The sequence below is a fragment of the Saliphagus infecundisoli genome (assembly GCF_020177375.1).
Classification (GTDB): Archaea; Halobacteriota; Halobacteria; order Halobacteriales; family Natrialbaceae; genus Saliphagus; species Saliphagus infecundisoli.
Genome location: NZ_JAIWHV010000003.1, coordinates 171,222 through 217,942, shown reverse-complemented (window position 1 = coordinate 217,942; position 46,721 = coordinate 171,222). Strand labels below are relative to the sequence as shown.

General features: G+C 66.0%; 46 protein-coding genes, 1 other RNA gene and 2 pseudogenes. 25 read left to right on the top strand and 24 right to left on the bottom strand.

Annotated elements, in window-relative coordinates:
* A pseudogene (locus LCF40_RS08200) lies at window positions 1-169 on the top strand (IS4 family transposase); the annotation flags it as partial.
* 156 nt (window positions 170-325) lie between these two features.
* Here LCF40_RS08200 and LCF40_RS08195 read toward each other — a convergent pair.
* Together LCF40_RS08195 and LCF40_RS08190 are read right to left on the bottom strand one after the other, a co-directional pair.
* On the bottom strand, window positions 326-1,720 hold the full coding sequence (locus LCF40_RS08195) for a hypothetical protein (protein WP_224828086.1): 1,395 nt from the start codon (window positions 1,718-1,720) through the stop codon (window positions 326-328).
* 766 nt (window positions 1,721-2,486) lie between these two features.
* Window positions 2,487-2,789, bottom strand: coding sequence for an ArsR family transcriptional regulator (locus LCF40_RS08190; RefSeq protein ID WP_224828085.1), 303 nt, complete (start codon window positions 2,787-2,789; stop codon window positions 2,487-2,489).
* 374 nt (window positions 2,790-3,163) lie between these two features.
* On the opposite strand from LCF40_RS08190, the pseudogene LCF40_RS08185 reads away from it, so the two are divergent.
* The 7 genes and pseudogenes from LCF40_RS08185 to LCF40_RS08155 all read left to right on the top strand — a co-directional run.
* A pseudogene (locus tag LCF40_RS08185) lies at window positions 3,164-5,287 on the top strand (type II/IV secretion system ATPase subunit); the annotation flags it as partial.
* Complete coding sequence (locus LCF40_RS08180; protein WP_224828084.1) at window positions 5,284-7,350, top strand: type II secretion system F family protein; 2,067 nt, start codon at window positions 5,284-5,286, stop codon at window positions 7,348-7,350. The pseudogene LCF40_RS08185 and the gene LCF40_RS08180, both read left to right, overlap by 4 nt.
* A gap of 1 nt (window position 7,351) precedes the next feature.
* Window positions 7,352-7,852: a DUF7287 family protein gene (locus LCF40_RS08175; protein ID WP_224828083.1), complete on the top strand. Its 501-nt coding sequence runs from the start codon at window positions 7,352-7,354 to the stop codon at window positions 7,850-7,852.
* Entirely contained in the window at window positions 7,846-8,493 is a 648-nt protein-coding gene (locus LCF40_RS08170; RefSeq protein WP_224828082.1) for a DUF7288 family protein, read from the top strand. Before LCF40_RS08175 ends, LCF40_RS08170 begins: the two co-directional genes overlap by 7 nt.
* The gene (locus tag LCF40_RS08165) at window positions 8,487-9,467 is read left to right on the top strand and encodes a hypothetical protein (RefSeq protein WP_224828081.1); all 981 of its coding nucleotides are present in this window, start codon (window positions 8,487-8,489) and stop codon (window positions 9,465-9,467) included. The genes LCF40_RS08170 and LCF40_RS08165 overlap by 7 nt, the downstream gene beginning before the upstream one ends.
* Entirely contained in the window at window positions 9,464-9,949 is a 486-nt protein-coding gene (locus LCF40_RS08160) for a DUF7266 family protein (protein ID WP_224828080.1), read from the top strand. Before LCF40_RS08165 ends, LCF40_RS08160 begins: the two co-directional genes overlap by 4 nt.
* Window positions 9,946-10,659, top strand: coding sequence for a DUF7289 family protein (locus LCF40_RS08155; RefSeq protein ID WP_114577675.1), 714 nt, complete (start codon window positions 9,946-9,948; stop codon window positions 10,657-10,659). Before LCF40_RS08160 ends, LCF40_RS08155 begins: the two co-directional genes overlap by 4 nt.
* A gap of 13 nt (window positions 10,660-10,672) precedes the next feature.
* Here LCF40_RS08155 and LCF40_RS08150 read toward each other — a convergent pair whose 3' ends face one another.
* The 3 genes from LCF40_RS08150 to LCF40_RS08140 are packed head-to-tail and all read right to left on the bottom strand — an operon-like array spanning window position 10,673 to window position 12,628.
* Window positions 10,673-11,431, bottom strand: coding sequence for a DUF5803 family protein (locus tag LCF40_RS08150; protein WP_114577676.1), 759 nt, complete (start codon window positions 11,429-11,431; stop codon window positions 10,673-10,675).
* 1 nt (window position 11,432) lies between these two features.
* Complete coding sequence (locus tag LCF40_RS08145) at window positions 11,433-12,104, bottom strand: DUF2110 family protein (protein ID WP_224828079.1); 672 nt, start codon at window positions 12,102-12,104, stop codon at window positions 11,433-11,435.
* Window positions 12,104-12,628, bottom strand: a complete 525-nt coding sequence (locus LCF40_RS08140; protein WP_114577678.1) for a transcription factor — start codon at window positions 12,626-12,628, stop codon at window positions 12,104-12,106. Before LCF40_RS08140 ends, LCF40_RS08145 begins: the two co-directional genes overlap by 1 nt.
* A gap of 133 nt (window positions 12,629-12,761) precedes the next feature.
* Between LCF40_RS08140 and LCF40_RS08135 the strand changes: the two genes are divergently transcribed.
* Both LCF40_RS08135 and LCF40_RS08130 read left to right on the top strand, forming a co-directional pair.
* The gene (locus LCF40_RS08135) at window positions 12,762-13,418 is read left to right on the top strand and encodes a hypothetical protein (RefSeq protein WP_224828078.1); all 657 of its coding nucleotides are present in this window, start codon (window positions 12,762-12,764) and stop codon (window positions 13,416-13,418) included.
* A gap of 65 nt (window positions 13,419-13,483) precedes the next feature.
* On the top strand, window positions 13,484-14,140 hold the full coding sequence (locus LCF40_RS08130; protein WP_224828077.1) for a hypothetical protein: 657 nt from the start codon (window positions 13,484-13,486) through the stop codon (window positions 14,138-14,140).
* Window positions 14,141-14,190: 50 nt separating this feature from the next.
* Here LCF40_RS08130 and LCF40_RS08125 read toward each other — a convergent pair whose 3' ends face one another.
* Entirely contained in the window at window positions 14,191-16,548 is a 2,358-nt protein-coding gene (locus tag LCF40_RS08125) for a heavy metal translocating P-type ATPase (RefSeq protein ID WP_224828076.1), read from the bottom strand.
* 54 nt (window positions 16,549-16,602) lie between these two features.
* On the bottom strand, window positions 16,603-17,442 hold the full coding sequence (locus LCF40_RS08120; protein WP_224828075.1) for a cytochrome c oxidase subunit 3: 840 nt from the start codon (window positions 17,440-17,442) through the stop codon (window positions 16,603-16,605).
* Between the two features lie 80 nt (window positions 17,443-17,522).
* Here LCF40_RS08120 and LCF40_RS08115 point away from each other — a divergent pair, with 80 nt between their 5' ends.
* Window positions 17,523-17,921 (top strand): DUF7541 family protein, encoded by a 399-nt coding sequence (locus LCF40_RS08115; protein WP_114577704.1) that lies wholly within the window; start codon window positions 17,523-17,525, stop codon window positions 17,919-17,921.
* A 220-nt stretch (window positions 17,922-18,141) separates the two neighbouring features.
* Window positions 18,142-18,669 carry a DUF6789 family protein gene (locus LCF40_RS08110; protein WP_224828074.1) on the top strand — a complete coding sequence of 176 codons (528 nt, stop codon included), beginning with the start codon at window positions 18,142-18,144 and terminating at the stop codon, window positions 18,667-18,669.
* A 6-nt stretch (window positions 18,670-18,675) separates the two neighbouring features.
* On the opposite strand, the gene LCF40_RS08105 is transcribed toward LCF40_RS08110, so the two are convergent.
* The 3 genes from LCF40_RS08105 to coxB all read right to left on the bottom strand — a co-directional run bounded on the left by LCF40_RS08105 (window position 18,676) and on the right by coxB (window position 21,777).
* Window positions 18,676-20,487, bottom strand: coding sequence for a cbb3-type cytochrome c oxidase subunit I (locus tag LCF40_RS08105; RefSeq protein WP_224828073.1), 1,812 nt, complete (start codon window positions 20,485-20,487; stop codon window positions 18,676-18,678).
* Between the two features lie 76 nt (window positions 20,488-20,563).
* Window positions 20,564-21,010, bottom strand: a complete 447-nt coding sequence (locus LCF40_RS08100; protein WP_114577685.1) for a DUF6789 family protein — start codon at window positions 21,008-21,010, stop codon at window positions 20,564-20,566.
* Window positions 21,007-21,777, bottom strand: coding sequence for a cytochrome c oxidase subunit II (coxB, locus tag LCF40_RS08095; protein WP_224828072.1), 771 nt, complete (start codon window positions 21,775-21,777; stop codon window positions 21,007-21,009). Before coxB ends, LCF40_RS08100 begins: the two co-directional genes overlap by 4 nt.
* A 71-nt stretch (window positions 21,778-21,848) precedes the next feature.
* Here coxB and LCF40_RS08090 point away from each other — a divergent pair, with 71 nt between their 5' ends.
* Entirely contained in the window at window positions 21,849-22,163 is a 315-nt protein-coding gene (locus tag LCF40_RS08090; RefSeq protein WP_224828071.1) for a DUF6684 family protein, read from the top strand.
* Window positions 22,160-22,285 (top strand): hypothetical protein, encoded by a 126-nt coding sequence (locus LCF40_RS23145; RefSeq protein WP_263623621.1) that lies wholly within the window; start codon window positions 22,160-22,162, stop codon window positions 22,283-22,285. The genes LCF40_RS08090 and LCF40_RS23145 overlap by 4 nt, the downstream gene beginning before the upstream one ends.
* Before the next feature lie 164 nt (window positions 22,286-22,449).
* On the opposite strand, the gene LCF40_RS08085 is transcribed toward LCF40_RS23145, so the two are convergent.
* A complete protein-coding gene (locus tag LCF40_RS08085) occupies window positions 22,450-23,022 on the bottom strand; it encodes a tRNA (cytidine(56)-2'-O)-methyltransferase (RefSeq protein WP_224828070.1) in 573 nt (190 codons plus the stop codon).
* 113 nt (window positions 23,023-23,135) lie between these two features.
* Here LCF40_RS08085 and LCF40_RS08080 point away from each other — a divergent pair, with 113 nt between their 5' ends.
* Window positions 23,136-23,357 (top strand): DUF8119 family protein, encoded by a 222-nt coding sequence (locus LCF40_RS08080; RefSeq protein WP_224828069.1) that lies wholly within the window; start codon window positions 23,136-23,138, stop codon window positions 23,355-23,357.
* A 64-nt stretch (window positions 23,358-23,421) separates the two neighbouring features.
* On the opposite strand, the gene LCF40_RS08075 is transcribed toward LCF40_RS08080, so the two are convergent.
* The 6 genes from LCF40_RS08075 to acs (LCF40_RS08050) all read right to left on the bottom strand — a co-directional run bounded on the left by LCF40_RS08075 (window position 23,422) and on the right by acs (LCF40_RS08050) (window position 31,957).
* Window positions 23,422-23,880, bottom strand: coding sequence for a universal stress protein (locus tag LCF40_RS08075; protein ID WP_224828068.1), 459 nt, complete (start codon window positions 23,878-23,880; stop codon window positions 23,422-23,424).
* 3 nt (window positions 23,881-23,883) lie between these two features.
* Complete coding sequence (locus LCF40_RS08070) at window positions 23,884-25,575, bottom strand: VC_2705 family sodium/solute symporter (RefSeq protein WP_224828067.1); 1,692 nt, start codon at window positions 25,573-25,575, stop codon at window positions 23,884-23,886.
* A complete protein-coding gene (locus tag LCF40_RS08065; protein ID WP_114577692.1) occupies window positions 25,572-26,033 on the bottom strand; it encodes a DUF4212 domain-containing protein in 462 nt (153 codons plus the stop codon). Before LCF40_RS08065 ends, LCF40_RS08070 begins: the two co-directional genes overlap by 4 nt.
* Before the next feature lie 39 nt (window positions 26,034-26,072).
* The gene (gene acs, locus LCF40_RS08060; protein WP_224828066.1) at window positions 26,073-28,055 is read right to left on the bottom strand and encodes an acetate--CoA ligase; all 1,983 of its coding nucleotides are present in this window, start codon (window positions 28,053-28,055) and stop codon (window positions 26,073-26,075) included.
* A gap of 58 nt (window positions 28,056-28,113) precedes the next feature.
* Entirely contained in the window at window positions 28,114-29,880 is a 1,767-nt protein-coding gene (locus tag LCF40_RS08055; RefSeq protein WP_224828065.1) for a bacterio-opsin activator domain-containing protein, read from the bottom strand.
* Window positions 29,881-30,001: 121 nt separating this feature from the next.
* Complete coding sequence (gene acs / locus LCF40_RS08050; protein ID WP_224828064.1) at window positions 30,002-31,957, bottom strand: acetate--CoA ligase; 1,956 nt, start codon at window positions 31,955-31,957, stop codon at window positions 30,002-30,004.
* A 91-nt stretch (window positions 31,958-32,048) separates the two neighbouring features.
* On the opposite strand from acs (LCF40_RS08050), the gene LCF40_RS08045 reads away from it, so the two are divergent.
* From LCF40_RS08045 to LCF40_RS08035, 3 genes are read left to right on the top strand one after another with little or no spacing between them, the layout of a single operon-like run.
* The gene (locus LCF40_RS08045; protein WP_224828063.1) at window positions 32,049-32,987 is read left to right on the top strand and encodes an NAD-dependent epimerase/dehydratase family protein; all 939 of its coding nucleotides are present in this window, start codon (window positions 32,049-32,051) and stop codon (window positions 32,985-32,987) included.
* A 39-nt stretch (window positions 32,988-33,026) separates the two neighbouring features.
* The gene (locus tag LCF40_RS08040; RefSeq protein ID WP_224828062.1) at window positions 33,027-33,785 is read left to right on the top strand and encodes a DUF2797 domain-containing protein; all 759 of its coding nucleotides are present in this window, start codon (window positions 33,027-33,029) and stop codon (window positions 33,783-33,785) included.
* A 44-nt stretch (window positions 33,786-33,829) separates the two neighbouring features.
* Window positions 33,830-34,225, top strand: a complete 396-nt coding sequence (locus LCF40_RS08035) for a hypothetical protein (protein ID WP_114579469.1) — start codon at window positions 33,830-33,832, stop codon at window positions 34,223-34,225.
* Between the two features lie 51 nt (window positions 34,226-34,276).
* Here the strand turns inward: LCF40_RS08035 and LCF40_RS08030 are convergent, their stop codons facing one another.
* Both LCF40_RS08030 and LCF40_RS08025 read right to left on the bottom strand, forming a co-directional pair.
* Window positions 34,277-35,155, bottom strand: a complete 879-nt coding sequence (locus LCF40_RS08030) for a phosphatase PAP2 family protein (protein ID WP_224828061.1) — start codon at window positions 35,153-35,155, stop codon at window positions 34,277-34,279.
* Between the two features lie 2 nt (window positions 35,156-35,157).
* Entirely contained in the window at window positions 35,158-37,059 is a 1,902-nt protein-coding gene (locus LCF40_RS08025) for an ABC transporter substrate-binding protein (RefSeq protein WP_224828060.1), read from the bottom strand.
* Window positions 37,060-37,203: 144 nt separating this feature from the next.
* Between LCF40_RS08025 and LCF40_RS08020 the strand changes: the two genes are divergently transcribed.
* The 4 genes from LCF40_RS08020 (at window position 37,204) to LCF40_RS08005 (ending at window position 40,242) form a co-directional block, all read left to right on the top strand.
* Window positions 37,204-37,485, top strand: coding sequence for a ribonuclease P protein component 4 (locus LCF40_RS08020; protein WP_224828059.1), 282 nt, complete (start codon window positions 37,204-37,206; stop codon window positions 37,483-37,485).
* Window positions 37,486-37,574: 89 nt separating this feature from the next.
* A complete protein-coding gene (locus LCF40_RS08015) occupies window positions 37,575-37,823 on the top strand; it encodes a YhbY family RNA-binding protein (RefSeq protein WP_114579465.1) in 249 nt (82 codons plus the stop codon).
* Window positions 37,820-38,731 (top strand): mechanosensitive ion channel family protein, encoded by a 912-nt coding sequence (locus LCF40_RS08010; protein WP_114579464.1) that lies wholly within the window; start codon window positions 37,820-37,822, stop codon window positions 38,729-38,731. The genes LCF40_RS08015 and LCF40_RS08010 overlap by 4 nt, the downstream gene beginning before the upstream one ends.
* A gap of 221 nt (window positions 38,732-38,952) precedes the next feature.
* Window positions 38,953-40,242, top strand: coding sequence for an ICP22 family protein (locus tag LCF40_RS08005; protein ID WP_224828058.1), 1,290 nt, complete (start codon window positions 38,953-38,955; stop codon window positions 40,240-40,242).
* A 371-nt stretch (window positions 40,243-40,613) separates the two neighbouring features.
* Here the strand turns inward: LCF40_RS08005 and ffs are convergent.
* Together ffs and LCF40_RS07995 are read right to left on the bottom strand one after the other, a co-directional pair.
* Window positions 40,614-40,926: signal recognition particle sRNA (gene ffs / locus LCF40_RS08000), an RNA gene on the bottom strand.
* A 48-nt stretch (window positions 40,927-40,974) separates the two neighbouring features.
* Window positions 40,975-41,397 (bottom strand): DUF7548 family protein, encoded by a 423-nt coding sequence (locus LCF40_RS07995; protein WP_114579462.1) that lies wholly within the window; start codon window positions 41,395-41,397, stop codon window positions 40,975-40,977.
* A gap of 97 nt (window positions 41,398-41,494) precedes the next feature.
* Here LCF40_RS07995 and LCF40_RS07990 point away from each other — a divergent pair, with 97 nt between their 5' ends.
* From LCF40_RS07990 to LCF40_RS07980, 3 genes are read left to right on the top strand one after another with little or no spacing between them, the layout of a single operon-like run.
* A complete protein-coding gene (locus LCF40_RS07990; protein ID WP_114579461.1) occupies window positions 41,495-41,824 on the top strand; it encodes a DUF5798 family protein in 330 nt (109 codons plus the stop codon).
* 57 nt (window positions 41,825-41,881) lie between these two features.
* Window positions 41,882-42,859, top strand: a complete 978-nt coding sequence (locus tag LCF40_RS07985) for a PLP-dependent cysteine synthase family protein (protein WP_224828057.1) — start codon at window positions 41,882-41,884, stop codon at window positions 42,857-42,859.
* A gap of 28 nt (window positions 42,860-42,887) precedes the next feature.
* Window positions 42,888-44,480: a hypothetical protein gene (locus LCF40_RS07980; protein ID WP_224828056.1), complete on the top strand. Its 1,593-nt coding sequence runs from the start codon at window positions 42,888-42,890 to the stop codon at window positions 44,478-44,480.
* Here LCF40_RS07980 and LCF40_RS07975 read toward each other — a convergent pair.
* The 3 genes from LCF40_RS07975 to LCF40_RS07965 all read right to left on the bottom strand — a co-directional run bounded on the left by LCF40_RS07975 (window position 44,477) and on the right by LCF40_RS07965 (window position 46,619).
* Window positions 44,477-44,890: a CoA-binding protein gene (locus LCF40_RS07975; protein ID WP_114579458.1), complete on the bottom strand. Its 414-nt coding sequence runs from the start codon at window positions 44,888-44,890 to the stop codon at window positions 44,477-44,479. The genes LCF40_RS07980 and LCF40_RS07975 overlap by 4 nt on opposite strands.
* A 56-nt stretch (window positions 44,891-44,946) precedes the next feature.
* The gene (locus LCF40_RS07970) at window positions 44,947-45,597 is read right to left on the bottom strand and encodes an RAD55 family ATPase (RefSeq protein ID WP_224828055.1); all 651 of its coding nucleotides are present in this window, start codon (window positions 45,595-45,597) and stop codon (window positions 44,947-44,949) included.
* A 161-nt stretch (window positions 45,598-45,758) separates the two neighbouring features.
* Entirely contained in the window at window positions 45,759-46,619 is an 861-nt protein-coding gene (locus tag LCF40_RS07965; protein WP_224828054.1) for a geranylgeranylglycerol-phosphate geranylgeranyltransferase, read from the bottom strand.
* Window positions 46,620-46,721 lie beyond the last annotated feature (102 nt).

Here is a 46,721-nt window from a genome sequence, read left to right as displayed (position 1 = left end):
TATCGAACGACATGCTCATCTGATCCAGCTGTACCTCATGGTAGAGTTAGGCTATGAACTACCGGATTTAGACGAGTTATTGCTGTGGGCGTCGCGGGATCCAAATCCACACAGGGAACGGTTACGTAAGCAGATTGAATGGGGTGAGTTCACCTTTGATCACCACTAAACTAGAACGTATGCCCCCTTTATATGTCGATATGCCCGATTTTGGAAACCCCGTTCTCCATGTTCCTCCCCGATAGAAGCCATGTAGCAATGATTCGGGAGTCGAATCTGTTGCGACATATAGGTGCAAAGGGGTGGGGGGGGGTAATGGAGAAGTTCACTTTTCGACCACCTCGGGGCCGGTCCAAGAGTCGAGAGTGCCGGGCTCGTATTTCGTTGAGTGATCGGGGAATTTGACCCACTCGGCTTCTTCGGGATCGGGCTCAGTCTTCGGGTAGAATACATATCGGTTGTGACCAAGCTTCGCCTTCTTCAGTCGTGGATGACGAGAGACAGTATTCTCGTAGCTTCCTATTTCGAGCGGATTTTCTTCTTCGAGTTGGGTGAATTTCGCTATCTCTTCCCGAGTCGGGTACCCGTATTTGCCGATTCTATTCTGAGCAAGAGTTTCAGTAGTCTCGTAGACTGCTTGATATCGACCGTCTCCGTAGTCGTTGGAAGATCGATCTACGTATTCCTTCTTCCAACTCCATTTCTCGAATATCTCCCACTCAAACGTCTCAATAGCCTCGGAGACGGTGTTAGAGAGATAGTCCCCTTCCAACAGGAGTTTTCGAGGAGACTTCTCGTATTCATACCCAGAGTCGTCGGCTTCTCTCGTTTTCCGGTATTTCCGGGCGACATGAATCAGGAAGTTCTCAATGAGGTCTTTCCGCCGTTCCGGGTCGTCTTCTCCGGCCATGAGGAGAATCCCGTTGAGCTTGCCTGCTAACGAAAGGTTCGCGTTAGATCGGTCTTCGTCTCCCTCACCCGTCTGAAATCCCCATTTTTTGTAATTCCGTCCCTCGATTAGATCATTGATGTATTGATAGGCCCTCTGAGTCGTTCTCTGTCTATTCCGGAAATCCTCAATATCTGCATAGACGATGTTAGCCCCATCTTCATCGACGTTAGCGTTCTCAGGATCGGTGTATGATCCGTAGTCCCGGTCAGAAGAGGTGTCTGATCCCCCTTTCTCGGTAAGGTATTCCTCGCAAATCTCGTCTAATTCGTTCTGCCGGGATTCAATGCCTTGGGGAGTCCCATTGAGGTGATTCCCGGTAATCGTGGTATAGAAGTCCGATTCGTATATCTCGACGGAATCAGTATTCGAGTAGCCCGCTGGCTTCTCCCCTCGGACGTAGATATGGAGGCCCGTTCCGGAAGGTGATATCTCAACGTAGCAATCCAACTTCTCGATTATTTTCTCGGCATACTCGTCAAGCTCTCCCGTTTGAGGGTCTCGGCAGCCGTCTAAGTCGATAAGGGAATAGGGATCATCTTCGGTAAGGACGAAGCCTATCCCGTCGAGATTGTCGCTCTCGACTCGCTTAGTCGCCTTCTGGTAGGTCCCCCACGTATCGGGCTTATTCGTAGAAGCGTAGCCTCCCGTATCGGGATTGATCGGAGCTTTCTTCTCCTTATTCTGCTCGTAGCGCCATGATACCCACTGATTGAGTCCGAATTTCGTGGGATCGAAACGACTTTGCTTCTGACTAACTGATTTGTTCATGGATTTGGATCACCTTGGAATGCCTCTCCGAGTCCCAATCCGTACCCTCAATCCGATAGGAAAGTTCGGAAGCCTCCACTTCCGGACCGAGTTCCTCAGAACCTGCTCAGAGTAGTCCGTATCTTGAAGGTCTCGGGGTTCGTAACTACTCATATCGATCCTGCCTCCCAACCGGGACTCGGATCGATGGACCTTCATCCGGAAATCGTTCGGGAACTCCCCAATTCCCGTTCCTTGCTTTCATGGTTAATCTCCTCAGCTGTTACTCTCAAGCTCAGCAGCGGATTTCTCTAAGAATTGATTCCAGGTTAGTCCAAGAGATTCCTTTGTCTTCCTGGCAACCTCTATTGAATCTTCATCGGCAGCTATCTTCTTGTACGATTCTGGGTAAGGCACTGTGACAGTCTACGGTATTGGGACATATTAAACTACCCTAATATGGAGGTATAGGGCTCGTAAAGCAGATATTCGGCCTTCAAGGTAGTCGATAATCCTATTTACTGGCTCAGGGGAGTGAATGTAATAAACGGAATTATGAATAATCTGCTGTCAACCAAGAGTTTCTGACTTACTGGATGCGAATATTTCAAATCAGGCTCATGGAATTGAGAATATCTATGAGTTCAATTGTGCTGAATTTGGGGGCGAGAGTGCCTGTAGGACGCAAAAAGGATTAACGGCTTCCAATACTGAATTCGATCAGACCATGAGAGAACTTGGATTCAATCTACGAATGGCAACGGGAATTCCGTGAGAGCGTATGGGATTATCGCTCAGGCTCGAAGAACTCATCATGATCTTCAAGCACCTCAAGGAGTGACTCAATTTCCTCAAATCGGGGTCCTTGATATACAGCCTTATTCTCCCGATCCCACTGGATGGATCCCGACTCTTCCAGCATCGGTAAGTGACGATGGACTAACTCCACCTGTTGCTCTTCCAAGTATTTCTGGTAGATGATAGTCTCCTCGGTGGGTGCTTCCATATCTAAGGGAGGATCGTGGTTATAGAGGGCGAACAAGACTTTTCTTCTGTCTGGATGAGATAAGGATTTGAAGACCCTATCCATGAGTTCGCATTCCAATATTCTGGCAAATGGAATCCATGCTTGAATTAGACGGGAAGGTAAGAGAGTAACACCGGATTCCGCTTAGAATCTATAGGACGCTCTGTGAGCGGTTTTCGGTCTTGAATGACCAATCCACATTCATCGAGTAGGAAAAACGGACTGACGGGCTTCTCTCGGCTTCGAGTTAGTCCGAGTAGGGTAGGGAAGGTTAGGATTCAGGGAGGAGTGAGTAAGGAGAAAGAACCCCTCTCGGATAATATGGTTCCCATCCGTCAATGGCTCCTTCTTGCGATTAGAGTAATGAGGAGTTGGATATTCCTGTTTCGAGGAGTAGGTAGCTGGAAGGATGACTACTCTATGTATACTCTATGAATAACTCCGAGAAGGAAAACGAGAAGAAGTATTACGCCGTCGAGCCCCACCTAAACGACCTCGAACGCGAGGTCCAGGAGTTTCTCACCGGGAAGCTTCGGACCGCGATCAAGTACTCCGAGGAGGGCGCCGAGCACGCGGGCGACGAGGAGGGGCGCAAGGAAGTGATCGAGGCCGAGACCCGGCGGCTGTTGAAACGCTACGACCTCTTCGAGGAGTCGGGGTCGCCGTCGTGGTTCGGGATCCCCCGCCGGATCAGGCGGCTGCTCGGCCGGGAGCCCGAGGCGGATCCCGACCTCGAGGGGATCACCGCCAGACCCGAGCCGGTCCTCCTCGCGGAGGATTCGGACACGCTGACGGAGTATCAGGTCGAGAAGCTGCTGTACGTCCTCAAGCGGAACTTCATCGGCTACGAGCGAATCGACCCGATCAAACACGACATCAACGTTGAGGACATCTCGTGTGACGGTTACGACTCGCCGGTCTTCGTCTATCACTCGTCGTACGAACAGATCATCTCGAACGTCTTCCACGGCGAGGAGGAGTTGGACGACTTCGTCGTCAAGCTCGCCCAGCGCTCGGGCAAGGGGATCAGCAAGCGTCTGCCCCAGGTCGACGCCACCCTCCCCGACGGCTCGCGGGCCCAGCTCACCCTCGGGCGAGAGGTGTCCGACCACGGAACCAACTACACGATCCGGCAGTTCAAGGACGTCCCCTTCACGCCGATCGATCTCATCAACTGGAACACCTTCTCCTTAGAGGAGATGGCCTTTCTCTGGCTCGCCATCGAGAACAACAAGAGCCTCATCTTCGCGGGCGGCACTGCCTCGGGGAAGACGACCTCGCTGAACGCCGTCTCGCTGTTTATCCCCTCGAACACGAAAATCGTCTCGATCGAGGACACCCGGGAGGTCGAACTCCCCCAGCGAAACTGGGTCGCAAGCGTCACCCGGCCCTCGTTCAACGACGACGCGAAAGGCGACGTCGACGAGTTCGACCTGCTCGAGGCCGCCCTCCGACAACGCCCCGATTACATCGTGATGGGCGAGATCCGCGGCGAGGAAGGGCGAACGCTGTTCCAGGTGATGTCGACGGGCCACACGACCTACACCACGTTCCACGCCGACTCCGTCGACGAGGTACTCAAACGCTTCACGACTGATCCGATCAACGTCTCGAAGACGATGTTCACCGCCCTCGACCTCGTCTCGGTCCAGACCCAGACCAGAGTCCAGGGGACGAAGGTCCGCCGGAACAAGGCCCTGACCGAGATCAACCACTACGAGGCCGAAAACGACGAGATCAACGTCCAGGACGTCTACCAGTGGCAGGCAGAAACCGACGAGTACCTCAAGATGGGCGACTCGAACACCCTGCAGGCGATCCAGTTCGACCGGGGCTGGAGCCGCGAGAAGCTGGAGGGCGAGCTGTTCGAACGAAAGGTCATCCTCGCCTACCTCATCGAGAAGGGGCTGAACACCTACGCCGAGGTTGCCGCGACGGTCCAGGCCTTTATCAACGACCCGGAGACGATCCTGGCGCTGATCGCCAACGGTCGCCTCGAGGACAGCCTCGCGGACCTCCGGGAGATGGAGAGCGTGTTGATCGACGTCGATCCGAGCAAGGAGGCGCTGGTCCCCAGGCCCGATCCCACCGACGAGACCGCCGAACTCGCGGCGGAGATCCTCGAGCGGGCGGAGACCGAAGTGCTCTCTGCGTATCGCGGGACCGCTTCCGGCGGGCTGGCGAGCGCGCTCGGCGGCGTCGAGCCGGGCCAGTCGATGACGTTTACGGACGGGCCGGGTGCGACCGGGGCCGGCGGGGTCCAGGCGGACGCCGACGCGGCCCCCGCCGCGGAGCGGGCTCCGGCCGACGGACGCGAGGACATCGAGGGCGACGAGGACGCCCCGGTCGCGGACGCCGACGGCGGGATCGATCTCGAGACACCCTCGTGGGCCGAGGAGGGAGCGGCGGCCGACGCCAGCGTTGGGGATCCGGACGATGGGGACACCGGGCTCGAGACCGGGTTCGACTGGGACGAGCAGCCGGATGAGGACGGCGGGTTCGGAACCGCTGACGCCGCCTCCGGCTTCGGCGACGACGCCGACCCGGAGGCCGACGAATGAGTGTCGGGACGGGCGACTCCGGGAGCGGGCTTCACGGCGGCTCGGACCGCCTCGGCGAGCTCTTCTACCCGCTGTACGACCGCCTGTTCGACGACGACAGCAAACTCGTCGTCGACATCGAGCGGAAGCTGGCCCAGGCCCGGATGGCCGACACCGTCGAACTCTACCTCTCGCGGGCGCTCGGACTCGGCGTCATCAGTGGCGTTGCGCTCTGGATCGGCGGACTGACGCTCGGCTACCTGTTGTTCGCGACGGGACTGGTGCGGCTCACGCCGATGATCACCGTCTCGATCCCCAACGAGACGGTCGTGGAGTTCCTCAACACGGTCTACATTCCCGGGCTCATCGTCTCGACGGGTCTCGTCTTCGGCACGATCGGCTTCCTGATCGGTTTTTCGGTCCTGCTGATCTTTCCCTACTCGCGGGCGGCCTCCAGGAAACGGGAGATCAACATGCTGCTTACGGACTCGGTGTCGTTCATGTACGCGCTGTCGGTCGGCGGCCTCAATCAGCTCGAGATCATCGAGGCGATGGCCCAGGCCGACGACACCTACGGTGCGGTCGCCGAGGAGTTCCGGAGCATCGTCCAGGAGACGGAATACTTCGACGTCGACTACCGCACCGCGATCCGCAAGCAGTCGATGGAGACGCCGAGCGACGAGCTCTCGCAGTTTCTCACAGACATGCTCGCGATCGTCAACAGCGGCGGGAACATGGAGGGCTTCCTCGAGGACAAAAAGGAGAAGCACATGCGAACGGCCAAGCAGCAACAGGAGATGACCCTCGAGACCTTAGAGCTGTTCGGGGAGATGTACATGACGCTCTCGCTGTTTCCTCTCCTCCTGATCATCATCATGGTCATCATGCAGATGGTCCCCGATGCGAACGTCGACGACCGGATGCTCTACCTGACGATCTACGGGCTGATCCCGCTGACCGGCGCGGGCTTTCTCGTGCTCGTCTCGACGGTCAAACACGACGAGCCCGGCGACGGCTACCTCACCGCGTCGACCGACGACAAGCGCGTCGAGAGCGCCCGAAACCAGGGCCTTCGGAACCTCGGGCTGGTCGAGGAGTACACCGGCGAGTACAGCGTCTTCGACCGGATCAAGCGAAACGAGGGGACCCACGAGACGATCGCCGTCCTCCGGCGGCCCCACCACCTGTTCAAGCAGAGCCCGCTGCTGACGCTTGCGCTTACCGTGCCTGCCTCGCTTTCGGTGATCGGGGTCGCGTTCGTCTCGGACGCGGCGCCGACCTCCTGGGACGCGATGATCGCCTACCCGATCTGGGGGACCCTGCTCTACCTCTACGTCCCGCTCTACGTGATCGGGCTCCCGCTCGCGGTCTTTCGGGAGTGGAACGTCCGCTCGCGGACCGCGGTCATCGGCTCGCTGTCCGACGACCTCCGGAAGCTCTCGAGTGCCAACGATACCGGGCTGACGCTGCTGGAGTCGCTCGATTCGGTCGCCCGGACGACCAACGGGAAGCTCGCCCGGGAGTTCGAGACAGTCCACGCGAAGGTCAACTACGGGATGAGCCTCACGGGTGCGTTGGTGGAGTTCAACAACGCCTACCACATTCCCCGCCTCGCCCGGACCGTCAAGCTCATCACGAAGGCCCAGGAGGCCTCGAACCAGATCTCCGACGTCCTCCGGACGGCCGCCCAGGCAAGCGAGAACCACGACGACATCGAGCGCGAGCGCCGTTCGCGGACGTTGATGCAGGTCGTCATCATCATCATGACGTTCCTGACGCTGCTGGCGGTGATCGCCATCCTCAAAACGCAGTTCATCGACACCGTCGCCGGGCTCGAGACGGGCGTCGAGAGCGGTGGCGCCGAGGACGTCGATACGGGCGGTGCGGGCGTCGCGGACGCCAACCTCGCGGGCAACATCGACACCGACCTGCTCTCCCTGCTCTTTTTCCACGCGGTGACCCTCCAGGCGGTCCTCTCGGGGCTCATCTGTGGGTACATGCGGGACGCGGACGTCCTGAGCGGGCTGAAGTACGTCATCGTCCTGTCAACCATCGCGCTCGGCACCTGGGCGCTGGTGGTCTGAGATGCGGGAGAATCTACCGAGAGGGCCGCGGACCGAGCGCGCCCAGACGACCCAGGACTTCGTCATCGGGATCGGGATCTTCCTGCTCGCGGTCGCGTTCGTCTTCAGCTTTCTGCCCTCGCTGCTCTCGCCGTACGCGCCAGCAGTCGACGGCGGCGACGCCGCCCAGGCCGATCGGGTTGCAGGGGAGGTGCTCGAGACGGTCGAAGGCAACGGGACACAGGAGGTGAACGTCACGGCGTTCAACGAGACGTACGGAAGCACCGGAAGCGACGATCTGGCGGCGCAACTCGGCCTCAGATCTAGCGGCAGCGCGATCGATCGAGTCAACATCTCGATCGAGACGTTGAATCCGTCGAAGGAGACGTCTAATCGGACGATCATCGGAGGCGGCGACACGTACGAGGGAAGTCCAAGAGTGAGTTCGGCCCGGATCGTGCGTGTTACTGATCTTGAAGAAGACTGTGACCCCGCGTGTCGGTTGGTGGTGCGCGTATGGTGAACGACGATCGGGGCCAGGCCTACACCCTGGAGGGGTTCGTCGGCGCGATCGTGTTGCTGATGGCGGTGTTGCTCGCCGTCCAGTCGGTCGTCGTCTCGCCGTCGGCGGGGGGAGATGTTGATCGATCGGTCCAGACCCAACTCCAGGGCGAGGCCCGGGACGCGCTCGTCGTCGCCGGAGCCGAGGGCGACCTCTCGCACGTCGTTCGGTATTGGAATCCGGCTGAAGAGGAATACAACGCATCGAACGTAAGCGAGTCCGCTCGAGGTTACTATACGGCGGATCGATTCGCTGATCGTTCGTATATGAGTGCGACGTCTGCCAACGAGTTCGGGTTTGGCGAACTACTCGACAAGCGGTTCGGGGAAGCTGCCCGCAGTTATAACGTCGAACTCGTCTATCAGAACAGCGAGGACGAAACCGAGAGTTTCTACCTGGTCTACCAGGGCTCGCCCGACTCGAGCGGGGTCAGTGCGAGCCACACAGTCACGCTCACGGACGATCAGGAGCTGACCGCACCGGGAACGACGAAAACGCTTCGGGAAGGCGGGAACGAAAGTAATGGTTCGTATCGGATTCCGGACGTAGACGAGGAGAGCCGGCTGTACAACGTCGTGGAGGTGCGGCTGGTCGTATGGTAGGGCGCCCCACTGCCCGAGGAGAGCGCGCACAGCTGATCCTCGTCGGCGCGATCGCGCTGGCCTTCCTGATCTTCGGGATCGTCGTCGTGTTCAATAGCGCCATCTACAGTCAGGCAGCCGGCCAGGATGGGACCGTCGAACGGGCCGGCGAGCCGCCCGTGGTCGAGACCGAGGTCGAGGAAGGCGTCCGCAGCGTCGTCAGGTCCGTCAACGCCGATCGGAACACGACCATCGAGCGAAACGACTCGAACGGGTCCACCAACGGGAGCGAAGGAGGGAACGAGACGGAGAACGGAAGCAACGGGGCCGTCTCCCAGTCGGAGAACACGAGCGAGACCGTAGAGCAGGTTGACGGGAACCTGACCGCGTTCGAGGGCCACTACCGGAACGCGACGGCTGCAAGCCGACCGGTACTCGCGAACGTGAACCTCTCGGCGAACGACAGTAACGTCGGGACGATCGTCCACCAAGACGAGTTCGAGGATCTGGCCGGCAACGAGAGTCGATTAGTACTCAATGGAACCAGTGAACCGTACGATGTAGAGCGGTTCGAGCTTACGCTGAACGCAAGCGAGTTCGAGGGGCTGACCGTCGAACTCGGTACTCAGGACGATGTCGAGTTCGGTCGAAATGCCGAGAACGTCACCGTCAGTATGGGTTCCAACGAGTGTGAACTCGACCCCGCAGCCGGGGTTGACGAGAACTCGACAGTAACGATCGATCTCTTGGGTGGGGAGACCGACGAAGGGTGTCTGGACGATCTCGGATTCGAGGAAGAGGTGACCTCAGTCACCTTTGCGAACGGAACCGGCGCGATCGGAACGTTCGAACTGGTCGTGGACGCCGAGGAGATCGACAGCGAGTTCGCGTTCGGACCGGCGGTTCTCTCGGTCAAGGCGGACCTTACCTACGAGTCGGACGAACTCACCTACGTTCGAGAGAGGGAAATCGACGTCTACGGTGATGAGCCGTGACCGGGCCGAGAGGACTTCGCGGGGACGACCGAGGGGTCTCGGTCGCGCTTTCGCACGTGCTCACGATGGGGATCACGGCGGTTCTGATCGCGGGCCTGCTCATGGGCGCCAGCGCCATGCTCGACGGCCAGAGCGAGCGCGGCGCCGACCGCTCGCTCGAGACCATCGGCGAGCGAGTGGCGAGCGAGGTGGCGAGCGTGGATCGGCTCGCTCGGGAGGACCCGCGACCGGGAACCGTGGAACTCCGAGTCGATCACCCCGACGAGGTCTCGGGGAGAACGTATTCGGTCGGACTTAGCGAGAGCGACTGTGGGACCTTGATCCAGAGCGCGTGTGTCGTCCTGTCCGCTCCGGGTGCGCGTACGACGGTCCAGGTACCGCTCGCGATCGACACCAGCATTGCCTCGGAAAGCGCCCAGGGTGGGGAAATGAGAATCATCTACGACGGCGACGAGATCCGCCTGGAGAGTGGTTACGGATGATCGCCGGACAGGACGAGGACCGCGGCGTGAGCGAGGTCGTCGGGTTCATCCTCGTCTTCGCGGTCGTCATCATTTCCGTCGGACTGCTCTATACGACCGCGTTCCAGTCCATGCACTCCTACCAGGAGGGCGAGCAGGTCAAGTCGGCAGCCCAGGGGATGGAGGCGCTCGCGTCGAACTTCAACGACGTTCTTCGACAAGGGGGAACCGATCAGCGTTCGGGAGAACTCACGCTTCGGGATGGGACCGTTCGGACGGACGGGTCCGGCGGCTCGCTTACGGTCGATATCGACAGCGACGGATATGACGAGACGGTTTCTCTCGGCAAGCTAACGTACCAGTACGGCTCGAGCACGATCGCCTACGAGGGCGGTGGCGTCTTCCAAGGCGTCGAGGATGAGCCAGATAGGAGCGCCGTGACGAGCCAGCCGGCCTTGGCGTGTGGGGACGACAGGGCGGTCGTCTCAGTCCTCTCCCTCGATGGGGATGAACGATCGATCCAGGCGAGCGGCACCCAACGGTTCACTCTCGTCGAACAATCTGTCGAATCCCGGACGTTCACGGGGGTGAATGGCGTTTCTCTCGCAGTAAGCGGCTCCGCTCACCAGGGCGGGTGGGACGCAGCGCTAGATCGGAACGGCTGGAATAATGGGAGCTGTACCGCTTCGACGGTTGTCGTTCGAATCGTCCGGGCGACCGTCGAGTTCTAAGCCCGACTCGCAATCACCGCATTCCGGGGGGTGGACCGTCGTCGCCGTCCTCGAGTTCGACGTCCAGCCCCATCTCCTCTCTGCGTTCCCGGAGGCGTTTGACCTTCAGGTAGGTGACGCCGAGGGCGCTCCCGCCGAGGACGGCGACGATCCCGACGAGCCCCGCGAAGAGGTAGATGTCCCGGTCGAGGAAGTATCGGACCGAGATCGTCGAGTCGAGGTCCTCCCAGGTGATCCGCTCGCGATTATCCACGATCTCGCGCTCGTAGCCGCCGGGGCTGACGTCGCCGAAAAAGAAGTTGTCCGTCCGCTGGCCCCTGGGGAGGGTCACTTCGTAGGAGCCCGAGACGTAGGCCGGAAGCGAGAAGGTCTTGGCGCCGGCCTCGCCCGTAAAGGCGAGGGTCCCGTTGCCGTCGGGGACCGAGACGTCGGTGCTCGAGCGGTCCTGGTCGACGTCGATCTCCGAGCCGGTCAGTTCGGTGCCGTTGGGGTGCCAGTAGCGGACGGCCCTGATCTCTAAGGGGTCGTCGGCGTACAGCCCCGAGCGGGACAGCGAGAGGTCGTCGGTGTCGTTCAGGTCGTAGACCGCCCGGAACTCGCCGCCCTCGACGTCGATGGCGACGTCGGCGCCGCTCTCCCGGAGGTCGCCGTACTCCCCGCTTTCGTCGAGCGTGTCGTCGTCGATCCCGCCAAAGATCGCCGAACAGCCGGCGGTGGCGACCATGAGAGAGACCAGTGCGAGGGCGGTCGCGAGACGGAGGCGCCGTCCCATCTCAGGGGACGACACACCGGAGTTCGGCGGGCAGGTACTCCCCGACGCTGGCGAGCAGCCCCGGTGGGTCCGTCCCCGGCGTGCAGACGACGCTCTGTTCGAGCAGTCCGAGCCGTTCGACCGTGACGTAGTCCTGGGCGTGGCCCGCCCGGTTCAACGTCGCCCGGACCTCCGCGCGGGTCGCGCTGTTGACGTTGAGTCGGCCGTCGCCCCGGGTCCACTCGTAGAGGCGGTCGCGTTCGGCCTCGGCGAGGCGGCCCTCTCCGTCGCCGTCGTAGACGAAGCGCATGGGGAGATGTTGGACGAGACCGAACCGATCGCGGATCTGGGAGGGCGAGCCCGGACCCAACTCGATCCCGTCGGCGGGGATCCGAACGTCGCTCCCGGCGTCGAGGACGAACCCCTCCTCGTCCCAGGACTCGAGCGTGCCGACGTGGACCTCCTCCGCCTCGAGGTCGGGAAGAATCTCGCCGAACTCCTCGCGGAGGACGTTCCGGGCGACGACGCTGTCCTCGCCCTCGATCGTCACCGAGGGGAAGTCGTCGTGGCGGATACCGACCTCGTAGGTGACCTCTAAGTCGCCGACGGCGTTTCCGACCAGCGATCGAAGCGAGTCGAGCGCGCGCTCGCGGGCGTCGCCCTCGACGTAGAGCTTCGTTGCGAGGACGACCATCAGGCTTCGATGTCCAGGTTGAGTTCGTCCTCCAACGAGTCGAGCCGGTCGTCCATCGAGTCGATGAGCCGGTCGTTGTCCATCGACTCCAGGGGGGAGCCACACTCGGGGCACTCGAAGCCGAAGTCCATGGCCTCGCCGAACTCGAACCTGATCGAACAGATCTCACAGAGGTAGAACTCGTGGTTGCGTTCGTACTCCCGGCGCTCATCCAGGGCGTCGTGGAGGCGATACATCTCCTCCTCTAGGTTCTCGGGAATGTTGTCGTACTCGAACGTCCAGAGGTAGGTGAGCCAGCCCGAGTCCTCGTCGCGCAGGCGTCGGTAGCTCGCCAGGTCGTTCTCGTAGAGGATGAACAGCGACCGGCGGACGTCGTTCAGTTCGAGGTCCAACTCCTCGGCGAGTTCCTCGTCGGTGACCTCGCCGTCGGGCGGGGCGGCCGCGACGGGCATTCCCGTGGGGCCGACCAGCTCGTGGAGATACTTCTGGATCACCGGATCCTCGAGGAGGTCCTCAAAAGCCATTGCCCACTCTTGTGGGATCCGGCCATTAAGTCTTTTGAGAGCGCCCCTGGGCGGGACTTCGTCGACTCCGCAGCGGCCGCCGGCCCGACTCGCCGGTAGTTTCAATAAACCCACACCAGTAGTTCGAGGCGTGATGCGATCGCGGGTCGTCTCGCTGATCGAACGGGCCGACGCCGTCGCCGCCAGCGCGGTCTGTCTCCTGGTCGCGATTTCCTACGTGGCCGCCGGCGTGGGGGGCTGGTCACTGGCACCGATTTCCTCGGTCCTGACGACGTTTCCGGCGATCAGATGGATCGTAGACCGGACCGGGATGGGCGAGGGCGACGCACGGGTCCTGCTCGGCGGGGCCTGCGCGGCGACCGCGGCCGGCGGCGCCGCCGCGGGAGGGAGGGCCACGATCGGCCTCGCCCTCGGTGCGGTCGGCTGCTGGATCGCCATAGACGGGCTCTACGAGCGCGTCCACGGTGACGACGCGGCCCGCACTACCGGATGGATGGGCGTCCTGACGGGCCCCCATCGGCGCGTGATCGAGTCTCTCCAGGACGCCCGTCGTCCGCTGACGGCCGCGGAACTCGCCGACCGAACGGGACTCAAGGGTACCGAACTCGAGGCGACCCTCGAAGCCGTCTCGAGGACCGACCGGGTCGATCGGATCGGCAACGGATACGCCGTCGAGGAGGGCACATTCGGCACGAGCGCGTTCGTCTCGAGGGCTCTCCGGGGCGTCGGGCGTCGCCTCGCTCGGCCCCTGGGGCTGTTCGGCTCCGCCGACCGAACCGCAGGTCGCTGAGCTGACTGATCGGGACGCTTCGGTCCTGTCGACACGTTAATGTTTCTCTGGAATGATGATCGGGCATGGCGGAGTCGATCGTCGCGGCGGCCAGGGACCGAATGCCCCTCTCGGAGATCGTCGGGGCCGTCGCCATCGCCGTCGTGCTCTCCAGCCTCGGCTACGAGGAGACGGCCATCGTACCCCTACTCGGGGTCGTTCTCAGACCCATCGCGACCCGGGCGTTCGACGCGCTCGATCTCGGCTTGACGAGCCTCAGGATCCTCTTCGGTATCTTCGTCGCCGTCGCCGGAGCATCGGCCCTCTCCGACGGCGGCGAAAGCGTCTGGCTCGGCGCCGTCCTCCTGGTGGCCGGAAGCTGGCTCGTCCTCGACACCCTCTACGAGTACCGCCACGGCGAACCGACCGAACCGGTGTCCGTGGAGAAAGAGGAGGACGAGCCCTCCATGGCCGAGATGCAGGCGCTCGGAGCCCACGGACGGTGGGTCCTTGAGACCCTCCAGGAGGCCGATCGGCCGCTCACGGCCGGCGAGATCCGGACCCGGACGGGACTGACCGAGGACGAACTCGCGGACGTCTTCGAGATCCTCGAGGGCAATGGGACGGTCGAACCGATGGGCACCGGCTACGTCATCGACGAGTCGGCAATGGGACTGACCGGGTTCGTCCGGAGCATCGGCGGCCGGCTCCTCCGGCCGGTCCGGCTGTTCGGTCCCTCGTAGGGGATCACGAGCCGCCGGACGCGAAGGTTCCCCGCTGCTGTCATGCGTCTTCACTCGGACCCGGTGCGGCTCGAGTTGACGACGACGAGGAGGCTGCTCGCGCCCATCAGTACCGCGGCGACGAGCGGGTTGACGAGCCCCGCGACGGCAAGCGGGATCGCAAGCAGGTTGTAGCCGACCGCCCAGCCGAGGTTCTGGCGGATCCGCCGGCGGGTCGTCCGCGAAGTCTCGAACACGCCAGGGAGGGCCCCGAGGTCATCGTCGAGCACGACGACGTCGGCCGCCTCCATCGCGACGTCCGTGCCGCCCTCGAGGGCGATGCCCATGTCGGCCCGGGCGAGGGCGGGCGCGTCGTTGGTCCCGTCGCCGACCATCGTCGTCGTCCCCTCGGATCGGAGCCGGCGGACGATCGCCTCCTTCGACTCGGGACGGACGCCCGCGAACACCTCGTCGACGGCCGGGTGGTCGCCCAGCCAGCGGGTCGCGCGCTCGTCGTCACCGGTGAGCACGACGATCCGCCGGCCCTCGGCCGACAGCGCGTCGACGACCTCCGCCCAGTTCTCGCGGGGGTCGTCCCGGAGGGCGACGACGCCGACGACGGCGCCGTCACGGCCGACGACGGTCGGGTGAAAGCCGCGCTCCCGGGTCGTCTCGATCGCGTCGGCGAACCGGTCGGGGATCTCCCAGCCCGCCGACCGGACGGCCTCGGGGTGGCCCACGCGGACCTTTCGCCCGTCCACGGTCGCCGAGACGGCCCGCCGCTCGCGCTCGAAGTCCTCGACGGTCTGCTCGAGACCCCCGTCGGCGGCTTCGACGATCGCCTCGGCGATCGGGTGGTTCGAGCGCTCCTCGACCGCGGCGGCGAGGGCGAGCACCCGGTCGTCGTCGGCAGTGACGTCCTCGACTGCCATCTCGCCGGTCGTCAGCGTCCCCGTCTTGTCGAAGACGACGACCTCCGAGTCCGTGATCCGTTCGAGGACGGTCGGTGAGAGCACGATCGTCCGGTCGTCGGCCGCCCGGGCGCTGCCGGCCGCGAGCGAGAGCGGCGTGGCAATCCCCAACGAACACGGACAGGAGACGACGAGCACGGAGAGCCCGATCATGAGCGACTCGGCGGTCCCGAGACCGGCGGCGAGCCAGAGCGCCGTCGCGCCCGCCGCCACCGCGAGTACCAGCGGGACGAACGCCACGGCGAAGACGTTGGCGAGGCGCTGGGCGCCGACGTTCGTGCTCTGGACGTTCCACAGCAGTTCCACGAGTCGATCCATCGTGCTCGAGGCGTCCTCGCCGACCTCGACGACGACCGAGCCCTCGAGAAGGGTCGCGCCGCCGACGACGGCCTCGCCGGGAGCGACCGACCGCGGCACCGACTCGCCCGTGAGCAACGCCTCGTCGGCCGTCGCGGTCCCCTCGACGACGGTGCCGTCGAAGGGGATCCGGTCGCCGGCGTTGACGCGGATCCGGTCGCGGGGGCCACACTCCGTGCGGTCGGCCGACGCGAACGAGCCGTCGGCTCCCTGCTTCCGGACGGTCGTCTCGTGGGCTGCCGCGAGGTCCGCGTGGGTACCGACGGCCCGGCGCTTCACCCGCGACTCGAGGTGGTTTCCGACGGTGACGACGACGAGCACCAGCACCGCGACGTCGAAGTAGACGTGGCGCGAGCCGACGACGAACGCCGCCATCGAGTAGGCGTACGCCGCGAGCACGGCGATGGCGACGAGGAGATCGACGTTCGGCCGGCGCACGGCGAGTCCGACGTACGCGCCCCGGAGGATCGGGTAGCCCAGCCCGAGGACGATCAGCGTGCTCCAGACGGCAAGCGGGACGAACACCATCGTCCGGATCGTCTGCCCGTAGAGAAACGACTCCGGGTAGATCCCGAGGTAGGTCGGGTAGACGAACAGCAGGTACGGCGCCATCACGGGCATCGAAAGCAGGACGGCCAGGGCGACACGGTAGCGCTCGAACACCGACCCGCTCTCGCTCCTCGCCTCGCCGGGCTCGCTGGCACGATAACCGACGCCACTCACGGCGCCGGGCAGGTCCGCGCGGTCGATCGTCTCCGGATCGTACGTCAGCCGGATCATCTCCGTCGCGTAGCTCACCCGCGCGTCCTCGACGCCCTTGACGTCGGTCGCCGTCGCCCCGAGGAACGCCTCGCAGGTCGTACAGTGCATTCCCTCGACCGAGAGGAAGGCGGTCTCGAGGTCGTCGTCCGTCACGGCCGGACCGACGGGTTCCTCGGCCGATTCCGGCTCCGCGAGGAGAGCGGGGTCGTCGGGGTCGTCGGCGTCCTCGACGAGACGGTGGACCTCGAGACAGCCCCGACAACAGAACTCGCCGTCGACTCCCTCCTCGCGAACCGACCGAGAGCCCGTGGGGAGGTCACACAGGGTGCAGGTCGTCATGGGGATCGTGATCTCGGGTAGAGCCCGCCGTCCCAAAGACGTTCTGGCGACCCATTAGGCGACCGACCCGACGTACAGCGTGACGACGAGGAAGAGCCAGACCGCGTCGACGAAGTGCCAGTACATCGAGGTCGTCGCGACGGCGGTGTGGCGCTCGGCCGAGAACTGCCCGCGGCCCGCGCGGACGAGGACGATGGCGAGCAGGATTACGCCGAGTGCGACGTGGAGCCCGTGGAGGCCCGTCAGCGCGAAGAAGGCGCTCCCGAAGACGTCCGTGAGGGCGGCTCCCTCGACGACCAGCAGTTCGTAGTACTCGAGGAGTTGGCCGCCGACGAAGACGACGCCGAGCACGACCGTCGCCCCGAGAAACGCCAGAAACCGCCGCCGGTGGCCTCCCCGGATCGACTCGTGGGCGACGTGGAGGGTGACGCTGCTCGCGACCAGGACGGCTGTGTTGATCGCGACGAGCGAGGAGAGCAGGTGGGGGAGCTCGCCGGGCGGCCACGGGCCGGTCCGGACGAAAAAGAAGTAGACGAACCCGGCGGCGAACGTCATCACGTCGGTCGCCAGAAACAGGACCATCCCCCACCGGAGGTCCAGTCCGTCGCCCGCGGCCCGCTTCCAGTAGCGCGCGACGAAGCCGTGGTAGGTCCAGCCGTAGAGGCTTGCGAGGAAGATCCCGACGCCGCCGACGAGCAGGACCGACGGGAGCGCGGGGCCGACGATCGCGTCCTCGCCCCGCGCCAGCAGCGCGAGCGCGGCGCCGGCGTACAGCCCCGCGGCCCCGACGGCGGTAGCCAGGGGCCACCAGCTCGCCTCGCCGAACCCGCGGGGCCAGTCGGCGGGCGCGGGCGCGTGGTGATCGCTCTCGCTCGACTCGTCGGCAGAGCCCATGAGGGGGCTACGATCGCGCCCGGCAAAAACCCCGCCTCTCGGACGAGCGTTTCATTGCCCTCCGGATGGAAGTCGGCCCGATGGGAGACGAGCCGACGAAGTCGAGCCCGTGGCCGATCGTCGCCGCCGTCGGGATCGCCGCGACAGAGGCCGGCGTCCTGTTCGGAGTCGTGCCGGTCGCCGTCGGCGGCGTGCTCGCGTTCGGCTCAAGCGTCGCCGGGATGGCCCGCGAGGTCGGCTACGCGACGGACCGGTGGCGGCCGCTCCGTCTCGTGGGTGCCGCGATCGCCGTCGTCGCCGCGGCCGCCTGGCTCGGCGTCGCGCCGTCGCCGACCCCCGGCGGACTCGCCGATGCGGCCCGGACCGATGGGATCGCCGTCCGGGCGGCCATCGTCTTCGGATCGGCGGTACTACTGGTGGCCGTCGGCGCCGTCGGTCCGCTCGTCGCCGGGAGCGCCGGAGGCGATCGCGGGCGGTAGCGCCCTCACAGCGCTACGACGGCGAACCCGATGACGAAGACGGACGCGGCGGCGCCGGCCAGGAGCAATCCGAGCGACACCTTGCGGGACACGTCCGTCCCTCCGGCCGGGCCCCACTAAAACGGATCGCCGCGGGCGGGTGGCTACCGTAGCCACCCCCCGGAGCGGGCGACCGAACCGGGCCCGACAGTTATTACCCGGACGCCCGTAGGCACGGGCGATGAGTCAGGGCGACGAGGCCTCCCCGAACCCGGAGACCCCGGACGCTCCCTTCGACCGGGAGTCGGACCTCGATGCGGAGATCGACATCACCCCCAGAGTCGTGCTCGCAGCCTTCGCCGGCGGCGCGGCGGGACTGCTGGCCATGGTCCCGGTCCTGTTCGCGTTGCCCGCCTTCCTCCAGCTGTTCCGGGCGGACTCGCTCGTCGACCTCGCGGAACTCGGCCGGGTGCTCGGCCTCGAACCGAGCCTCCTGCTCGGACTCGTGGTGTTCGTCGGCGGCGGGACGGTCGCCCTGCCCCTGCTGTTCGTGGTGGGCGGCGCCTTCCTCCCGCCACGGGAGCCCCGGGCGGTCCGCGGGATCACCTTCGCGACGATCATGTGGACCGGGTTCGTCATCGCGTTCTGGCCGGGCGAGTACGCCGGCGCCATCTTCCTTGGCCTCTCGCTTGGCGCCCACTGGGTCTACGGCTACGTGCTCGGGACGACCATGGAGCGCTTCGCCTACATCCCCCAGCACGCCGTCTGAGCAGGGTTAATCGGGTTTCTCCGGGTCGGTCGCTTCCTCGGATGGTTCGGATTCGGCTCCCGTATGGTCGTCCGGGAGGGGTCGTTCGGCCCGGCGTTTTTCGATCCGGTCCTCGAACCACTGCCACTCCCGGGTGAACTGGCCCGTCTCCTTCAGGTTCCAGACGTCGGCGTCCTCGACGATCGGCCCCACGCGGATCGACTGGACCAGATTGACGAGCCAGAGGACGACGCTGACGCCGATGACGAACGCGCCGATCGAGGCGACCTGGTTCAGGCCGACGAACTCGGCGGGGTAGGCGGCGTACCGTCGGGGCATGCCCATGTAACCAAGCACCAACAGCGGGACGAACGTGACGAACGCGCCGACGATCAGGAGCGTGGCCTGGGCCCGGGCGAGTCGCTGATTGTACATCCGGCCGGTGATCAGCGGGAACCAGTAGTAGCTCGCGGCGATCATCGCCAGCGGGATGATGCCGACGACGATGAGGTGGAAGTGGCCCACGACGTAGTGGGTGTCGTGGAGCACGAGATCGACGGGGACCGCCGCGAGGAAGACGCCCGTGATCCCGCCGATCACGAACGTGCTCATCGCGCCGACGATACAGATCATCGGCGCGGAAAGTTCGAGACTGCCGTTCCACATCGTCGCGATCCAGTTGAACTCCTTGATCGCACTCGGGATGGCGATCGCGAGCGAGACGGCCATGAAGCTCGCACGCAGGCGCGGGTCCATCCCGGTCGCGAACATGTGGTGGGCCCAGACGCCGAAGGACATGACGCCGATGGCGATCGTCGAGTAGACGATAAAGCGAAAGCCAAAGAGCCGGCGGCCACAGAACTTCGGGAGTATGAGGCTGATCAACCCGAACGCCGGCAGGACGAGGATGTAGACCTCGGGGTGGCCGAAGAACCAGAACAGGTGCTGCCAGAGCATCGGCCCGCCGCCCTCGATCGCGAAGAACGTCGTCCCGAAGTTCCGATCGAGCAGGAGGAGGATCACGGTACTCCCCAGCAGCGGGAATGCGAGCAGGATCAGCCCGCTCGTGACGAGCATGTTCCACGAGAAGATGTCGAGTTCGTCCCAGCCCAGGTCGTCGGGCCGTTCGGTGACGATGGTGACGATGAAGTTGATCGCCGCCATCGTCGTGGCGATCCCGCTCAGGTGGAGTCCCAGCAGCGTCACGTCGATCTGGGGGTTGGCCATCTCCGTCGAGAGCGGAGTGTACATCGTCCATCCCATCGAGACGGGCTCGAGCGCGAGCAAGGCGCCGACCCCGATCGGGAGCACGCCCAGGACGGCTCCGAGCACGTCCGAGATCAGTCCGCCTCGAACCAGCACCAGCGACGGCGGGAGCAGCCAGAACGCGACCGCGTTGATCCGCGGGAACGCCATGTCGTCGGCGTCGAGAAGTAACGGCAGCATGTAGTTCCCGATCCCGGTGAACACGGGCGTCACGAAGAAAAACAGCATCGTCAGCCCGTGGGTCGTAAACACCGCGTTGTACGTCTCGACGTTCCAGACGACGGTCTCGGGCACGAGCAACTCCGTGCGCATCATCATCGCGTCGGTCGCGCCCCACAGCCCCGCGGCCGTCCCGAACAGGATGTACAGCAGCCCGATGTCCTTGTGATCGACGGTCGTGAGCCACCGGAGGACGCCGGACGGTTTCTCCGTCCTCGTCAGTCCCACCGTCGGCGAGATGACGCCGCCGTCGGCGTACCACGCCGGTGGCGGGTCCCGCTGGACGCGCAGGTAGGCCGCGAGCCCGCCCAGTAGCGCCACGGCGAGGACGATTCCGGGAACCGCTCCGATCATCGATCCCCCTCCACGACCCCGATGCGGTCGCCGCGGCACCGCAGTGCCGTCGCAGTCGGTCGATCGGGATCTCGTCTCATCGTGTCCCTCCAGGTGTCGGTCGGTCCGCGGACGACTCGAGCAGTCGGCCGTACACTGCGCCCAGCGTGAAGCCGTACAGCCAGTGGGCGAACAGCGTGTAGACGCCGAAAAAGACCAGGAGCGGGCCCCCGATGTCGCCTCTGCCCGTGATCACGAACGGGATCCAGAGGATCGTGCCGAATACCACGCCGCGGGCGGCGGGATCCGGACCGCGCGGGAGGTAGCGTTCGAGCGCGAGAAAGAGGAGGGGCCAGGCGACCACGCCGGCCGCGGCGAACACGACGAAGCCCAGGACCGGATCGCCCGGCAGGCCGATGAAGCGTGCGACGACGTCGAACAGCTCCATCGTCGAGCGCGTCTCGACGTCGAGCAACAGGAGCATCACGGACATGACGGCGGTCCCGGCGACGCCGCCGGCGACGGCGCTCGGTGCCCGGTTCATGGCTCGTCTCCGCCGGACGATTCGTTCGTGGCATCGGTCGCCGACTCGTTGTCCGCCTCGCCCGCCCGCTGGTCCTCGAGCCACGCCTCGTACTCGTCCTCGCTCACGACCTCGACCGTCGAGAGCATCCCGGAGTGGCCCACGCCACAGAGTTCGGCACAGTAGAGGCGGTACTCCCCGGTCCCGGTGAGTTCCGTCCGGAGCAGGTTGGTCTCCCCCGGGATGGCGTCCTGTTTCAGTCCCAACTCGGGGACGTGGACGGAGTGGACGACGTCCTCGGCGGTGATGGACAGGTAGATCGAACGGTTCTCCGGGAGCACCAGCGTCTCGTTGGTCGCCACGCCCGCGTCGGGATACTCGAAGGCGTACTCCCACTGTTCGGCGGTGACGTCGACCTCGACTGCGTCGTCGGGAACATCGCTCGACTCCCCGTCGATCGTCGAGACCGACGGATGTGCCAGCGCGTGAAACGACGCGGTCCCGACGAACAGCAGGACGAGCGCGGTCGCGACCGTCCACGTGATCTCGAGCTGTCGATTCTCGCGGGTCGGCCGTGGCTCGTCGTTGCCCCGGAACCGCCAGAGCGTGTAGATCAGGATGATCTCGACGAGGACGGCGATCGGGACGGCCATGTAGAGCAACTGCCGGTTGAGCCGCCGGATGAGCTGGTCGGTGACGGAACTCGCGGCGACCGTCGATGGTGTCGCTGCGAGGACCACCGAGAGCAGGACCACGACGGCGACGACACCACGGCGTACCCGCGTCATCTATCAATTGGGTACGATCACTCCTCGCATAAACGTTTGTCCGACGACGGCCGGGGGTCCCGACGGCTGCCGTGGGATCGTTTATTACGCTCCCGGTCGAACGCACGCCCGTGCTCGAGTGGCTCTCTCGGGAGACCGTCGTCGATATCTCGATCAACGGGGCGCCGCTTTTCATCCTCGCGTACTTCGCGGTCCTCATCGAGGTGGCCTCTCCCTGGTCGTTCGACCCGTTGCCGGTCGTGCTCACCCACACGCTGACGCTCTTTCCGCTGGTCGTGCTCGTGTTCGCGACGTACTACGCGGCTCGCGCGATCGAGCGCGACGCCGCCCGCTCGGCGCCGACAAGGGACTCGACCGACGACCCGCCGGAGGGCCCCGACCGATGAGCCTGCCCTCGATCTACACGCCCGAGGGCGCGTTCGCGTACATGCTCGCCGTCATCGGGCTCGCGCTCGTCACCGCCGTCGTCTACCTGCTTTCGTTTGCCGGCGCGACCGTTCCGTTCTGAGACGGTCGGCGGACCGCCGGCGCACCGTCGGTCGCAACCCGCGGGTCCTCCCCCGGCATATCGGTTCCCCCGAGCGTACGACCGCGGCCGTTCCGCTGGCAGAACGGGTCGCGACTGCGACCCGCCGAGGGCGGCGGTTCGGACGTTCGGTTTTGGGGGGCGGGCTACCGTCCGTTACTTCCGCGGTCCGTGTCCCCCGCGTCGTCCGCCGGCTCGACCCGCTTTCCCGTCGACCGCGGGATCACTCGCCGGTCGGCCTCCTCCCACTCGCGCTCGAGTTCTTCGCCTTCCAACAGCCGGTCTAAAAAGACCGCGAGCCCCGCGACCTCGGAGTGGGGCTGGTTCGTGACGCCGACGTTCCAGTCGGCGGCCTCGTAGACGTCGAAGGGGACCTTCTCGGCGCCGACGACCACCAGGATGGGTGCCTCGCGGTGGGCCGTCCGGATCTCCGCTTCGACGGTCTGGACCTCCTGGCCGTACATCGTGAGGTGAACCACGCGTCCGTCCCAGTCCCGGACGAGCCCGTAGGGGGAGTCGGTCAGCTCCGCCTCGAAGGGGCCGCCGAACCGCTCGGTGATGTCGCGGACCGTCTCGCGGCTCTGGGTCGCGTTTTCGGGGAGGATCACCCTGTCGGCACCGAGCGCGCGGGCGGTGAGCCCGACGTGGGTCGTCATCCGGTCGTCCCGGCCCGGACGATGACCCAGCCGGAGAACGGCGACCTCGGGCGAGCCGTGCATACGCGAGGTTGCGCGCTCGGCCATATGTGGGTTCGGATCCGGGGCCGTTGCCGGCCCCGTCCCGGCGGTAGCTTTTTGATCGAACCGACTCGACGTCCGGGCGTGATCGGTCCGTGACGACTCTCCGGGAACGACTCGAGACGGTCCGCGAGCAGCGCTGGGGGATGGCTGCGGATCTGGCGTTCGCGGTCGTCTGGGTGACGATGGTCGAGGTCCTCTTTACGGTCGCCGACGGCCCGACGTGGGCGTACTATGCCTGTATGTTCGCCGGGGTCGTCGCGTACTTCGGGTTCGTCTGGAACACCGAACTCGCGGTCGGCTGGCGACGCGAGTAGACGGTTTCGACGACCGGTCGGTCCCAGTCCACCGCGATGTCGGTCGGATGAACCCGACCGGGGGCTACTCTCCGCGGGCGTCGACGACCAGCACCGGGACGCGGGTCGATCTGAGCGTCCGTTCGGTGACGCTGCCCAGTAGCGCTCGCCTGATTCCCGATCGGCCCTGTGAGCCCATCACGACGAGGTCGATGTCGTTGTCCTCGACGTACTCTGCGATCATCGCGTGGGGTTTGCCCGCCGAGACGTGCTCGACGGCGACGATGCCCCGCTCGCTCGCGCGGTCGGCGACGTAGCCGGTGGCCGACTCGGCGCGCTCTCGTACGTCGTCCATCTGATCGTACTGACCCTGTTCGATGCGGTCTAACTGTTCGGCGCCGAGACTCAGACTCATCGAGTCAGTGTCGACCACGTACAGCGCGTGGACCTCGGCGCCACAGGTCTCCGCCGTGTCGAGGGCGTGATCGATCGCCTTCTCGGCCGTTTCGCTGCCGTCGGTGGGAACGAGTATCCTGTCGTACATGGGTCAGTCGTCCGCGGGGGTCTCGCCCCCGTCGGCGACGACGTCCTCGGCGGTCTGTTGCTGGCCCATCGGTTCGGGGCTGTGACACTGCCGGACGATACGTTTGGTCTCGAGGGGCGGCTCGTCGGTGGCCGCCGAGACGACGATGGTGACGGCGAAGACGACCGGGACGGCGATCAACGCCGAGCCGATCGCGGGGAGCCACTGCGCCAGCGCCGGCGCGAGCGGGGCCTCGAGCCCGCCGATGTAGGCCGGCAACACCTCGTTGACCATCGCCAGCGACCAGATGCCCAGGCCGGTAAGCATGCCGGCGAGGGCACCCTGGCGGTTCGTGTTCTCCCACCACATTCCGAGGAAGAACATCGGGAAGAGGACGGCGCCGGCCAGCGCGAACGCGTAGGAGACCAGCGCGGCGATCGGCGCCGCGGGGTCGAGCGCGGCGAGCGTCGTCAACACGCCCAAAAGGACGATGCTCAGGCGCCCGACGAGGACCTGCTGGCGCTGGGTCGCGTCGGGGTTGACGATGTTCGTGTAGATGTCGTGGGAGACCGCCGACGAGCCGGCGATGAAGAGGCCGGCGGTCGTCGCGATCGCCGCCGCGATCCCGCCCGCGGCGACGAGCCCGACGAACCAGTCGGGAAGTTGTGCGAACTGTGCCGCCAACACGACAATCACGTCGCTCGCCTCCGTGCTCATGCCGGGATCGCCGTACACCGCGCCGATCTCCTGGCCGTAGAGGTCGGTGCCGAACGCCGCAAACGCCGGAGCGCTCCAGTAGAGCAGACAGATGAAAAAGAGCCCCCAGACCGTAGACCAGCGAGCGGTCCGCTCGTTCTCGACCGTGTAGAACCGCACGAGGACGTGGGGCAGGCCGCAGGTGCCGACGATCAGCGAGAACGTCGTCGCGATCCAGAGGTAATAGCTCTCGTTGACGAACGGTTCGGAGAACTCGCTGCTCAGATCGTTGATCAGGGCGCCGTACTCGAGCTGGGGCAGGACCGTCGAGTAGCCCTGAGTCCAGCCGACGACCAGCAGGCCGACGAGGAAAGCCGAGATGAGGATGACGTACTGGACGGCCATGTTCTTGGTCGCGCCGAGCATCCCCGACAGCGTGAGGTAGCCGACGGTGATCGACATCATGATGATGACCATCGCCTGGTACCCCGAGAGGCCGAGGAACCCGAGGTCGCCGAAGATGTAGAGACCGACCAGCCCCATCCCGCGGGCCTGTCCGATCGCGTAGACGAACCCGATGAGGAAGGTCGTAAGCGCCGCGATCGCGCGTGCGCTCTCGGAGTTGAAGCGATCGCCGACGAAGTCCGGCGCGGTGTACTTGCCGAACCGCCGGAGCTGTGCGGCCAGGAAGATCAGCAGGATGAAGTAGCCCGTCGTCCAGCCGACGACGAACACCAGGCCGTAAAAGCCCGAGAGGGCGATCGAGGCGGCCATCCCGAGGTACGACGCCGCCGACATCCAGTTGGCGCCGATCGCCATCCCGTTTTCTAAGTTGCCGATTGACCGCCCGGCGACCCACATGTTCTCCGTGTCGGCGACCCGAAAGACGAACCCGATGGCCAGAAAGAGGAGCAACATCCCGATCACCAGCGCGGCCGGCACCGTCTTGAACGAGATGTCCATCCCCTCCGGGAGCAGTTCGGACTGCAGGACGACGGTCGGGAGCCCTGCCCCGGTCATTCGTCGCTCCCTCCGTCGGCGGCCGCCGCCCGGTCGGGGCTATCGGCCGTGCCGGCCGCGTGTTCGATGCCGTATTTCTCGTCCAAGGCGTCGCGCCTGCGGGCGTACCAAAACGAGAGGAGCAGCGCCGCAGTCGGCGCGCCGAAGGCCACCAGGAAGTAGTGTAAGGGGAATCCGAGCACCGGCATCTCGGTCGTCATCGGGCCGGGCGCGAGCCGCGTCGCCGTCACCGGACCGAAGATGGCCAGCGCCCAGACGGCGAAGCCGACCCAAACCACCCGGAGGTGGTCGCGCATGAACCGCGTGCTCGGCCGCAAGATGTTCACTTCCGAGTTGAGGTAGTCGGTGTCCCGATGCGCCTGTGCCGGTCGGCCGGCGACGCCGCCGTCGGGCCGCGGATCGTCTGCGGCCGGCGAGCGGTCGTCGTCGTCCGGATCTCGTGAGCTAGCGTCTACCATGTGTTTTCGTTGAAGTCGTTCTCGTTGCGATAGCGACACTCAATCGCCCCGGACCTGTGCGGCGATGTCGTCGACGACGTCGGGGTTGCGCAGGGTGGAGGTGTCCCCGAGGTCGTTGCCGCTGGCGATGTCTTCGAGGAGTCGGCGCATGATCTTGCCCGATCTGGTTTTGGGGAGTTCGGGCGTGAAGACGACCTCTTCGGGGCGGGCGATGGGACCGATGGCCTCTTCGACGCCTTCGATGATCCGCTCGCGCAACTCGTCGCTGCCCTCGTAGCCGTCCTCGACGATGACGTAGGCATACACCGCTTCGCCCTTGAGGTCGTGGTCGCCGCCGACGACGGCGGCTTCGGCGACGCCCTCGGTGCCGACGATGGCGCTTTCGATCTCCATCGTGCCCAGGCGGTGGCCCGAAACGTTGATGACGTCGTCGACGCGCCCGAGGATGGTGATATACCCATCCGAGTCGATCTTGGCGCCGTCCTCGGGGAAGTAGACCCACTCGTCGGCGTCGGGATCCGAATACTCGCGCCAGTACTCCTCGAGGAAGCGCTCGTCGTTGTTGTAGAGCGTCCGGAGCATCCCGGGCCAGGGGTTGTCGACCGTGAGATAGCCCGCGTCACCCGCACCGACCTCCTCGCCGCCCGAATCGACGATCCGGGCGTCGATGCCGGGCAGTGGCGGGCCCGCCGATCCCGGCTTCATCTCGCCGATGCCCGGGAGGGTGGTGATCATCATGCCGCCGGTTTCGGTCTGCCACCAGGTATCGACGATCGGGCACTCCTCGCCACCGATATGGGTGTAGTACCACTTCCAGGCGCGAGGATTGATCGGCTCGCCCACGGTGCCGAGCAATCGGAGCGACGAAAGGTCGTGTTCTTTGGGGTAGTCCTGGCCCCACTTCATGAACGCCCGAATCGCGGTGGGCGCCGTATAGAAGATGTCGACGCCATAGTCTTCGACGAGCTCCCAGAGCCGATCTTTCTCGGGGTAGTCCGGAGTTCCCTCGTACATCACGCTGGTCGTTCCGAGCGCGAGCGGGCCGTAGACGATATAGGAGTGGCCCGTGATCCAGCCGATGTCCGCGGCACACCAGTAGGTATCGTCGGGCTCGACGTCCAACACGGCATGGGACGTCCAGGCCGCGTAGGAGAGGTAGCCGCCAGTGGTGTGCTTGACGCCCTTGGGTTCGCCCGTGGTGCCCGACGTATACATGAGAAAGAGCATGTCCTCGGCGTCCCGGGAGACCGGATCGACCGAGGCCCCTTCCTGCTCGGCGACGAGGTCGTCGTAATCGTACTGGTCCTCACCGAGCGAGTGGTCGAGTTCGTCGCCCAATCGATCGACGACGACGGTCGTCGTGTCGCCTGTGACGCTCTCGAGGCCCTCGTCGGCTTTCTCCTTGTGATCGAGGGCGTCGCCCCGACGGTAGTAGCCGTCACAGGTGACGAGATGATCGCTGTCGGCGGCGTTCATCCGGGTGGCGAGCGCGTCGGCCGAAAAGCCCGCGAACACCACCGAGTGGGGCGCGCCGATACGAGCGCAGGCGAGCATGGCGATCGGAAGTTCGGGGATCATCGGCAAGTAGAGAGTGACGACGTCGTCCTCCCTTACCCCGAGATCCCCCAATACGGCCGCGAATTCCTCGACCTCTCTCAACAGCTCGCTGTACGTGAACTCGCGGGTGTCGCCCAACTCGCCCTCCCACTGGATGGCGAGCTCGTCGCCCCGGCCCTCCTCGACGTGCCTGTCGAGGCAGTTCGCCGACGCGTTCAGCTCGCCGCCCGTGAACCACTCGTAGAAGGGCTTATTACCGTCGTCGAGTACGGTGTCGTACTCCTGGTCCCACGAGAGCAGGTCGGCGGCGCGCTCCCAACACTCCGGCCAGTTCTGCTCGAACTCGTCGTAGATCGCGGGATCGGAGACGTTGGCCTGGGAAACGAACTCCGCGGAGGGCTCGAACGTCTCCTGGTCGGCGAGCCGTGCCTCGAGTTCTACCGGTGGGTCGTCGTCACCTGACATGGAACGTCACATAGATTAGGAATAATACTGATAAACCCCGTCTCTAAATACGTAAAAACTACCGAGTTTCGTCGGTTGAGGGGCCGTCGAAGAACGTCCGGAGGAGTTCGTGCTGTCCCTTCCGGAGGTGGTTGTGCAGCGTCGGCGAGGAGATCCCCATCGCGTCGGCGATCTCCTCGGCGGTACTCTCCCGCGGCCAGTCGTAGTAGCCCCCGAAGTACGCCGCCCGGAGGGCCGCCTCCTGGCGGTCGGTGAGGCGCTGTTCGATGCCCTCCCGAAACTCGCTTGCGGTCCGGACGGAGCGCTCGACCTCGCGTTTGCCGGCGAGTTCGGAGTCGGGAAACGCCGACCGGACCCCTTCGACGATCGCCCGGATCTCGGCGTCGGCGCTACACTCGGCGGCGATCCGGGCGACCCCCTCCTCGATCGTCGCCGCCAGGACCGTCGTTCCGTACTCCGTCAGGGTGACGATCGGCGAGGAGCCCAGCAGGACGAACTCGACGCGCCACTCCTCGTCGCCGGTCCCGACGAGCCGGCAGTCGTCGACGCCGGGGTCCGCGTCGGCCAGGTCGAACACGTCCGTCGGTGGGGCCCCCTCGAGGCGGACGTAACAGAGCTGGGTCGCCTCGGTCAGCGAGACCAGCGAGTCGAGTTCGAACCGACAGCCCAGTTGTGCCGAGGCCGAGACGAAAAACGAGTTCCCGTCCCGACAGACAATCTCGAGTTCGACGAGGGTGTCCGAGAGCAACAGGGTTCGGCGGCGGGCGGCGGCGACGGCGTGGCCGGCCTGGCGCCCGACGGTCGAGAGCCAGCCGCGTTCGTCGGTCCCGAAGGCGCCCTCGCGGTCGGCGCCGACGAACAGCGTCGCGTACGTCGCGTCGCCGTAGCCGACGCCGACGGCGGCGACCGATTCCGGGGACCGATCGACGCCGTCCGCCTCGACGACGGCGACCTCGCCCGGTCTCTCCTCCCGGCTTCCCTCGAAACTTCCGGGGAGGTCGGCGGTGCGGTCGGCGTCGATCCCACAGGCCGCGTGGGGGCTCTCTCCGTCCTCGGGAGTCCGGCGTTCGATCCAGGCCAGGTCGTATGCCGGGGGGCCGGCGACCGAGTCATCGCCGAGGTCGCTGCCGGCCAGCGTCTCACAGAGCTCGGCCTCGATCTCCGCGGGCGTCGAACTCTCCAGGATCGCTTCGGTCACCGCCCGATGCCGGCCGGGGATCCCGGGAGGTGAGGCGGTAGTTCCGTCCGAACGGTCGATCCGATCGGGCTCGACGGGGTCGAACGCCGCGACCAGCGCGTCGTCGGTCGGCTCGGGGAGGTAGGGCTCGAGGCTCTGAAAGCTTCCCCAGCCGCCGGCGGCCTTCACGGCCCGGGGGTTCACCCCGGCGACGAGGGTCCGCCGGGCGAAGAACCGCCGAAGACCGTCCGTCGAGATCCCGGCGAGGGAGGGGTCGCTCCGGCGCGTCGCGGCCCGGTCGGCGACCTCGGAGACGAGCATCTGGAGCCGGCGCGCGCCGACCGAAAAGACCCGCTCGTCGCCGGCGATCCCGGCGTTGCGGACGTACCGCCGGAGCTCGCCCTCGACGGCGGTCGGGAGGTACGCCCGCCGATCCTCGCCGCCGCTTTCCGTCGGGATCGAGAGGAGATATCGCGGGGGATCCGACCGCTGCTCGTGGACGTTATCGGGCCGGATCCGGGTCAGCTCCCGCGGCCGGAGGCCGGTCTCGCCGACGAGGCGAACCACGAGCGCCTCCCGGTAGCTCTCGGCCGCGTCGAGCAGCGCCTCGTACTCCGTTCGTGCGAGCTCGTCCCCGTGAGACGCCATTTCGTAATCTCTCGAACACCGAAGGGAAATAGGCTTTGATAGGCGTCCTCAGTGTCCACTCGCCGCTTCATCCGCCGTCACCACCTTCCCTTGTATTTCGCTTTCTATTGAAAGTCGAAATTCACTCCTCTCCGATCGTCTCCCGGAGCTCACCGACGATCTCGGGATTTCGAAGCGCACTGGTGTCCCCGAGATCCTCGCCGCGGGCGATCGCCCCGAGCAGCCGGCGCATGATCTTGCCCGAGCGGGTCTTGGGGAGGTCGGGCGTGAAGACGATCCGGTCGGGTCGGGCGACGGGGCCGATCGCGTCGTCGACGTTCGTCCCGATCACCTCCGGGAGCCCACGCGAGGGGTCGACGCCCTGTTCCGGGCTCACGTAGGCGTAGATGCCATCGCCGGCGACGACCGCGGCCTCGGCGACGCCCTCCGTGGCGACGATCGCGCTCTCGAGTTCGGCCGTGCTCAGCCGGCGCCCCGAAACGTCGATCACGTCGTCGGTCCGGCCGAGAACGGTGACGTAGCCGTCGGGATCGACGCGGGCGGCGTCCCCGCTGTCGTAGACCCAGTCGCCGGCCGCGGGATCGGAGAACCTCGACCAGTACTCCTCGACGAAGGCGTCGTCGCCGCCGTACAGCGTCCGGGCCATCCCGGGCCAGGGCCGGCGGATCGTCAGGGAGCCGGCCTCGCCGGGATCGACGGCCTCCCCGTCGGGATCGACGACGCGGGCGTCGATCCCTGGCAGGGGTGGACCCGCCGCCCCGGGTTTCATCTCGTCGACCCCGGGCAGCGTGGTGAGCATCATGCCGCCGGTTTCGGTCTGCCACCAGGTATCGACGACCGGACAGTTCCCGCCGCCGACGTGTCGGTAGTACCACTTCCAGGTCCGGGGGTCGATCGGCTCGCCGACCGTCCCCAACAATCGGAGCGATGAGAGGTCGTGACTCTCGGGGTACTCCGCGCCCCACTTCATGAACGCCCGCACCGCCGTCGGCGCGGTGTAGAAGACGTCGACGGCGTTTCGCTCGACGATCTCCCAGAGGCGATCCCGGTCGGGGTAGTCTGGGGTGCCCTCGTAGAGCAGGGTCGTCGTCCCCAGGGCCAGTGGCCCGTAGACGATGTAGGAGTGGCCCGTGATCCAGCCGATGTCCGCCGCACACCAGTAGGTGTCCCCCGGCTCGACGTCGAGGACCGCGCGGGCGGTCCAGGCGACGTAGGAGAGATAGCCCCCGGTCGCGTGGACGACGCCCTTTGGTTCTCCGGTCGTTCCGGAGGTGTACATCACGAAGAGGTCGTCGCGCGAGTCTCTGGCGACCGGCTCGACGCTCTCGCCGGCGTGGGCCGCGAGCAGGTCGTGGTAATCGTACTGGTCGTCTCCGAGATGGTGGGGGAGGTCCTCGCCGAGGCGGTCGACGACGACCGTCGCCCGCACGTCGTGGCCGACCGAGAGCACGGCGTTGTCGACTTTCCCCTTCTGGTTGAAGGCGTCCCCGCGACGGTAGTAGCCGTCGCAGGTCACCAGGTACTCGCTGTTGGCGGCCTCGATCCTCGTGGACAGCGCGTCGGCCGACAGCCCCGCGAAGACGACCGAGTGGGGCGCGCCGATGCGCGCACACGCGAGCATCGCGACAGGGAGTTCGGGAATCATCGGCAGATAGAGCGTCACCACGTCGTCCTCCACCACCCCCAGTCCGCTGAGGGCGGCCGCACACTCCTCGACTTCCACGGCTAGCTCCCGGTAGGTGTAGGTCCGTGACTCGCCACGTTTGCCCTCCCAGCGAAGCGCCGCGCGGTTCTTCGCGCCGCCCTCGAGATGGCGGTCGAGGCAGTTCGCCGCCGCGTTGAGTTTCCCGCCGTCGAACCATCGGTAAAAGGGGGCCTCGTCGTCCTCGAGGACCGTGTCGTACTCCGTCTCCCAGGAGAGCAACTCGGCCGCCCGCTCCCAGCAGCCGGGCCACTCCTCGTCGAACTCCTCGCGGGGGTCCTCGCGCATGTTCGCCCGGGAGACGAACGACTCCGGGGGCGGGATCGACGGGCCGGCGTCCGCGGTCCCCGATCCCGACCAGCGTCGTTCGTCCATGCCCTCACCCTGTGGGGTCGGAAAAATAAGCGTTCCTCCGCCCCTCGTCGGAACCACAACACACATGCACCGCCTCCCGGTCGGTACCGACATGGACCTGACCGATCGCCGGCTACTGGTGACGGGCGGGGCGGGACTCGTGGGCTCAGAGCTCGCGGCCCAGCTCGCGGCCGACAACGAGGTCGTCGTCGTCGACGACCTCTCGAACGGGGTTCGCGAATCGGTTCCCGACGACTGCGCGTTCGTCGAGGGCGATCTCACCGAGCGGGAGACCCTCGAGGACGCGATCACCGGGGACCTCGACGCGGTCTTTCACTGTGCCGCCGCCGACAAATACGTGGATACCGACGACCCCCGCGAGCAGTTCGAGGTCAACGGCTCGATGACCTACGATCTCGTCGAGCGGATGGAGGAAGTCGGCGTCTCCCGGCTCGCCTTTACCTCCTCCTCGACGGTCTACGGCGAGGCACCCCGTCCTACGCCCGCGGACTACGCGCCCCTCGAGCCGATCAGCATCTACGGCGCGGCCAAGCTCTCGGAGGAAAGCCTCCTCTCGGTGTACGCCCACTCACACGACTTCACGGTCTGGAACTTCCGCTTCGCGAACGTCGTCGGCCCCCGCTTCGGCGCGGGCGTCGTCCCCGACTTCGTCGAGAAACTCGACGAGAACCCGGAGACGCTGACGATCCTCGGCGACGGCCGCCAGCAGAAGTCCTACATGCACGTGGCCGAGTGTTCGGAGGCGATCCGGGCAGTCGTCGAGGGCACCCCGAAGGGGGGAATGCACACCTACAACCTCGGCACCCGGACGACGACCTCCGTCGATCGGATCGCCGACATCGTAAGCGACGAGATGGGCCTCGATCCCGACTACGAGTACACCGGCGGCGACCGGGGCTGGACCGGCGACGTCCCGAAGATGCGCCTCTCGATCGAGAAGCTCTCGACCCACTGGGAGCCCGCCCTCTCGAGCGACGACTCCGTCAGAGAGGCCGCCCGCTCGCTCGTGGCCCGCCTCGACGAGCGGTAGTCCGGGGAAGCTTTAGCCGGCCCCGACCTACCGCCGCCAGTGCAAGTCGTCGGCTACGACCCGAGCGGCCGGGGCTCCGCGTTGCTGGTCAGCGACGGCGACGGGAGCGAGGCCCGACGGATCTCCCTCGAACCGGGCACCGACCTCGGCTTCGGGCTCGGCGACCGGCGGTGTGCCGGCTCGATCGACCGCGAGGGCGTCCACTACGCCTGCGACCGCCCCGAAACCCCCTACTGCGAGTTCCACACGACGAGCTGGGTCTGTGCCCGCTGTACGGGAACCTGTCTCAAAGACGAGATGGACTGTTACGACCCTCACGCGGTCTACCTCGCGGCCTTCGCTCCCAGGACGGTCAAGGTCGGAGTAACGCGGGCCGAGCGCCTCGAGACCCGCCTGCGCGAGCAGGGCGCCGACCGCGGGGCCCACATCCACACCGTCTCGAACGGCCGGATCGCCCGCGAACTCGAGGCCGGAATCGCCGAGGAACTCACTGACCGTGTCCGGGTCCCGACCAAGCGGGCCGGCCTCGCGGCGAACGTGGACGCGGATCGGTGGGAGGGCGCTCTCGCGGAGTTCGACGTCATCGACCGCTACGCCTTCGACTACGGACTCGACCTCCCGGTCCGACCAGTGGTCGAAACGATTGCTTCGGGTACGGTTCGGGGCGTGAAGGGGCGGCTGCTCGTCCTCGATCGGGGCGCGACGACGTACGCCGTCGACATGCGCGACCTGGTCGGCTACGAGCTCGAGGAGGGGGCCGACGAACGCCGGCTCCAGTCGTCGCTGGGTTCGTTCTGACGGCTATGACAATCCTTTTCCGGCGCGGCGGAGAACCCGCCCTCATGGCCGACGACAACGAACACGACGCCGAGGACGCCGGTAGCGAGGACGCAGAGACCGGAGAGGGCGAGGAGAAGTCCTTCCGCGAGCGCGTCGAGGAGATCCGCGAGAAACGCGCCGAGGAAGGCGAGGAGGGAGAGGGCGAGGGGCCGCCGGACCCCTTCGGTGGCGGCGGTGGCGGGCCTGGCGGCATGGGCGGCGGTGGCGGCAACCCCTTCGCCCAGATGATGGGCGGCATGATGGGCGGGGGCGGCCCCGGCGGTCCCGGCGGGGCGCCTGGCGGCGACCAGGGCAGCGACAACGAGGAACTGGTCCGCGAGGTCCGACAGCTCAGAGACGAGATGCGCGACCAGACCCGGCAGCTACAGCGCATCGCCGACGCGCTCGAGGACGACTGAGGCTCGTTTCTTCGCGTTTTCGACGGTTTCCGGGGTCGCTTTTCCGGAGAGTCACGGCTCCGGCGGTCGGGAGCCGAGCCAGCCCCGGTCGCGAAAGTGGTCACGGAGGTAGCCCACGGGCGACCAGCGTCCGACCAGCCGGGAGGCAAGCACCACGCAGAGCCAGGCGAGGACGATCCCGGCGACCACGTCGGTCGCCCAGTGGATTCCCAGATACATCGTCGAGAGCACGACGCTGACCGCGAGGGTGAACGCGACCGGGTGCCACCGGGGGTAGACGGCCCGCGAGCGGTAGGCGAGCAAGGCTACGGTCACCGAAAGCGAGGTGTGAAGCGAGGGGAAGACGTTCGTGTTCCGGTTTACCTGGCGCGTGAGGTACTGGTAGCGGGGATAGGTGTCGAACAGCAGCCCCTGGACGAGTTCGGGCATCATGTTCCGGGGACCGTAGGCGATGATGACGACGTAACAGATCAGCCCGAGGACGTAGTTCAGCGTGTAGGCCGCGAGCAACTCGCGCAACGGGCGGCTGTTGGGGAGCGCGAAGTAGGCGACCACGGGAAAGACCAGCAGGAAGATGTAGCCGTAGATGTAGATAAACGAGAAGTAGCTGGTGAACGTCGGGTTCGCAAACGACTGGAGCCAGACGAGGAACTCGCCCTCGAGGTCGTAGATCACCCACGTGAGGTTGAGGTTGACGAAGCCGACGTTCTGGTTAATGATCCAGGAGAGCTCCGGGACGACCTGGCGGGCGATCCCGTTGAACAGCAGGACGACCGTGAGGACGGCCGCGGTCGGTGCGACGTCCCGGAGCCGGTCGGTGAACTCCCGGAGTGTGACGACGAGCCGCTGGCGGCCGACGACGACGGCCGTCGCGACGGCGATCATGATCGAGACGCCGATGCTTACCTCAAGGAGGACCCGGCCGAGCACGCTCACTCACCCATGAGGAGGTCGCCCTGGTCGTTGTACTGGAAGCCGATCTCCTCGAACTCCGCGCGGGCGGCCTCGGCGTCGAGGTCGCCGTCCTCGCCGAAGAAGGGGACTTCGGGGTCCTCGCCGTCCCACCGGAGGCTCTCGGGAACCCACTCGTCGCTGGCTTCCTCGTTCCTGTCGTCCCCGTCGTGCTGTTCCCATCCCTCGGGAAGCGGCGTCGCGACGGGGTCGGCGTGGCCGTAGAACACGTCGCGGGCGATCCACGCCTTGTCGAGCAGGCGGGCGACGGTCCGCCGGAAGTAGGGGTTCCCGAAGGGGGCGTTCCTGACGTTGAACCCGACCTGGTAGAACGCCCGGGAGGACGTGTCCCGGAGCGCGAGTCCCTCTCGCTCCTCGACGTCCCCGATCGTGTGGGGCTCTATCGGCGTGACGGTGACGTCCCCGTCGCCGTTTCCCATCGACTCGATCGTCGATGGGCTGCTGGGTTCGACCCGGGTCCCGAGTTCGGCGACGGTCGGCGCCGGCGTCGGCCCCGACTCCCGGCGCTCGGCGCCCGTCGGAGGCGTCTCGTTGCCGTTTTCCCCATCATCGTCTCCCTCGCCCTCGACGTCCCCGCCGCTGGCTCCGGCATCCTCCCGGAGCGAGAAGTGGTCCTCGAAACGGGCCAGCTCGAGGCTCTCGCGCTCGGTTCGCTCGACGAACGCGAAGGGGCCGCTGCCGACCGGTGGGATGTTGTCGGTGACGACGGCCTCCGTCGTCCCCTGGGAGATCGAGATTCCGGCGATCTCGACTTCCTCGGCGCGCTCTCTCCAGACGTGTTCGGGGAGGATCGGGACCGCGAGCGCGCGTTCGCCGACCTCCCGGCCGGTCGAGACCTCGATCTCGACGGTTCGGTCGTCGGTAGCGATGACCTCCTCGACGGCCGTGACCTGGCCCTGGTAGCGAGGCGCCGGCGCCTCGATCGACTCCTCATCCCCGAGCGTGGTGTCGTCGAGAAAGCGGTAGGTGAAGGCGACGTCGTCGGCGGTGAGGGATTCGCCGTCGTGAAAGGAGAGGTCGGGCCGGAGCCGGACCGTCACCGTCCGGCCCTCCCACTCCCAGGACTCGGCGAGCCAGGGACGAAAGCCGTCGCCGTCGGCGGTCGCGAGCGAGTCGTACAGCAGGTCGATGTAGGTGCTCTGGTCGTAGTACTCCGCCGACAGCGGGTTCAGGTTTACGGTCGAGCGCGCGTCGGTGACGAGCGCCCGGAGCCGGTCGTTGGGGCCCTCGGCGCCCTCGACTTGTTCCAATCCGAGATAGCCAAGCCGGCTCGCGAGCAGGTCGTCGTTCCAGCCCTCGAAGCGGTCGGTCCGCAGGAGCCGGTGTTCGGTCGGGACACACAGCGGGACGAACGGCTGTTCGGCCGCGAGCGCCTCCAGGATCTCGCCGATGGTGGTCCGGCGGGCCTCGCCGCCGATCCGCCGCTGGCGCTCCAGTAGGGTGTCGAAGGCCATGTTCGTGAATCCGTAGGGGTTCTGCCAGCCGGGTTCGCTCGCGAACACCGAGTGGAGCGACTCGTAGAGGAAGTCGGGGTCGTCGTCGCCGGGGTGGTGGCCGACGAAGAGGTCGAAGTCGTGGTTGACGAGCGTCGCCCGGAAGAACTCCTCGACCGACAGCGGGTCGATGCTGGCCTCGATCCCGACTGCCGCGAGGTTCGCCTGGAGGTCGTTGGCGATCCGGATCGAGACCTGGTCGACGTCGGCGGGGACGGTCGTGATCGTCAGGGAGAGCTGCTCGGGGCCGTCCCGGTTGACGGCGTTGCGGGCTCGGTGGACGCAGCCGGCAGTAGCGCCCAACCCGCCGGCTCCGAGCGCCGCGAGCAGCGATCGCCTGTCGAGCCGGTCGGTGGAGGGTCCCGTCATCGTGGCGTCGATATATCATCGATACTCGACCCTCCCCGTATAACTATATTGTGGATGGTCCGTCCCCGTATCCCTCTATTACCCCCGGGGCGCCGCCCGCGATCGAACGCAATATGGATGCCACGGGGGACCGAACCGTCTGCCATGACCGTCGCCGAGGAGCGCATCGAACGCCTCGCGGAGCTTGCGCGGGCGGCCGCCCGAGGGGGCGAGGACGACCGCGCACGCTACTACGTCCGCCTCGCTCGCCGGGTCGCCGAACGAAACCGACTGGTCCTGCCCCGCAAGTTCCGTCGGTTCACCTGCGACGACTGCGACGCCTACCTCCGGCCGGGGCGAAACGCCCGAGTCCGCCTGCGGGACGGCCACGTCGTCATCACCTGTGACTGCCGGGCCCAGGCACGATACCCGTACATCGACGGCTGATCCGCGACGACTCGCGTCGACGCAGCGCCCTCGAGCCGCTCGCGCTCCGGTTTCGGGACCATTAAACCATCATCCCCCTAGACGCCGCCATGGACGACCAAGAGCTCAAGCGGCGAGCCCACGATCTGGACGTGACCGTCTGGGTCGGCAAGGGCGGCCCCGAGGCGGTCGTCGAGGAGCTCGACGACCAGCTTTCGGCAAACGATCTGATCAAAGTGAAGTTCCTCCGGGCCGCCCGGACGGGGCCCCCCACCGAGGAGCAGGCCGCGGACCTCGCCGAACAGGTCGGCGCCGACCTCGTCGATACCCGGGGCCATACGGCGGTGTTGTACCGATGACCGCCACGCCGCCGCTCCAGATAACGGAGGGCCTCGGACGATGGTTCGCCGACAACGTTCCGGGCCTGGCGGGCGCCGGCGGGGAAGCCGTCGCGAGCGTCCTGGTGTTCGTCGTCGGCCTGGTGGTCTTCGCCGCGATCGGCCGTGCGGTCGTGATCCCGCTCGTCGGGCGGGCACTCGATGCCCGCGAACTCGACGCCCACGCACAGACGCCCCTGTTGCTCGCGACCCGCCTCGGGGTGTTGTTCGCCGCGGTCGCCCTCGCGTTCGGCTTCGCCGGCTTCGGCAACTTCCTGGTCTCGATGGCCGGCATCGCCGCCGCGGGGGCGCTGGCGGTCGGGCTCGCCCTCCAGAACGTCATCTCGAACTTCGTCGCCGGCGTCTTCATCTACACCGACAGGCCGTTCCGGATCGGCGACTGGATCGAGTGGGACGACGGCACCTATTCGGGGATCGTCGAGGACATCAGCCTCCGGGTCACCCGCGTGCGGACGTTCGACAACGAACTGCTCACCGTACCGAACAGCGTGCTCACCAGCGGCGTCTTGAAGAACCCGGTAGACGGCGACCGCCTCCGCCTGAAGTTCGACTTCGGGATCGGCTACGAGGACGACATCCAGCAGGCGACCGATATCATCGTCGAGGAAGCCAAGCGCCATCCTGACATCCTGAACGAGCCCGAGCCCTCCGTCCGGCTGACCGAACTCGGCGACTCCGCGGTCGGCCTCCAGTCGCGCTTCTGGATCGCAGAGCCCTCCCGCGGGGACTTCGTCCGCACGCGCGGGGAGTACGTCACCAGCGTCAAGGAGCGGTTCGACGAGGAGGGGATCGACATGCCCTACCCCGTCCGAACGCTCGAGGGCGGCCTGCAGATGGAGAACGCCCAGCACCTGTCGGCCGACGACTGATTTTCGGCGATCGCTTTCTTTCCGCCGTAGAACTGTGCTCGCACGCTCGATTCACAACGCCGAGTCCGATGTTACGTATCGATACGAACGAAAACGCGCGAAGTAAGTCCGTGACAGGACCCACCTTCCGGCTGGCCTCTTCCGTTATATATCCTTGGTTGGATACTACACGAGTTTCACTGTGACCAAAACATATCCGTTGACAATCTAACCTAGCTATCATGAAACGACGCGCACTCCTGATCGCGGGTGTTGGCGTCCTCGGTGGCTGCCTCCAGAACAGTACGGATACCACGCAAAGCTCCGACGGGACGGATCAAGACGAGGAAGCTGACGGAACGGATCAGGAAAACGAATCGAACGGACCCACCGAGGGACCCGACTCGAACACCACGAATCAGAACGACACGTCGAACGGGCCGACTCAGGATAACGCGACCAACGAGTCAGCGCAGGAAGCGGATGGAAACGGGACCGATCGGAGCGAGCGCGACCGCGAGAGGCGAACCTACGACATAGAAGCAGACCCACCATCGGACAGCCCGATCCGATACGAGTTCGAGGTGATCCAGCCCGAGATCCACTCGTCCGAGTCGCCGCTTACGGTCACCGTCTCGATCTCGAACCCGACCGACGAGACGATCCGCTACAGCACGAAGGGAAACGCCGTCGCGGAGAACGTCACGTACGAGGAATTCATACTGATCCCGAACGAAGAAGACACGTACTCGTTCGACGAACGAGAACGGTTGTGGTTCGAATCGGAAACGAGAGATTCCACGGGTTCGTATGAATCCGGAGAGCTCGATCCCGACGAGACACTATCTCGAGAGCTCGTGTTGGTGCGACGACAGCACGAGGACTTCCCGGAGACGGTTCCCTCCCAGCTCTGGTTCGCCACGACGGTCGTAGTGGAAAACGGGGGTACCGGTGGCGAAGACGATTCCGAAGACGCGTACGGTTTTTCGTTCTCTCTCGTATCGACACGAAAGCAAGACAAGAATATCCAATATGATCCGGTCCGCGAGAGCCGCGCCTACGAAGTAGATCCGGAGACGTCATCGGAGAGCCCGATTCGACACGAGTTCGAAGTGACCCAACCCGATATCCACTCGCCCGAGTCGCCGCTCACGGTCACCGTCTCGATCTCGAACCCGACCGACGAGACGATCGTCTACAGGGATCGGCGCGCGGCCCTCGGACGAGCCCTGACGTCGGACGATTTCATTCTAGTTTCACCAGATGAAAACGAGTATGCGTTCAATGAGAAGGAACGGCTGTGGTTTGCGATCGGCTCGGTCGGCACCACGGATACGAGCCTGTTGGGGGAACTCGAACCCGACGAAACTCGATCACAGGAACTCGTCCTGGTGAGGCTGTCCCACGAGGGATTCCCGGGGACGGTTCCTTCGGAGTTCGAGTTCTCTACATCGCTCGGAGTTGCTGACGAAGGCAGTGAGAGGATCACCGATTACCAGCACACTGTCGCGTTCTCTCTCGTTGCAACGTAGTGTCCCCTGACGGAGTTATCGCGTGGTAACAATCCGTTCCGCTCTTCACATCGTTCTGAGAATCCGAATCCGTCAGAACGGGCCGTTTGCAGCGGCTATCTACCAAATCTTCTTTCTATCCCGTGTTACCGCCGGTTCGTTCGAAAACACAGCAAGCCGGCTCACCGCGAGTGAGCGATGCGAACGAGCAGGCCGACGACCGACCGGAAGCGACGCGACGCACGGCTGTCGGGGAGGGAGGAGTGCTTTTCATCGAAGCTGAGCGGGATCTCCGATCCCGCTAGGTCCAAAAGAGCACGCATGCTCTTTTGAAGATTTTGCCGAGGGCGCGGCGGAGCCACGCCTGCAGCGCAAAAGTTCGTCGCGTATGAATGCGGACGGCCCGCGGTTGCCCGGCGTTCCGGCCGGGGGAATCCCGGTTGCCTCCTCCACCCCGCGACCCGTCGAGCGACAGGTGTCCGGCGGTCCACTGCTCGCTTCCGCGCCTGATGGGCTGTCGCCGGTTAGCCACGATGGGGCGTCCCTGCGGACGGCCATAATGGCCCGCTGTCCCCGACGGACGAGGCTTCTACGTTGGCTCCCGGGGCCCCGGTCGGTCGGACCGGACGCCCGCGGAATTCGGTCCCCGCTGATGACCGTAGTGCGGGTAGAGAGCAGGGCCAAACTGCCCGACCTAGTCCACTCCTCCGTAGGGGGTAGGGGCTTAAGGGCCTTACGCCACGCGAGTGGTGTTTAGACGAGACCGAGCACGCGGGCGTACCACGCGGAGGCGGCGACGACCGCGGCCGCACAGACGGCGAGGAGCCAGCGATGGTACTCGAGCCAGGTCGCCTCGCCGATGCTCGCGACGACGTCGGCGGGGACCGCAAGGGCCCACGCGAGGACCAACAGCGTGAGCACGGTACCGAGAACGAGGGTGAGGCCGGCGGCGTAGTCGGGGCGGGTGCGGGCCTGGCGGCCGGCCGCGAAGAGGACGATTCCGACGAGGGGAAGCGCCGCGAGGAACTGCGGGCCGGCGATCCCGTAGCCGCCGTAGTAGGTCTCGAGACCGGCGGCCGCCGGTCCCTCCAGGAGGAGGTAGGGGGCGACGACCGCGAGGAGGTAACAGAGACAGGCGACGATCCCCGCGGTCGGCGGGCGCTGCTGGGCGCGCATGCCCGGGATCTGGCAGCGAGGTCGCATAAGGACGGCGGTCCCCGGTTCGGACCGGTCGCGCGAAAGACACAATTAGCTGGAGCAGTCACTCGAAGGCATGGGACTGGGCAGTACGGCAAAGAAGATCCAGATCGTCTCCGAGCGCGCCGAGCAAGTGTACAAACAGATCCAGGAGCTCCAACAGCGGATCATCCACTTAGAGCGAAAGCTCGAGGACACCCACGACACCGCCACCGCCCTGGATCACCGGATCGAGGAGAACCGCGCTCTGCTGGTCGCCATCGCCGAGGAGCAGGGTGTAGACGTCGATCAGGTCACTACCCAGGCCGCAATCGACGACGCCGACGAGCTCGCCCGCGACGACGAGGCCGCCGCGGGGGCCGATGGCGGCCGGACCCGGGAGACCCCGCCGCAAGGAGCGGAGTAGCCTCGGCGGCTGGAGGATAATAAGAGCTAACACCCGGGGCAACATTTGCCTGCCCGGATGACGAGCCACGAGCGTCCCCTGGAGTCGGTCCTCGAGACGGTCGGCCGGACGCCGCTGGTCCGGGTCCACGACGGGCCAGAGGAGGTGGCGATCTACGCGAAACTCGAGTCGTTCAACCCCGGCGCGAGCGTCAAGGACCGGATCGGCCGGTACATGCTCGAACGGATGCTCGAGCGCGGCGACGTCTCCCCCGGCGGAACCGTCATCGAGCCGACCGCCGGCAACACCGGGATCGGGATCGCGATCGCCGCCGAACAGCTCGACCTCGAGGCGATCTTCGTCGTGCCCGAGCGCTTTTCCGTCGAGAAACAACAGCTGATGGCCGCGCTGGGTGCCGAGGTGATCAACACGCCGAGCGACGACGGGATGGACGGCGCGATCGACCGGGCCCACGAGCTCGCGGAGGAACTCGACGACGCGGTGGTCCCCCAGCAGTTCTCGAACCCGCTGAATAGCGAGGCCCACTACGAGACGACCGGGCCGGAGATCTACGACGCGTTGGATGAGGTGGGCGCTGTCGTTGCCGGCTGTGGCACCGCGGGGACGCTCATGGGGATCGCCCGCTACGCACGCGAACAGGACCCAGACACGTACGTCGCGGGCGTCGAGCCCGAAGGCTCGCTCTACGGAGAGTTCTTCGGCGAGGACCGCGAGGAAGGCGAGTACAAGGTCGAGGGGATCGGAACCCACGACCCCGCGACCAACGAGCTGTTCGACCCGGATCTCGTCGATGCCGTCCACGCCGTGGCCGACGAACGCGCCCACGAGGAGGTCGCCCGTTTGGCCCGCGAGGAGGGCCACCTGGTCGGCTCGAGCGCGGCCGCGGCGAGTGTCGCGGCCAAGCGCGTCGCCCGCTCGATCGCGGACGGCGGGATCGACGCGCCTTCCGAGAGCGTCGTGACGGTGTTTCCGGACTCGAGCGAGCGGTACCTCTCGAAGGGGATCTACCGCTCGTTCGAGGAGTGGGAATGTTGAAGGGCTCCGGCCGGCCACGTCCTGTCGAATGGTTCACAGGTCGATCGCGCGCGACGTCCGGGACGCTCGCCTGATCGCCGGGACCGAGTTCCGGCGGACGCTGCGTGCGATCCGGGCGAACGACTCGCGCTTTGCCTCCGTCGTCGTACTGGCACTTTTTACTGTTCCCATGGGTCTGGTCTGGCTCTACGGCGCTTACGCCCTCGGCGAGGGGGTCGACGTCGGGCCGGGAGCCGCTCCGCTGATCGGCTCGTTCGTGCTCCCTGCGGTCGCCGGTTTCGCGGCGACTGTCGCCTTCCAGACGGTTCAGGACGGTCCGTTTCCCGACCACCCGACGCTCCCGCTGTCGATCGCCTCGACCCGGGCGGTCGTCCTCTCGAAGCTGTTCGCCGCCCTCGTTGCGGTCGCCGTCTGGCTCGTCGTCCCGACGGTCGTCTTCGGCGGGGCCTTTCTCGCTGGCGCCGGGGCGGGACTGCTCGCACCCGCGGTAGCAGTCTGGCTGGTTCCGATCGTCCTCGCGGCCGTGCCGCTCGGCTACCTCGCCGGGCTCTGGCTGATCCGGCTCAACCGTCGGCTCCCGGTCCCGACGGCGGGGAAAGCCGGCGTCTGGGCCGTTTTCGTGCTCGGATCGATCGTCGTCGGCCAGCGGGTCGGGTACGTGGTCGCCGACGAGGGCCTCGGTTCCCTGGAGACCGGATTTCTCCCCGCGTTCGGCCCGACGACGGCATACGCCTCCCTCCTGTTCGGCGGCGGGGAACTTCCCATGGGGCTCGCGGTCGGCGCGGCCCTCCTCGCGGTCGGCGCCATCGTCGCCCGGCGGGCGACGACCGAGGCGGCCGAGCTGTGGTTCGCCGACCGGCCCGACAGCGCCGAGAACGAACCGGAGGGCTCGATGCGGCCGCCGACCCCGTTCGCGCTGACGAAGACCGGCCGGGTCGCCTGGCATTACCTCCGGCTGGCCTACCGCGCGCCTCGCCGCCTGACCCACCTCCTCTTCTTGCTCTTTCTGGTCTTTCCGATGGTCGGTCCGCTCGCCGAGGCCGAACTCGCCGCGCTCCGGTTTGCCCCCTCGGTCGGCGTCCTCGCCTGTGCCCTGCTCGCGGGCGCGACGTTCTCGCTCAACCCAATCGGCGACGAGCGCGGGACGCTTCCCGTCGTCCTGCTGTCGGGGACCGACGCGGCGGCGTTCGTCCGGGGACGCGTTCTGGCGGGGCTGGTCGTCGGGCTCGCCGCCCTGGTCGCCTGCGTCGCCCTCGGCGCGGCCGTCGGCGTCCCACCGGTGGCCCTCGGCCTCCTCGCTCTCCTCGCGGTCGGCCTCTCGCCCGCGGCCGGCGGCGTCGCCGCCGGCTTCGGGGTTCTCCTTCCGAAGTACGAACCCGAGGAGATCTTCGGCGTCGAGACCGTCCGCCCCTCGAACGTCCCCCTCTTCGCCTTCGAGATCGGCACGATCGCCGTCAGCGCTCTCGGACTCCTGGTCGTCGGCGCGCCGGCACCGACCGTCGGATCTCTCGTCTCCCGCTGGCCGTTCGTCCTCGCGTACGCGGCCGTCGTCGCCGGAAGCGGGGCCGTCGGCTATCTCGTCGCCGTCCGGCGACTGGGCGCGTGGACCGTCGAGCGCTAACTCCCCATCAGTCGGCGGTGTTCGACCTTCATACAGCGGTCCTGGACGACGGTCCTCCCCGCGTCCTCGGCGCGGGAAGCGGCCTCGTCGTCGCGGATTCCCAGCTGGGTCCAGATCACGCCCGCGTCCTCGCGCTCGAGGGCTTCGTCGACGATTCCGCTCACCTCCTCGCTGGGCCGGAAGACGCAGACGACGTCGATTCCCTCCTCGACGTCGGCGAGGCCGTCATATGTTTGCCGACCGAGGACCTCCTCGGCGTAGGGGTTGACCGGGATCACGTCGTAGCCGCGATCGGCGAGATAGCGCGGGATCTCGTGGGCGTCCTTCCCGCGCGTGCTCGAGCAGCCCACGACCGCGATCGTCTCGACGTCGAGGACCTCCCGGAGCCGTTCGTCGGAGTCGACTGGCATGGACGACGTTCGGGGCGAGAACCCAAAACGGTGGTCCCGGCGCGATCGGCTCGGAACTACGCGGAGAGCCCGGCCGTCCGAATCTTCGGACGCGAACCCTCGCCCGACTTCACCTCGACTAACCCGTCGAACAGCTGTTTCAGCGTGTTCATCGTGCGCTCGTCGTGGGCCGTCGAGTCGATGACGTAGATGCCGAGCCCCTCGCCGCTCTGAATCCGCCCGGTGAAGACGTGGAGAAATCGGAAGACGGTCTGGAGGTCCGAGTACATCAGCAGCGTCGAGATCGAGTGCAACAGGACCCGGTTGCGCGAGCACCCCCGTTCCTCGTAGAACTCCTGAAAGAAGGCCGAAAGCTCGACGCCGATCCCGGTCATATCCACCGGCGAGGCCGCGTAGGCGATCCGCGGGTCGTCCTCCACGGTTCCCGTCCCCCGTTGTTTGGTGACACAGTCCACGACGCCGACGGGGGCATCAACCTCCCCATCCTCCTCCGGCTCGTCGTCGCCGACGGCCCGCGAGAACGCCGCGAGGGTCTTCCCCGCGTCGTCTTTGGTCGTAACGACGATCGTCCCCTCGCCACTGGCGGCGCCGTCGGCGAGCAGGTCGAACGCGACGTCGCGTTTCCCGGTCAGAGGTGGTCCAGAGACGAGCACGTTCGTCCCCGGAGCGACCGTCACCTCCGGGAGGACGGCTGAAAGGTCATACATTCGAAATCGTTCGGATCTCCTTCGCTCGCCGATCCTGGCGGACAGGACTCTCCAATGGTGGTCTGAAAATACAGAAACCGGTTTATATTCCTTGTGATACGACGTTCGTCTCGTCCGATGACTTCGGGGTGTCCGAACGCCGGTCGGTCACGGCCGGGCGGTCACAACAGCCCCTGGGTTCCGGCGGCGAGCCGGCCGACGACGAACGCGAGCGCCGCGAGGAACTGGCCGTACTTGAGCCGCTCCTGGCCCGCCGTCGGGTCCGTCCGTCCCTCGGCGATCGCGACGATCATCAGGGCCACCCCCGGCAGGACGACCAGGAGGTAGACGGCCCCGAAGTACCCCAGGAGATAGGGGACGGGGCTCGCGAGGACCGCGACCGCGAGCAGGGCGGCCGCGAGCAGCCACGCGGTCCGCTCGCCGACCGCGATCGGGAGCGTGTTCAACCCCTCCGCGCGGTCGCCCTCTACGTCCTCGACGTCCTTCAGGACCTCCCGGGAGATCGTCGAGAGCGCCGCCAGCGCGAAGAGGACGACGACGGGTTCGACGCTCCCGACCGCGGCGCCGCCGAAGAGAAACGTACTCCCGCCGAGGTAGCCGACGACGACGTTGCCGACCCCCGGAAGACCCTTGAACAGTTCCGTGTACGCGACCAGCGCGAGCAGGTTGACGACCGCGATCGCGATCGCAAGCGCCGGGAGGGTAAGCGCCAGCGCGACCGCACCGACGAAGAGGGCGACCGAGAACGCGAGCGCCCCCCGCGGGCTGATCGCGCCCCGCGGGATCGCGCGGTCGGGTCGGTTGATCCGGTCGATCTCGCGGTCGAAGTAGTCGTTGATCGCCATTCCCGCCGCGGTCGCGAACACGGTCGCTCCGACGGCACTGGCCACGTGGAGGGGAGCGGCGGCGATTTCGCCGGCGACGAACGCCCCGATTGCGGTGAGCAGACCCGCGGCGATCGAGTTCACCGGCCGCGTCAGCTCGACGGCCCCGCGTACGGTCTCGCCGACGCCCCCTGTCATGCCCGGGAGTGTTCGGTGATCAGGTATAAACCGACCGATACCCCTTCCGTCTCGGTTTCCGGCCGTCGGGTGGCCCTCGGACGGGACGGTCCGACGGGTCGA

Coding starts and splice junctions, on each gene's coding strand:
- LCF40_RS07985 (WP_224828057.1), top strand. CDS start 41,882: ATGACGAGCCACGAGCGTCCCCTGGAGTCGGTCCTCGAGACGGTCGGC.
- LCF40_RS08180 (WP_224828084.1), top strand. CDS start 5,284: ATGAGTGTCGGGACGGGCGACTCCGGGAGCGGGCTTCACGGCGGCTCG.
- LCF40_RS08170 (WP_224828082.1), top strand. CDS start 7,846: ATGGTGAACGACGATCGGGGCCAGGCCTACACCCTGGAGGGGTTCGTC.
- LCF40_RS08075 (WP_224828068.1), bottom strand. CDS start 23,880: ATGTACGACAGGATACTCGTTCCCACCGACGGCAGCGAAACGGCCGAG.
- LCF40_RS08055 (WP_224828065.1), bottom strand. CDS start 29,880: ATGGCGTCTCACGGGGACGAGCTCGCACGAACGGAGTACGAGGCGCTG.
- LCF40_RS08175 (WP_224828083.1), top strand. CDS start 7,352: ATGCGGGAGAATCTACCGAGAGGGCCGCGGACCGAGCGCGCCCAGACG.
- LCF40_RS08085 (WP_224828070.1), bottom strand. CDS start 23,022: ATGCACGGCTCGCCCGAGGTCGCCGTTCTCCGGCTGGGTCATCGTCCG.
- LCF40_RS08105 (WP_224828073.1), bottom strand. CDS start 20,487: ATGATCGGAGCGGTTCCCGGAATCGTCCTCGCCGTGGCGCTACTGGGC.
- LCF40_RS08130 (WP_224828077.1), top strand. CDS start 13,484: ATGGCGGAGTCGATCGTCGCGGCGGCCAGGGACCGAATGCCCCTCTCG.
- LCF40_RS08100 (WP_114577685.1), bottom strand. CDS start 21,010: ATGAACCGGGCACCGAGCGCCGTCGCCGGCGGCGTCGCCGGGACCGCC.
- coxB (WP_224828072.1), bottom strand. CDS start 21,777: ATGACGCGGGTACGCCGTGGTGTCGTCGCCGTCGTGGTCCTGCTCTCG.
- LCF40_RS08150 (WP_114577676.1), bottom strand. CDS start 11,431: ATGGGACGGCGCCTCCGTCTCGCGACCGCCCTCGCACTGGTCTCTCTC.
- acs (WP_224828066.1), bottom strand. CDS start 28,055: ATGTCAGGTGACGACGACCCACCGGTAGAACTCGAGGCACGGCTCGCC.
- LCF40_RS08120 (WP_224828075.1), bottom strand. CDS start 17,442: ATGGGCTCTGCCGACGAGTCGAGCGAGAGCGATCACCACGCGCCCGCG.
- LCF40_RS07970 (WP_224828055.1), bottom strand. CDS start 45,597: ATGTATGACCTTTCAGCCGTCCTCCCGGAGGTGACGGTCGCTCCGGGG.
- LCF40_RS08065 (WP_114577692.1), bottom strand. CDS start 26,033: ATGGTAGACGCTAGCTCACGAGATCCGGACGACGACGACCGCTCGCCG.
- LCF40_RS08110 (WP_224828074.1), top strand. CDS start 18,142: ATGAGTCAGGGCGACGAGGCCTCCCCGAACCCGGAGACCCCGGACGCT.
- LCF40_RS08135 (WP_224828078.1), top strand. CDS start 12,762: ATGCGATCGCGGGTCGTCTCGCTGATCGAACGGGCCGACGCCGTCGCC.
- acs (WP_224828064.1), bottom strand. CDS start 31,957: ATGGACGAACGACGCTGGTCGGGATCGGGGACCGCGGACGCCGGCCCG.
- LCF40_RS07975 (WP_114579458.1), bottom strand. CDS start 44,890: ATGCCAGTCGACTCCGACGAACGGCTCCGGGAGGTCCTCGACGTCGAG.
- LCF40_RS08020 (WP_224828059.1), top strand. CDS start 37,204: ATGACCGTCGCCGAGGAGCGCATCGAACGCCTCGCGGAGCTTGCGCGG.
- LCF40_RS08145 (WP_224828079.1), bottom strand. CDS start 12,104: ATGGTCGTCCTCGCAACGAAGCTCTACGTCGAGGGCGACGCCCGCGAG.
- LCF40_RS07990 (WP_114579461.1), top strand. CDS start 41,495: ATGGGACTGGGCAGTACGGCAAAGAAGATCCAGATCGTCTCCGAGCGC.
- LCF40_RS07980 (WP_224828056.1), top strand. CDS start 42,888: ATGGTTCACAGGTCGATCGCGCGCGACGTCCGGGACGCTCGCCTGATC.
- LCF40_RS08190 (WP_224828085.1), bottom strand. CDS start 2,789: ATGGATAGGGTCTTCAAATCCTTATCTCATCCAGACAGAAGAAAAGTC.
- LCF40_RS08045 (WP_224828063.1), top strand. CDS start 32,049: ATGGACCTGACCGATCGCCGGCTACTGGTGACGGGCGGGGCGGGACTC.
- LCF40_RS08125 (WP_224828076.1), bottom strand. CDS start 16,548: ATGACGACCTGCACCCTGTGTGACCTCCCCACGGGCTCTCGGTCGGTT.
- LCF40_RS08155 (WP_114577675.1), top strand. CDS start 9,946: ATGATCGCCGGACAGGACGAGGACCGCGGCGTGAGCGAGGTCGTCGGG.
- LCF40_RS08115 (WP_114577704.1), top strand. CDS start 17,523: ATGGGAGACGAGCCGACGAAGTCGAGCCCGTGGCCGATCGTCGCCGCC.
- LCF40_RS08165 (WP_224828081.1), top strand. CDS start 8,487: ATGGTAGGGCGCCCCACTGCCCGAGGAGAGCGCGCACAGCTGATCCTC.
- LCF40_RS08070 (WP_224828067.1), bottom strand. CDS start 25,575: ATGACCGGGGCAGGGCTCCCGACCGTCGTCCTGCAGTCCGAACTGCTC.
- LCF40_RS08025 (WP_224828060.1), bottom strand. CDS start 37,059: ATGACGGGACCCTCCACCGACCGGCTCGACAGGCGATCGCTGCTCGCG.
- LCF40_RS07965 (WP_224828054.1), bottom strand. CDS start 46,619: ATGACAGGGGGCGTCGGCGAGACCGTACGCGGGGCCGTCGAGCTGACG.
- LCF40_RS08035 (WP_114579469.1), top strand. CDS start 33,830: ATGGCCGACGACAACGAACACGACGCCGAGGACGCCGGTAGCGAGGAC.
- LCF40_RS23145 (WP_263623621.1), top strand. CDS start 22,160: ATGAGCCTGCCCTCGATCTACACGCCCGAGGGCGCGTTCGCGTACATG.
- LCF40_RS08140 (WP_114577678.1), bottom strand. CDS start 12,628: ATGGCTTTTGAGGACCTCCTCGAGGATCCGGTGATCCAGAAGTATCTC.
- LCF40_RS08195 (WP_224828086.1), bottom strand. CDS start 1,720: ATGAACAAATCAGTTAGTCAGAAGCAAAGTCGTTTCGATCCCACGAAA.
- LCF40_RS07995 (WP_114579462.1), bottom strand. CDS start 41,397: ATGCGCGCCCAGCAGCGCCCGCCGACCGCGGGGATCGTCGCCTGTCTC.
- LCF40_RS08010 (WP_114579464.1), top strand. CDS start 37,820: ATGACCGCCACGCCGCCGCTCCAGATAACGGAGGGCCTCGGACGATGG.
- LCF40_RS08005 (WP_224828058.1), top strand. CDS start 38,953: ATGAAACGACGCGCACTCCTGATCGCGGGTGTTGGCGTCCTCGGTGGC.
- LCF40_RS08015 (WP_114579465.1), top strand. CDS start 37,575: ATGGACGACCAAGAGCTCAAGCGGCGAGCCCACGATCTGGACGTGACC.